This window comes from Anaerotruncus sp. 1XD42-93 (genome assembly GCF_009917605.1).
In the GTDB taxonomy this organism is placed as follows: domain Bacteria; phylum Bacillota; class Clostridia; order Oscillospirales; family Ruminococcaceae; genus Anaerotruncus.
The window spans coordinates 1-56,669 of the sequence record NZ_QZEG01000013.1; the positions used below are offsets into that span (position 1 = coordinate 1).

53 protein-coding genes, 5 tRNA genes, 1 pseudogene and 1 riboswitch (1 of these 60 running past the window's edge) are annotated in these 56,669 nt (G+C 55.6%); of the genes and pseudogenes, 37 read left to right on the plus strand and 22 right to left on the minus strand.

The features are described 5' to 3' along the window. Positions 1-176: 176 nt before the first annotated feature. The 5 genes from D5269_RS07045 to D5269_RS07065 all read left to right on the plus strand — a co-directional run bounded on the left by D5269_RS07045 (position 177) and on the right by D5269_RS07065 (position 3,563). The gene (locus D5269_RS07045; protein WP_166545152.1) at positions 177-1,133 is read left to right on the plus strand and encodes a tyrosine-type recombinase/integrase; all 957 of its coding nucleotides are present in this window, start codon (positions 177-179) and stop codon (positions 1,131-1,133) included. 101 nt (positions 1,134-1,234) lie between these two features. Further along, entirely contained in the window at positions 1,235-1,567 is a 333-nt protein-coding gene (locus D5269_RS07050; RefSeq protein ID WP_120483710.1) for a hypothetical protein, read from the plus strand. Positions 1,568-1,587: 20 nt separating this feature from the next. Beyond that, positions 1,588-1,950, plus strand: a complete 363-nt coding sequence (locus tag D5269_RS07055) for a hypothetical protein (RefSeq protein WP_120483711.1) — start codon at positions 1,588-1,590, stop codon at positions 1,948-1,950. Then, positions 1,947-2,651, plus strand: a complete 705-nt coding sequence (locus D5269_RS07060; protein ID WP_120483712.1) for a M23 family metallopeptidase — start codon at positions 1,947-1,949, stop codon at positions 2,649-2,651. The genes D5269_RS07055 and D5269_RS07060 overlap by 4 nt, the downstream gene beginning before the upstream one ends. A 144-nt stretch (positions 2,652-2,795) precedes the next feature. Continuing rightward, positions 2,796-3,563, plus strand: a complete 768-nt coding sequence (locus D5269_RS07065) for a DNA adenine methylase (RefSeq protein WP_120483713.1) — start codon at positions 2,796-2,798, stop codon at positions 3,561-3,563. A 126-nt stretch (positions 3,564-3,689) separates the two neighbouring features. Here the strand turns inward: D5269_RS07065 and D5269_RS07070 are convergent, their stop codons facing one another. The 6 genes and pseudogenes from D5269_RS07070 to D5269_RS07095 all read right to left on the minus strand — a co-directional run bounded on the left by D5269_RS07070 (position 3,690) and on the right by D5269_RS07095 (position 7,463). Next, complete coding sequence (locus tag D5269_RS07070; protein ID WP_120483714.1) at positions 3,690-3,923, minus strand: helix-turn-helix transcriptional regulator; 234 nt, start codon at positions 3,921-3,923, stop codon at positions 3,690-3,692. 430 nt (positions 3,924-4,353) lie between these two features. Continuing rightward, positions 4,354-4,512 (minus strand): annotated as a pseudogene (locus D5269_RS07075) (FeoB small GTPase domain-containing protein); the annotation flags it as partial. A 15-nt stretch (positions 4,513-4,527) separates the two neighbouring features. After that, complete coding sequence (locus D5269_RS07080) at positions 4,528-4,767, minus strand: FeoA family protein (protein WP_120483716.1); 240 nt, start codon at positions 4,765-4,767, stop codon at positions 4,528-4,530. Positions 4,768-4,874: 107 nt separating this feature from the next. After that, positions 4,875-5,138, minus strand: coding sequence for a TfoX/Sxy family DNA transformation protein (locus D5269_RS07085; RefSeq protein ID WP_016315217.1), 264 nt, complete (start codon positions 5,136-5,138; stop codon positions 4,875-4,877). A gap of 54 nt (positions 5,139-5,192) precedes the next feature. Continuing rightward, positions 5,193-5,993 carry a TIGR03915 family putative DNA repair protein gene (locus D5269_RS07090; RefSeq protein ID WP_243126619.1) on the minus strand — a complete coding sequence of 267 codons (801 nt, stop codon included), beginning with the start codon at positions 5,991-5,993 and terminating at the stop codon, positions 5,193-5,195. A 159-nt stretch (positions 5,994-6,152) separates the two neighbouring features. Continuing rightward, a complete protein-coding gene (locus D5269_RS07095) occupies positions 6,153-7,463 on the minus strand; it encodes a putative DNA modification/repair radical SAM protein (RefSeq protein ID WP_016315219.1) in 1,311 nt (436 codons plus the stop codon). 175 nt (positions 7,464-7,638) lie between these two features. Between D5269_RS07095 and D5269_RS18880 the strand changes: the two genes are divergently transcribed. The 3 genes from D5269_RS18880 to D5269_RS07105 all read left to right on the plus strand — a co-directional run bounded on the left by D5269_RS18880 (position 7,639) and on the right by D5269_RS07105 (position 9,092). After that, positions 7,639-7,761, plus strand: coding sequence for a hypothetical protein (locus D5269_RS18880; protein WP_256374349.1), 123 nt, complete (start codon positions 7,639-7,641; stop codon positions 7,759-7,761). A 141-nt stretch (positions 7,762-7,902) separates the two neighbouring features. Then, on the plus strand, positions 7,903-8,613 hold the full coding sequence (locus tag D5269_RS07100; protein WP_120483718.1) for a lysophospholipid acyltransferase family protein: 711 nt from the start codon (positions 7,903-7,905) through the stop codon (positions 8,611-8,613). Between the two features lie 17 nt (positions 8,614-8,630). Next, positions 8,631-9,092, plus strand: a complete 462-nt coding sequence (locus D5269_RS07105; protein ID WP_120483769.1) for a GyrI-like domain-containing protein — start codon at positions 8,631-8,633, stop codon at positions 9,090-9,092. 192 nt (positions 9,093-9,284) lie between these two features. Here the strand turns inward: D5269_RS07105 and D5269_RS07110 are convergent, their stop codons facing one another. The 3 genes from D5269_RS07110 to D5269_RS07120 are packed head-to-tail and all read right to left on the minus strand — an operon-like array spanning position 9,285 to position 12,135. Continuing rightward, entirely contained in the window at positions 9,285-10,028 is a 744-nt protein-coding gene (locus D5269_RS07110; RefSeq protein WP_120483719.1) for an ABC transporter ATP-binding protein, read from the minus strand. Beyond that, on the minus strand, positions 10,025-11,104 hold the full coding sequence (locus D5269_RS07115; protein WP_120483720.1) for an iron ABC transporter permease: 1,080 nt from the start codon (positions 11,102-11,104) through the stop codon (positions 10,025-10,027). Before D5269_RS07115 ends, D5269_RS07110 begins: the two co-directional genes overlap by 4 nt. Further along, a complete protein-coding gene (locus D5269_RS07120) occupies positions 11,092-12,135 on the minus strand; it encodes an ABC transporter substrate-binding protein (RefSeq protein ID WP_120483721.1) in 1,044 nt (347 codons plus the stop codon). The genes D5269_RS07115 and D5269_RS07120 overlap by 13 nt, the downstream gene beginning before the upstream one ends. Before the next feature lie 131 nt (positions 12,136-12,266). Beyond that, positions 12,267-12,470, minus strand: a riboswitch (cobalamin riboswitch). A gap of 472 nt (positions 12,471-12,942) precedes the next feature. Here D5269_RS07120 and D5269_RS07125 point away from each other — a divergent pair. The 6 genes from D5269_RS07125 (at position 12,943) to folD (ending at position 26,368) form a co-directional block, all read left to right on the plus strand. Then, positions 12,943-14,250, plus strand: coding sequence for an FkbM family methyltransferase (locus D5269_RS07125; RefSeq protein WP_120483722.1), 1,308 nt, complete (start codon positions 12,943-12,945; stop codon positions 14,248-14,250). 150 nt (positions 14,251-14,400) lie between these two features. Further along, complete coding sequence (locus D5269_RS07130; protein ID WP_158604850.1) at positions 14,401-21,711, plus strand: glucoamylase family protein; 7,311 nt, start codon at positions 14,401-14,403, stop codon at positions 21,709-21,711. A gap of 172 nt (positions 21,712-21,883) precedes the next feature. Next, positions 21,884-23,167, plus strand: a complete 1,284-nt coding sequence (locus tag D5269_RS07135) for an insulinase family protein (protein ID WP_158604851.1) — start codon at positions 21,884-21,886, stop codon at positions 23,165-23,167. Beyond that, the gene (locus tag D5269_RS07140; RefSeq protein ID WP_120483725.1) at positions 23,168-24,475 is read left to right on the plus strand and encodes a pitrilysin family protein; all 1,308 of its coding nucleotides are present in this window, start codon (positions 23,168-23,170) and stop codon (positions 24,473-24,475) included. Next, on the plus strand, positions 24,472-25,545 hold the full coding sequence (gene lgt, locus D5269_RS07145; protein ID WP_120483726.1) for a prolipoprotein diacylglyceryl transferase: 1,074 nt from the start codon (positions 24,472-24,474) through the stop codon (positions 25,543-25,545). The genes D5269_RS07140 and lgt overlap by 4 nt, the downstream gene beginning before the upstream one ends. Further along, positions 25,526-26,368, plus strand: a complete 843-nt coding sequence (folD, locus tag D5269_RS07150) for a bifunctional methylenetetrahydrofolate dehydrogenase/methenyltetrahydrofolate cyclohydrolase FolD (protein ID WP_016315231.1) — start codon at positions 25,526-25,528, stop codon at positions 26,366-26,368. The genes lgt and folD overlap by 20 nt, the downstream gene beginning before the upstream one ends. 163 nt (positions 26,369-26,531) lie before the next feature. On the opposite strand, the gene D5269_RS07155 is transcribed toward folD, so the two are convergent. Beyond that, positions 26,532-27,155, minus strand: coding sequence for a manganese efflux pump (locus D5269_RS07155; RefSeq protein ID WP_120483727.1), 624 nt, complete (start codon positions 27,153-27,155; stop codon positions 26,532-26,534). Between the two features lie 102 nt (positions 27,156-27,257). On the opposite strand from D5269_RS07155, the gene D5269_RS07160 reads away from it, so the two are divergent. Continuing rightward, positions 27,258-28,514, plus strand: coding sequence for a DUF1015 domain-containing protein (locus tag D5269_RS07160; RefSeq protein ID WP_120483728.1), 1,257 nt, complete (start codon positions 27,258-27,260; stop codon positions 28,512-28,514). 56 nt (positions 28,515-28,570) lie between these two features. Next, on the plus strand, positions 28,571-30,262 hold the full coding sequence (gene ade / locus D5269_RS07165; RefSeq protein WP_120483729.1) for an adenine deaminase: 1,692 nt from the start codon (positions 28,571-28,573) through the stop codon (positions 30,260-30,262). A 228-nt stretch (positions 30,263-30,490) separates the two neighbouring features. Here ade and D5269_RS07170 read toward each other — a convergent pair. The 4 genes from D5269_RS07170 to D5269_RS07185 all read right to left on the minus strand — a co-directional run bounded on the left by D5269_RS07170 (position 30,491) and on the right by D5269_RS07185 (position 30,874). After that, positions 30,491-30,565, minus strand: a tRNA-Gln gene (locus D5269_RS07170). A 40-nt stretch (positions 30,566-30,605) separates the two neighbouring features. Next, a tRNA-His gene (locus tag D5269_RS07175) sits at positions 30,606-30,682 on the minus strand. Between the two features lie 7 nt (positions 30,683-30,689). Beyond that, positions 30,690-30,766: transfer RNA gene (locus D5269_RS07180), tRNA-Arg, on the minus strand. Between the two features lie 34 nt (positions 30,767-30,800). Continuing rightward, positions 30,801-30,874, minus strand: a tRNA-Gly gene (locus D5269_RS07185). A gap of 247 nt (positions 30,875-31,121) precedes the next feature. On the opposite strand from D5269_RS07185, the gene rpe reads away from it, so the two are divergent. Beyond that, on the plus strand, positions 31,122-31,790 hold the full coding sequence (rpe, locus tag D5269_RS07190) for a ribulose-phosphate 3-epimerase (protein WP_120483730.1): 669 nt from the start codon (positions 31,122-31,124) through the stop codon (positions 31,788-31,790). 16 nt (positions 31,791-31,806) lie between these two features. Here the strand turns inward: rpe and D5269_RS07195 are convergent, their stop codons facing one another. Beyond that, on the minus strand, positions 31,807-32,379 hold the full coding sequence (locus D5269_RS07195) for an adaptor protein MecA (RefSeq protein WP_120483731.1): 573 nt from the start codon (positions 32,377-32,379) through the stop codon (positions 31,807-31,809). 51 nt (positions 32,380-32,430) lie between these two features. Here D5269_RS07195 and D5269_RS07200 point away from each other — a divergent pair, with 51 nt between their 5' ends. From D5269_RS07200 to D5269_RS07230, 7 genes are all read left to right on the plus strand, one after another. Further along, positions 32,431-34,650, plus strand: coding sequence for a 4Fe-4S dicluster domain-containing protein (locus D5269_RS07200; protein ID WP_120483732.1), 2,220 nt, complete (start codon positions 32,431-32,433; stop codon positions 34,648-34,650). Further along, the gene (locus D5269_RS07205) at positions 34,647-35,717 is read left to right on the plus strand and encodes an RnfABCDGE type electron transport complex subunit D (RefSeq protein WP_120483733.1); all 1,071 of its coding nucleotides are present in this window, start codon (positions 34,647-34,649) and stop codon (positions 35,715-35,717) included. Before D5269_RS07200 ends, D5269_RS07205 begins: the two co-directional genes overlap by 4 nt. Continuing rightward, positions 35,680-36,354: an Rnf-Nqr domain containing protein gene (locus D5269_RS07210; RefSeq protein WP_016315239.1), complete on the plus strand. Its 675-nt coding sequence runs from the start codon at positions 35,680-35,682 to the stop codon at positions 36,352-36,354. The genes D5269_RS07205 and D5269_RS07210 overlap by 38 nt, the downstream gene beginning before the upstream one ends. A 3-nt stretch (positions 36,355-36,357) precedes the next feature. Next, a complete protein-coding gene (locus D5269_RS07215) occupies positions 36,358-36,960 on the plus strand; it encodes an Rnf-Nqr domain containing protein (protein WP_120483734.1) in 603 nt (200 codons plus the stop codon). 26 nt (positions 36,961-36,986) lie between these two features. Continuing rightward, positions 36,987-38,267: a putative glycoside hydrolase gene (locus tag D5269_RS07220; protein ID WP_120483735.1), complete on the plus strand. Its 1,281-nt coding sequence runs from the start codon at positions 36,987-36,989 to the stop codon at positions 38,265-38,267. 16 nt (positions 38,268-38,283) lie between these two features. Next, positions 38,284-38,838 carry a hypothetical protein gene (locus D5269_RS07225; RefSeq protein ID WP_120483736.1) on the plus strand — a complete coding sequence of 185 codons (555 nt, stop codon included), beginning with the start codon at positions 38,284-38,286 and terminating at the stop codon, positions 38,836-38,838. Positions 38,839-39,104: 266 nt separating this feature from the next. Beyond that, positions 39,105-40,469, plus strand: a complete 1,365-nt coding sequence (locus tag D5269_RS07230; RefSeq protein WP_120483737.1) for a hemerythrin domain-containing protein — start codon at positions 39,105-39,107, stop codon at positions 40,467-40,469. An 84-nt stretch (positions 40,470-40,553) separates the two neighbouring features. On the opposite strand, the gene D5269_RS07235 is transcribed toward D5269_RS07230, so the two are convergent. The 4 genes from D5269_RS07235 to D5269_RS07250 form a co-directional block, all read right to left on the minus strand. Further along, positions 40,554-40,949 carry an Rrf2 family transcriptional regulator gene (locus tag D5269_RS07235; RefSeq protein ID WP_016315244.1) on the minus strand — a complete coding sequence of 132 codons (396 nt, stop codon included), beginning with the start codon at positions 40,947-40,949 and terminating at the stop codon, positions 40,554-40,556. Positions 40,950-41,217: 268 nt separating this feature from the next. Further along, positions 41,218-41,607, minus strand: a complete 390-nt coding sequence (locus tag D5269_RS07240; protein ID WP_016315245.1) for a VOC family protein — start codon at positions 41,605-41,607, stop codon at positions 41,218-41,220. 31 nt (positions 41,608-41,638) lie between these two features. Continuing rightward, positions 41,639-42,634: a hypothetical protein gene (locus tag D5269_RS07245; protein ID WP_120483738.1), complete on the minus strand. Its 996-nt coding sequence runs from the start codon at positions 42,632-42,634 to the stop codon at positions 41,639-41,641. Next, entirely contained in the window at positions 42,631-43,908 is a 1,278-nt protein-coding gene (locus tag D5269_RS07250) for a replication-associated recombination protein A (protein WP_120483739.1), read from the minus strand. Before D5269_RS07250 ends, D5269_RS07245 begins: the two co-directional genes overlap by 4 nt. A 120-nt stretch (positions 43,909-44,028) precedes the next feature. Here D5269_RS07250 and D5269_RS07255 point away from each other — a divergent pair, with 120 nt between their 5' ends. Then, positions 44,029-44,547: an isoprenylcysteine carboxylmethyltransferase family protein gene (locus tag D5269_RS07255; RefSeq protein WP_120483740.1), complete on the plus strand. Its 519-nt coding sequence runs from the start codon at positions 44,029-44,031 to the stop codon at positions 44,545-44,547. A 12-nt stretch (positions 44,548-44,559) separates the two neighbouring features. Here D5269_RS07255 and D5269_RS07260 read toward each other — a convergent pair whose 3' ends face one another. Both D5269_RS07260 and D5269_RS07265 read right to left on the minus strand, forming a co-directional pair. Continuing rightward, positions 44,560-45,012 carry a DUF2752 domain-containing protein gene (locus D5269_RS07260; RefSeq protein ID WP_120483741.1) on the minus strand — a complete coding sequence of 151 codons (453 nt, stop codon included), beginning with the start codon at positions 45,010-45,012 and terminating at the stop codon, positions 44,560-44,562. A gap of 178 nt (positions 45,013-45,190) precedes the next feature. Next, a tRNA-Leu gene (locus D5269_RS07265) sits at positions 45,191-45,273 on the minus strand. A 229-nt stretch (positions 45,274-45,502) separates the two neighbouring features. On the opposite strand from D5269_RS07265, the gene D5269_RS07270 reads away from it, so the two are divergent. From D5269_RS07270 to hslO, 8 genes are all read left to right on the plus strand, one after another. Further along, positions 45,503-45,703: a helix-turn-helix transcriptional regulator gene (locus tag D5269_RS07270; RefSeq protein WP_120483742.1), complete on the plus strand. Its 201-nt coding sequence runs from the start codon at positions 45,503-45,505 to the stop codon at positions 45,701-45,703. A 453-nt stretch (positions 45,704-46,156) separates the two neighbouring features. Then, positions 46,157-48,622, plus strand: coding sequence for an endopeptidase La (lon, locus tag D5269_RS07275; RefSeq protein ID WP_120483743.1), 2,466 nt, complete (start codon positions 46,157-46,159; stop codon positions 48,620-48,622). Positions 48,623-48,631: 9 nt separating this feature from the next. Further along, the gene (gene yihA / locus D5269_RS07280; protein ID WP_120483744.1) at positions 48,632-49,237 is read left to right on the plus strand and encodes a ribosome biogenesis GTP-binding protein YihA/YsxC; all 606 of its coding nucleotides are present in this window, start codon (positions 48,632-48,634) and stop codon (positions 49,235-49,237) included. A gap of 52 nt (positions 49,238-49,289) precedes the next feature. Then, on the plus strand, positions 49,290-50,591 hold the full coding sequence (gene lysA / locus D5269_RS07285; protein ID WP_120483745.1) for a diaminopimelate decarboxylase: 1,302 nt from the start codon (positions 49,290-49,292) through the stop codon (positions 50,589-50,591). 128 nt (positions 50,592-50,719) lie between these two features. Further along, a complete protein-coding gene (locus D5269_RS07290) occupies positions 50,720-51,157 on the plus strand; it encodes a hypothetical protein (protein WP_120483746.1) in 438 nt (145 codons plus the stop codon). A gap of 93 nt (positions 51,158-51,250) precedes the next feature. After that, complete coding sequence (locus D5269_RS07295; protein WP_016315255.1) at positions 51,251-51,538, plus strand: YerC/YecD family TrpR-related protein; 288 nt, start codon at positions 51,251-51,253, stop codon at positions 51,536-51,538. Further along, on the plus strand, positions 51,538-52,287 hold the full coding sequence (locus tag D5269_RS07300; RefSeq protein WP_016315256.1) for a class I SAM-dependent methyltransferase: 750 nt from the start codon (positions 51,538-51,540) through the stop codon (positions 52,285-52,287). Before D5269_RS07295 ends, D5269_RS07300 begins: the two co-directional genes overlap by 1 nt. Positions 52,288-52,303: 16 nt before the next feature. Beyond that, the gene (gene hslO / locus D5269_RS07305) at positions 52,304-53,173 is read left to right on the plus strand and encodes an Hsp33 family molecular chaperone HslO (RefSeq protein WP_016315257.1); all 870 of its coding nucleotides are present in this window, start codon (positions 52,304-52,306) and stop codon (positions 53,171-53,173) included. 185 nt (positions 53,174-53,358) lie between these two features. On the opposite strand, the gene nth is transcribed toward hslO, so the two are convergent. Further along, entirely contained in the window at positions 53,359-54,009 is a 651-nt protein-coding gene (gene nth, locus D5269_RS07310) for an endonuclease III (RefSeq protein ID WP_016315258.1), read from the minus strand. Positions 54,010-54,130: 121 nt separating this feature from the next. On the opposite strand from nth, the gene D5269_RS07315 reads away from it, so the two are divergent. The 4 genes from D5269_RS07315 to ptsP all read left to right on the plus strand — a co-directional run. After that, positions 54,131-54,604 carry a TspO/MBR family protein gene (locus D5269_RS07315; RefSeq protein ID WP_016315259.1) on the plus strand — a complete coding sequence of 158 codons (474 nt, stop codon included), beginning with the start codon at positions 54,131-54,133 and terminating at the stop codon, positions 54,602-54,604. Positions 54,605-54,776: 172 nt separating this feature from the next. Then, positions 54,777-56,084: an AI-2E family transporter gene (locus tag D5269_RS07320; RefSeq protein WP_016315260.1), complete on the plus strand. Its 1,308-nt coding sequence runs from the start codon at positions 54,777-54,779 to the stop codon at positions 56,082-56,084. A gap of 135 nt (positions 56,085-56,219) precedes the next feature. Continuing rightward, positions 56,220-56,477, plus strand: a complete 258-nt coding sequence (locus D5269_RS07325; RefSeq protein ID WP_120483747.1) for an HPr family phosphocarrier protein — start codon at positions 56,220-56,222, stop codon at positions 56,475-56,477. A 33-nt stretch (positions 56,478-56,510) separates the two neighbouring features. Next, on the plus strand, positions 56,511-56,669 hold the start of the coding sequence (ptsP, locus tag D5269_RS07330; protein ID WP_120483748.1) for a phosphoenolpyruvate--protein phosphotransferase. Its footprint extends 1,500 nt past the window's final position; the window shows 159 of its 1,659 coding nt (coding positions 1-159); it begins with the start codon at positions 56,511-56,513; its stop codon lies off the right edge, out of view.

Here is a 56,669-nt window from a genome sequence, read left to right on the forward strand (position 1 = left end):
AACAGCATTTTCGGAGGTTCCGGCAGCATTGAAGCAGACTTGTGCGGAGGTGTTGATTGAAAGCGGTCTGCTGGAGCTTGTACCGGTCAGCTTTGGCGGCACAGCGGAGGAATGAGGGACAAGCCGCCCGTAAGGGCGGCAATGTTTGAGAAGCAGCATACAGGGAGTGGACGCATATGGACGCCAAACAGGAACTGGTTGGCGCGCTCGTAGAAGCCGGGCTATCCTCGGAGCAAGCGCAGAAACTGGTGCAGCCCTATCAAATATCCTGTCGGAATGGATCCGGCTGGGGAGACCTGAAAAAGCAAATTTCGGCGTTCCTTGCGGCGAAGCGGATTGATGGATTATCGGCCAGGACGATTGAAAACTACCGGTACACATTGGGAGTTTTTGCGGGACAGGTAGACCGAGCGGTGACCAAGATCACAGTGGACGATCTGCGGGAGTACATCTCCTATCTGTCGGAGATACGCGGACTGCGGGACGGAAGTCTGTTGACCCACATCAATACCCTGCGCAGCTTCTTCAGCTGGCTGACAGTGGAAGGCGTCATCCGCAGAAATCCCATGCTCAAGATCAAGTCCCCCAGACTGGATCGCACCCGGTCGCGGCACGCGCTGTCCCAGGAGCAGCTGGAGCGGCTACGGGATGCCTGCAAAACCTACAAGGAGCGGGCATTGGTGGAGTTCTTGGCATCCAGTGGATGCCGCTTGAGCGAGGTGTCCGGAATCCGGATGGAGGATGTCAACTGGCGGGATCGGAGCGTAGTCGTACATGGCAAGGGCAACAAGAGCCGCAAGGTCTATTTCAGTGTCAGGGCCAAGCTGATGCTGGAAGAGTATATCGCCCGGCGCAAAGGCGGGGATGCGTTATTTGCGAGCATTAAGACGCCGTATCCGGCCATGCAGCCGCGGGCAATCCAACGCGCACTCGGATTGATCGGCGACCGGGTGGGATTGCATGTGCATCCGCATCTGCTGCGGCACACCTTTGCGACGTTGGCGCTTGCCGGAGGCATGGATATTACGGTGATCCAGCGACTTTTGGGCCATGAGGACACCAAGACAACCCTTATCTATGCAGAGCTGTCTCAACGGACAATCCAGTATGAATACGAACGGATTATAGCGTGAATTGGCCGAAAAAAATTTCCTAAAATATGTGCAATTCAGCTGCACATATTCGGGAATCGGGCGGATAAAGTGAAAGGACTTTTGCGAAAGGAGTGGTAAACATGGATACGTCGGTCATTTCGCGGGCCGAACACGATGAGTTTTGCCGGAGGCTTGAGGCAGAGCATAAGCGTTTGGCAGCCGAGGACAACCGGCAGAACCATCGGCTCGACACGCTGGAAGAAAAGGTGGAGCAGATCGGCGCGCTGGTCACGTCGGTGGAAAAGCTGGCTTTGAACATGGAGATCATGGCGAACGAGCTGAAGCAGCAGGGCGAACGGCTGGAAAGCCTGGAGGCGCGCGACGGGGAGAACTGGCGCAAGGCGGTCGGGCACATCGTCACCATTGTGATCGGGGCTGTGATCGGCTTTATCTGCACCAGAATTGGACTGTGAAGGAAAGGAGAGAACGACAGATGAATGTGCAGGAGTTTATGCGTATCGTGATCTATCTCTGCGCACTGATGCTTGGAGGCCTGGCCTTGTGGTATCGGGGCAATGCTAAGATCAGCGGACGGGTGGCCGCGCTGATCCGGCGGGCCGAAGAGTTGTACAGCGACCTAACCAATGCAGGAGGGATGAAATTCGAGTGGGTGGTCGGGCAGCTCTATGGGCTGATCCCACTTGCAGTGAGGCCGTTTGTGCCGCGCAGTCTGATCGAACAGATTGTACAGACCACCTTTGACGCGATTGAGGGATATGCCAAGATGCAGTTGGACAGGCTGACGGGCAGCAGTCAAGAGATGGGGCAGGGCAAGGACTGTGAGGTGTTAAGATGAGCCAGAGGTTGACGCTGCCGTTTAAGGACATGTGTATCACTGCGGGATATAAACATCCGCAATATCTCAAAGAGTGGGGCTGGCCCCATTATGGCGTGGACTGCTACGATCCCAATACCCATGATGTACTCGCTCTGGGAGATGGTGAGGTGATCGTTGCCGGGCAGGACGGCCCCACGCTGACTGGCAAATTGTCCCGGCTAGGCATGGTGACAGTGCTTGTCTACCGGGATGTGCTCTGCAATGATGGTAAAGTGAGGGACTTGACCGCCCGCACCTACCACCATGCAAGCGTCAAGATTAAGGCAGGGGACAAGGTGCGGCGCGGGCAGGTAATTGCTCAGTATGGCAATACCGGGGCCAACACCAGCGGCCCGCATCTGCATATTGAGCTGGACACCGACACCAAATACCCCACCCTCGCGCCCGGTGTATCGGTGACAGCCAGCAACCGGATTATCAATACCCAAGCCGAATATGCCAAGGCGGGCGGACTGTCCGACAGCACGATCAATCCGGCGAAGGTCTGGTTTGTCGGAGAGGCGCAGAGTATCGCCGACACATCAGGTGGTTGGTGCTCTCAGAGCGATCTGGCGGTGCCGAAGCTGCCTAAAGAGATGCCGGAACCGGATTATAAGGCCAGATATGATGAGTTGTGTGCAGAGATTATGGCGCTGGCTGCAAAGTGTAAAAACAGATAGGTTGATACCAAGCATGTATTAAGTTAGGAAGCAATCTCCTGTGGTAGGATCAGGCGATGCTATCACAGGAGACGCGCGTTAAAAACGGATGGCGCGCTGGACATATTCCGGTGCGCCCGCTTTTCTTTTTGAGGATATTTTTTTATGGATAGTTTTATTCCTTGGATTGGCGGTAAAAGCCAACTTCGTAAAGTTATTTTGGAACATTTCCCCCAAGATGAAATAGGTAGGTATGTAGAAGTGTTTGGCGGGGCAGGTTGGATTTTATTTTCCAAAGAGCGTCACGCGCCAATCGAGATTTTTAACGACATAGATGGCCACTTAATCAATCTTTACCGATGTGTTCAATATCATTGTGATGAATTACAGCGAGAGCTTAGAATGGGTGGTGAGCAAATCCTGATCAACTCAAGAGAGTTATTTTCCGATTTTTTAGGACAGCTTAACACCAGAGGGCTTACGGATATTCAACGGGCCGCTCGTTATTACTATCTTATACGGGCGAGCTATGGTGCAAATCGCGAGCATTTTAGTTGCAGTACAAAGAATCTAAATCTTTCCCTTGATAGGTTGCCAGAAATACAGAAGCGCCTTCAGCGAGTAGTCATTGAAAACAGAGATTTTGAAATGCTAATAAAGACTTATAATAGGCCAGATACTCTTTATTATTTGGATCCACCATACTTTAATGCTGAATGTTATGATGGGTTTTCCTCTGAAGATCATGAGCGTCTTTTCAGGTGCATCCAGACTATACGAGGACGGCTTATTCTTTCTTATAATAACGTTCCGAAAATCAGAGAACTGTACAAAGACTATAAGATAATCGAGGTTGAGCGATCCAATGTTCTTGCCCACAAGAAGGGATACAGCAGTGCATACAAAGAACTAATTATTAAAAACTACTCTTGAAAAAAGTGCAAAAGGGATAAACGAGAAAGAAAGCCCCTGGAGCGGACACATCTTCGAAAGAAGATTCCGCTTCAGGGGTTTTGCTTATTTATGAACTTTTTTAAGCGCATGAAAACACACTTTATTTCATTTGCTTGTTTCATCCTCCTCTCGGAAAGTAAGAAAGTATTCCATGGGTTCTTGGAATTCCTGACTGATTTTATAGAGGAGAGGGGCGGAAACGGAAGTATCTCCGTTTTTCAGGTTTCGTATATGTCGTGCGGAGATATTCAGGTGTTCCGCAAGCTGTTCCTGCTTCAGATTCGATTTCCGGATTGCGTGATCGAACTTTTTATGATCAAAAAATACTGTCTTTGCCATAATGAAAACCTCCTATTATATAGACTTGCAGCAGATAGAATCGTGTCTATCCGATTTCTATATTAAAAATATAGGAGATTGAATGTAATATAAAGGAAATCGACTTCCGATTATAGAATTTTGTCGTTTTTTATGCAAAATTTATATATGAATTAAACGATCAATGTTAATATGTAAATGATTTTAGACAATGTGTAAAAAAGGGCAGACTGTTCTACAGTCTGCCCTTTTTGCATAACCAAACTATCGTCTAATTATGCACCCAAACATTCCATCAACGAATATGAAGCAAGGTATGCTTGGATATAAAGCGTAATGGCGGAGATGAAGAAATTTGAATCTTTGAGCTAATTTCTCGGCCTGTTCCCTTTAGCAGGGAGAGAGCGGCACCGATGATGCATAAGTGCAATAGTTAGCCTTATTTATATTATCCAGTATGTTGGCGCATTCCTGTCAACTGGTTAAAAACGGTGCTTTTTCCGACGTTGGGGTTCCCTGCGAGCGCCACCACTCGCAGGTCCCCACCCCGCTCAATCGTCAGACTTCGGTCCATCGCTCCTTTTCCGGTGGACCTGGCTGTCAACCCCATCAAGATCCCTCCTGTTTATGCATATTGCACCATTATGTGATCCGAATCTTCCGAGCGCAGCGCGATCACCGCGCCACGGATGTAATAGGCCACCGGATCTCCGGCGGGGCTTTTTTGCAAACACTCTATTTTGGTACCTTGTATCAGCCCGATGTCCTGTAGCCTGCGCCGCATCTCACCGGTGGTCAGCAGTCTGACCACCCGCGCTGCGCGGCCTTCCGGCACCCGGCTCAGCGGAATCATCTTTTGTTCCATCTTCATTCTCCACCTATTTCAAGATTCAGGGATGTATTACCCCCTATTACCCTATTCCGCAGGTGGGGCGAATGCTACTCGGGATCACGGAGGGAATCTATATCCATTTAAAATTTCTTCTTGAGCTGGTCGCTGAACGCTTTCAGTTCCTTTTTCCGGTCTTCCGGAAGGCAGTTGAATTCGATGTTCTGGATCGCGCCTTCCAGTGTGTATAAATACACCAGACAAACTCGAGGGTACGCCTCTTTCAATTTTAAAAATGCCTGTTCGGAACCGGTTTCAATCAGCTTTTCAGGCGAATCAATGCCAATAGAGATTAGTTTTTTGGACATTTCCTTTCCAATGTTCATCATGGATGTTAATTTTGACATGGATTTCTCCTTTCTGGTGGGAGGAAGCGTTTATAGGGGGCAATACTCCATATGTTATCCTGGAAGGATGGAAGGAGAGGGGCCTTGCGTCAGCCGATCGGTACCGGGTTCTGGTTCTCCTGCTGGAGTTTGGGAAAACTCAGTCATGTGGTTCCAGAAGCGTTTTGGCATATGCCCCATCCGGCAGCGGGGATTCTCCCGTCCTTCGACTGCAGCGACCTCGTAATATTTGCGCCAGAGTGCGCGGAGCATCTGCTCTTCCGCTCCCATTGCCGGGACTTCCAGACGTTCCACCGGAAGAATCTGTGCCTGATATGGCCGGTAGAAGAGGGCCATATGGTTGGTTTTGTCGTGGATCAGGAAGATTTCTTCGGGATACCGGTCGGTAAAATGCTGCTGCATCAGAGGCAGGACGATACACTTGGGTTCGATTACCGCGACCAATCCCTCTCCACAATCGGAAAACCGGAGAAACTCGATGAGTTGCCCTGCTTCATTGCCCACCATCCGGACCGCCTTGAATAGTTGGCAGACAGTCGCATTGGTCAGCATCGAAGTTACCCGCGCGCCATACTGGTAAGCCAGCCGGATAAACTGATAGATCATCCATTCCCTGTCCTGCACACAGGAAAACCAGCCGCGTTTTACCCATTCCTGAATCTCACCCGAGAGCCGTCCGAGCGAACGCCAGACCCGCATGGCATGGGCTTCGACTGTCTCGACCGGCCAAGTCCGGTAAAAGGTCGGTTCACCCTCAGTCAGGATCGCCAGCGGCATCTCCCGCCGGGTGTAACTGTCAAACACGCAGCAGAGCAGGCCGCCAAGGCTTCCATCGTAGGTATATGCTGTTTCCACGGAAATACCTCCTTTCGGTTGTCCGTTTCGATCGAGCTGTCCCCAAGCCGGCCGGCCTGTTTGTTTCCCGGCGGGGGAGATTAGGCAGACGTTCCGCCCTGCGGCAACAGTAAAAAATTTGTGTACAACTTCAGATAGGGAAAGATAGGGGACCGGTTTTCAGAGCTGGCCGGTCAGGCTTTGCACCACATCCCGGCCGGTCGGTTGACGGTCGAAGAGCGAGAGCTGCTCCGGCGCTTCCTCCGGCAGACGCGCCAATTCATAATCCCGCTCAGAAATCAGGGCACGCAGGACACCATCCGGTGTGACCCGTAGCCCGTCGATCATCCTGCCCTTGCAGAGCAGGAAATACTGCGCCCGCTTGAGCACCACCCCAATCCGTTTCAGCCCGTCAAAATCGAGCAGAGTGGTGCGGCGTGCCGCCAGAATCCGCTGGGCACTTTTGACGCCGATCCCCGGAACCCGCAGCAGCATTTCATACGGTGCACTGTTTACCTCGACCGGGAACTGTTCCATATGGTTGATCGCCCAGTTGCATTTTGGATCAACCAGCGGGTTAAAGCTCTGATGCTGTTGGTCGAGCAGCTCGGATGCTTCGAATCCATAAAAGCGCAGCAGCCAGTCAGCTTGATAGAGCCTGTGCTCCCGCAAAAGCGGCGGTTTGGTGTCGAGCGCGGGAAGCAGGCGGTGTTCCAGCACCGGCATATATGCTGAGAAAAAGACCCGCTTCAGGTTGTACTTTTTATAAAGCGCCTGCGTGAGGTTCAGGATCTGGTAGTCGGTATCGGGGGTTGCTCCAATAATCATCTGGGTGCTCTGGCCCGCTGGCGCAAACTTCGGTGCATGCCGATAGCGTACCAGATCGGTAGAATTTTCCGCAATCCGGCTCTGAATCAGCCCCATCGGGCGCAGGATAGAGGTTCGGCTCTTGTCCGGCGCGAGCAGATTCAGACTCTGTTGGCTGGGAAGCTCGATATTGACACTCATCCGGTCGGCAAGCATCCCCATCCGCTGGAGCAGGGCGTTGTCCGCTCCTGGAATTGCTTTTGCGTGGATATATCCATTGAACCGATATTCTCCCCGTAGAAGCTCGAGCACACGGATCATCTGCTCGCAGGTGTAGTCCGGATTTTTCAGGATGCCCGACGAGAGAAACAGACCTTCGATATAGTTTCTGCGGTAGAACTGGATCGTCAGTTCTGCCAGCTCCCGTGGCGTAAATGCTGTGCGGGGGGTATCGTTCGAGCGGCGGTTGACACAGTATTTGCAGTCATAGATGCAGTAGTTGGTCATCAGCACCTTGAGCAGCGCAATGCATCTCCCATCGGCAGCAAAGCTGTGGCAGATTCCACGTGCGACACAGGAGCCGATCCCACCTTTGACACCGGCCCGATCGACACCGCTGGAGGTGCAGGCAACATCGTATTTTGCCGAGGCGGAAAGTATCTCGAGTTTTTCCATTACGTCCACATTCAACCCTCCAAGAAAGAACATTAGTTCTTTCTTTAGGATACCACTTTACGGAAGACTTGTCAACTGTCCAGAATTTTGAAAATCTATCTTATCTTCTCCGCGGGATGTATTGATTCTGCCGAATACCTGCGTTAAAATAAAACTATCAGTCTGAGCTGTGGGGGGATTGGATATGGGCTATTTTCTGGCTGATCTGGCGGATGTCGTTATAGGGCTGCTTCTGGACCCATGGCTCGATACCTGGTTTCATAAAATGGCGGCCAGATTTCATAACCGCAGAAGCAGGAGAGCGTGAATCCCCACAGAGAGGATATACAGGTTTTCTGCCGTCCTGTACGGGACACAAAAAATGGGACTCGTTTCTGTGCTTGTCATTTTTAAAAAACTACATTATAATAGTAAAACAGTCGAATTTTATGATTGGGGAGTTTTTTGTATGAGAACAATCATCTGGTTTCTCTATTTCTGGCTTTCTCTTATCCTATTGGTTCCAAGCATGCTGCGTGCCCAGTTTCTCACATCGCGTCAAAAGTGGGAAAAGCGCGACCGTATGGTCAATAGCCGGGTGCGCTGGTGGATGGGTTCTCTGCTCCGGCTCGCAGGGGTGGAGGTAACGGTGAGCGGGCTGGAGAATATTCCGAATTGTCCGGCTGTTTTTGTCAGTAACCATCAGGGGAACTTCGATATTCCGATCCTTCTGTGTAACCTTGACCGGGTACATGGGATCGTAGCCAAGATAGAGTTGCAGAAAATCCCGTTTATCCGCATCTGGATGCGGTATTTCAACTGTGTATTCATCGACCGGAACAACCCCCGGCGCTCGATGACTGCACTCAATCAGGCGATCAGGAATATTCAGGAAGGCGGTTCCATGATTATCTTCCCGGAAGGCACCCGCAGCCGCAACGATGAAGTAGGCGAATTCAAGGCAGGCGGATTTAAGATCGCGCAGAAAACTGGTGCACCGATCGTGCCGGTTTGCATCGGCGGATCGTACAAGGCGATGGAGGCAAACCATATGTGGATCAAGCCTGCGGCGGTGCGATTGCATATCCTTCCCCCGATCGAAACATCCGGACTTTCCAGAGAAGAATTCAAGGTGATCGGTGATAAGGTGCGTCGATTGATTATCGAGGAAAAAGGATGAGATTTTTGAGGGAGAATATGAAAGTTGAAAGATGCATAAAAGAATCTTTTATTGTGATAGGGAAAGAAGGTTCAACTTTAGACGGAGAAGGTTTTATTCAAAGATTATGGATTGATGCAAATTCTCATTTTGGAGAAGTTCAGCATCTAGCTAAAAAGGATGAAAATGGAAATATCTGTGGCATATGGGGGGTTATGTCTGATTTTTCTCATTCATTCGATCCATGGGAAGATTTCAGAAAAGGTCTTTACCTTGCCGGAGTAGAATGCCGAGATGATGCGGAAGCTCCTGATGGTTGGAAAAAATGGATTATTCCTGGCTGTGAATATATTTATGCAGAATGTGAAGATAGCGATACCTTTTCAAAGACAATAAAATACCTGGAGGAGAATTCCATTCCATTGGTGGGGGCAGTCCACGATTTTACCTGTCCACAGACGGGGAAAAATTATATGCTTTTCCCAATTAGAAAGTTGTAAATAAACTCCAGATTATAGGGAGATTTCGCCCAAAAGATGCCCCTCTTTTTTTAACAAATGCTCTCTTGGAATGACCGCCCAGAAAGAGAGAAGGCGTTTTCTTTCCGAAGAGGACGTGTGCAGAAACTGAAAAAGGCAGCAAAAAAGGATTGACGCAATCGCGCCAATCCTTTTTTGATCTCTATGATCGTATCACCGGAAAAGTGAAAAATCGACCTGCCCATCTGCGGCGTAAGCTTTCCCGCAGATTCCGAACACCTGATTCACCCGTTCTGCGGACAGGACTTCCAGCGGTTTCCCACTGGCGGCGACCAGCCCATCCGCAAGCAGGACCAGATGATCGCAGTAATGCGCAGCCAGCCGCAGATCGTGGAGTACGATGAGGACCGTTTTTCCTCTGGATTTCAGGTAGTCCAGCAGAAAAAGCTGATGCCGGATATCCAGATGGTTGGTGGGTTCGTCGAGGAGCAGGGTGTCCGCTCCCTGCGCGACGGCCCGGGCGATAAAGACCAGTTTCCGTTCCCCGCCTGACAGCGAAAGGATGCTCCGATTGCATAGATGGGAGATTTGCAGTTGTTCCAGCGCCTGCCCGATGACCGCTCTGGCAGACAGGGAACGGTCGTTGCGGGCATACATCGCCATCCCAACTACATCGGATACCGAAAAATCAAACGGACAGCCTGTATCCTGTCCGACATAGCCGATCAGGGCGGCCCGTTCACGCGGGCTGTACTGGGAGAGATCGGAACCGTCTGCCAGCACTTGTCCGGTATTTGGGATGCAGATACCAAATGTCGTTTTAACCAGCGTAGATTTTCCGCATCCGTTCGGGCCGATGATACCAGTCATCCGCCCACTTTCTGCGATTAGAGACACCCCCTTGAGAATCTCTCGGCCACTGAGACGCACCCGGATTTGGTCATATTCCAGCTTCATCCGCTGTACCTCCCTCTGCGGATCATCAGATACAGAAAAAATGGTGCACCGATAAATGCGGTGATGATACCGAGCGGCAGTTCCGCTGCGCCGAACGCGCTTCTTGCAAGAGCGTCCGCCCAGACCAGATAAATCCCTCCAAGCAGCGCACTCAGCGGGATCACGACACGGCAGTCGCTTGTACCGGAAAGCAGCCGGACCGCATGCGGTGCGACCAGGCCGACAAACCCGATCACGCCGGTGACCGAAACAAGGGAGGCAACCAGCACCGCGCAGACAAGGAACATCGATGCGCGAAACGACTTGACCCGCAGCCCCATCGCAGCGGCATCTTCATCCCCCATCATCAGCATGTTGAACCGAGTTCCACAGTGGGTAAACACCGCGATGCCGGCTGTCGTCCCGACCGCGGGAAACAGGAGGGTTTTCCACTGGGCTGCCGCAAGGCTTCCCATCTGCCAGTTGTAGACCGCTGCGATGCTTTCCGGGCTCTTTGCCAGGAAGATCAGAAAGCTGGTGACCGCACCCATCACCGCATTGACCGCAGTTCCGGAGAGCAGGAGGGTCATCGGCTGCAACCGTCCGCCGCCTGCGGTCTTGGCGATAAAATAGACCGCACAGGCTGCAGCGGCTGCCCCTGCAAATGCGGCTAAGGTGGTCTGGTACTGCCCGCCAAAGGCCGGGAGCGGCATCAACAGTGCCCATGCCGCCCCGGCGGATGCGCCGGAGGAGATACCCAGAATATAAGGGTCGGCGATCGGGTTAAGCACCAGAGACTGCATCGCTGCTCCGCAGGCCGCAAGCCCGGCGCCACAGAAGAGGCCAAACAGCACCCGCGGAAGCCGGATATTCCAGACAATCTGGAAATGCGGCATCTCCCAACGTCCGGATGCCAGTTCCCTGCCACCCAAAAACAGCTGGTCTTTCAGGATCCCAAATACCTCAGGAACAGGGATTTGTGCCGAGCCGACCCGGATCGTCCCGACCACCGACCCGCCCAGCACGAGAAGCAGAAACAGGAAAAGGAGCAGCCCCCGCAGACTCCGTCTCCTCAGCGCTCCGGTTACGCGAAGCATTCCGGATAGAAGTATTCCGCGAAGGTGCGGCAGGCGCTCGCTGCGCGCACATCCTGCATCACCGCCACGAGCGGAACGGTCAGATACGCCTGATTTTTGACCGCGGTCACCTCCCGCAGGGCAGGATTGTTGTTGAGAAAATCGAGCTTCTCCTGAATCGTCTGCGAGCCATAGTCATTCAGAATAATGATATCCGGGTTGACCTCCACCAGAGTCTCCACACTGGTATTGAACCACCTGGAATCCGCCATTCCACGGGTGGTGTTGATCCCGCCGGCCAGCTCGATCAGATTGCTTTGCAGTCCGCTGGAAGTGGTATAGATTTCATTGCCATTGAAGGTATCCAGCACGAACGCCTTGACGCGCTCTGTTTCAGGGACTTCCTTCACGGCCTCCTGCACTTCCGCGATCTGCTTCTGAATGCTGGCAATCAACTCAGCGGCGCGGTCCTCCACCTTGAAGATTTTTCCTAGATTTTCAATGTCCTCATAGACATTCTCGATCGTTTCATCCGGGACCAGCGTGCCTGAGATGGTCAGACAATGAATCCCTTTGGACTCGAACTGCTCGTAGCTTCCCCAGCCAGTTTCCTTGAATGCGCTGACTTGACCGATCACCAGATCCGTCCCGAGCGCAACCGCGTTTTCATGCGAACGCTCAACCTCCGGAATGCCTTCAAATTTAGGCTTCAGTTCATCAAGCGGCATTTCGGCGGGGTTGGTTGGAACATTTTTTCCTGCGATGTACGATTCCAGTCCCAGCATCACCATGTTTTCGGCCGCGTACAGGTGGCAGCAGAGCACCTTTTCGGGCATCTTGGTGAAGGTGATGGTTTGATCCCCGTTCTGAATGGTGACCGGCTCATAAGCTTCCTCATCCGCCAAAGTGGAGGAAGCTGGCGCTGACTCGGATGATGGCGCCGATTCCGCAGATGGGGTAGGCCCGGATTTGGCGGCCTGTGTTCCGCAGCCCGCCAGCAGGGTGAGACTGAGCGCCACGGCGATCAGTCTGGAAAAATGGATGGTTCTCATGTGTTGTCCTCCTTCGATTGTTTTGTTGCGGCAGACAATAAAAAAAAGACAAATCTTTCGATCTGTCCGTGTACGCCAAAAGAACGCTGTTTGGACACAGCGTTTTGACCACGCGGCTTTCCCACCGAAAGCGTTGTTTCCCACATGACAGCAGGTCTCCTGGCTCGGATTCATCCTCAGTTCTGGTCTTCCCGGTCTCCCAGTGACATCTTCAGAACCTCGTCCTCCATACAGTAGCGGGGGCTGCTCTGATTCCATCGTCAAAAGCGCATTTGGCGGGCTGACGATATAGATTCCCTGTCAGGCCTTGCGGCACTGCCATGCGTATAGGATTTGTCGGCTGCCGCTGTGCAGGAATATCTGCACCTGGGCATCTGCACTGGGAGAGTCTCCCCATGCAATTTTATAATCGAAATACATCAAAAGGATCAAAGTGTTCTTTTGATGCCTGCGGCCTTTTGGCCGCAGGGAGCCGCCAAAGGCGGTTCTATTTCGTATTATATAGTGAATAAGCATGCATACAGCATGCTTGCGGGTATTTACCCGCTGCTTGAAAACAGAATTGTTTTCAAGTGTATTATACAAGGATAGGAGCGGAGTTGTCAATGGCGCATTTTCCGGTCATCTTGACAGGGAACTGCGAAATATGCTAAAATTATCCAAAGCAGAAACGGGACGTCCCGTTTCTGTCTCTCATACGAGAGACAGAAACGGGACGTCCCGTTTCTGTCTCTCATACGAGAGACAGAAACACGATTGATCTGCCGGGCTTCCCTCATTACGATAGAAAATAAGGAGCGTTTAAAAATGGTATCAAAAAAGCAGATTCTCGAAGAGCTGGAGCGTGTTAACAGCAGGGTGGGACAGCTCGAGCAGACCTGCCAGATGCAGGCGGAGCGGTGTGATGAGAAGATCGGGAAGCTGGAGGAGCAGGACGCACAGCTTGGGCAAAAATACGGCGAAGAAATCTGCAAATTGGAAGAGCGGCTTGGACAGAAGTGCAGGGAAGAAACCAGCAGATTGGAGGAACAGGCTGACCAGAAATACGGTGGGGGAATCGACAAACTGGAAGCGGCTGTTTTTCAGCTGGAAGCCTCCATTGCTGCCATCAGACAGGAGATCTCCAGAGGGGAAATGGATCAAGACAGCAAAAAGGCCGCCATGCTCTATGCCTATCGGTACCTGCTTGACCGGGAGCCGGAAAGGCCGGAAATCGTAGAGGGAAACCAGCTTGGCTGGAAAGAGCTGCGGGCCAATTTCATGAATTCTCCGGAGTATAAGTCCTTACAGTCGTACGATATGGTACAGCAGTATGAAGGGCCGTATTTCAGCCTGAACGTAGAAGGGATCACCTATTTTTATGAAAGACAGGATAAGGTCATCCCGCACTATATGATGGGAAGTGGACGAAACTGGTCGGGAGACGACATCGACAATTTTATCGGCCTTGCGGACCGCGTATATTATCAGGGTAAAGCACCTCAGTCTGGCATTTTCCTGGATATAGGTGGAAATATTGGGACAACCTCCATCTACTGTAAGATGAAGCTGAAAAAGGCGTTCCGGTTCATTGCGTTTGAGCCTTACAGCATCTGTGCAAAGCTGCTGCGGTGCAATGCGGGGATCAATGGAATCGGTCCGGAATTTCAGGTGGAACAGATCGCGTTGTCGGACCAGGTGAGAGAAAAAGCGGCGCTCCGCGTCAACAGTATGGAAAATCAGGGAGGAAACAGCCTGATAACGGGCAGCAAGGATGATACGGATGAGATTGTCGCAACCACCACGCTTGACCAGTATTTAAAAGAGCACAATATTGCGCAGAGCGAGATCAAATATATCTGGATTGATGTAGAAGGGCACGAATATGAAGTATTGAAGGGGAGCCGTTCGCTCTATCAAAGCCACAAAATTCCCACCTGTATCGAATTCAATCAGGATCGTTATCATGCCTCTGGAAATTATGAAGAGATGATCGCCATGCTGGAGGAGTATTTTGATTCTTTTGCGATCAGCGCACAGGTTACGGAAGGGAACGAAACCTTCCGCCCGATTTCTGAAGTGAAGCTGCTGTGGGAAGAGCTAAACCACGAGCCATGCGATCTGATCCTTCTGTAAAAGGCTATACCTGCTGAAATGAAAAGAGCACTTTTCTGTCAAGAAAAAAGTGCTCTTTTTCTGCATTTGGTGCGCTGATGCGTATTTTGTATGTTTCCGGTAAAATTTGCCCACACTAGTTCCAGAAAAAACGAATGGACGGATAGGGCAATGGACAAACAACGCTTACAAAAAATTGAAAAAAAGGCGCAAGACGCATATCAGCGCGCGCTCCAGAAATCCGACGGCATCCGCCAGCTGCGTTATATCCTGAAGGACGCGCTGCTGTTGCTGCGCAAGACTTATCATGCGCTGGAACAGCAGCCGCAGGACGGCTGGAAAAGATGGGTATATGACCATTTTTACGCATTCGAGGGACATGCCCTCCATACGATCGAGGAGATGCAGAGTCTGCGCGGACGTGGAATCCCGCTTTACCGAATCACGTTTCTGCTTTACGAAGTATTTTCGGATGGACAGGAACCGCTTGGTCAGGAGGCGGTGGAACAGGCGCTCCGAACCGCCAATGCGACTGCTGAACTGGAGGAATGCCAGCTCAGTTTTGTTTATACGGCATTGAAAGGGATCCTGATCTTGATTGCGGCGGATGCATGCAGAGACGACTGTTCTGAGGAGAGGCGGGAACCGCTGCTTACCTATGCGGCAGCGGGACTGGATGCGGTCTATGAGATCGACTTTGACAAAGTCAGCCGGCATTGCAGCCCGGTGGAATCAATATTGGAGCAGGATCCATCATGCGTTTACCCGCGGATGGAGCGGGAATCCCGGGCGCATTACCGACAGATTGTGGCGCGGATTGCACAGCGCTCGGGGATCGCAGAAAGTCAGGTGGCACGCGATGTGCTGCATTGCGCCCAGCAGGCGGATGCGGAGCGGGAACGGCATGTGGGATTTTACCTGCTTAACCGCGATCCACAGGAAATCCATGCCCACCGGATGGGCGGCATCCTGCTTGCAGCAGTCTGGCTGATCCCGCTGGCGCTCTGTGTCCTGCTGGGAGTTTACAGCCTGCCTGCTGCACTGGCGGCCTATCTGCCGCTGGTGGAGACGGTGCGTCTTTTGCTGACTGCTGCCGCATTGTACAGAACGCGGCCTGCCCATCTGCCGCGCATCCGTCTGGATAATCACGCCCCCAAAACGGTGGTTACGGTCTCCATGGTACTGCCGGATGCTTCGGAATCTGAAACCCTGCTTGCACAGTTTGAGCGGCTTTCTTTTTCCAACCGCGCGGATAACCTGTTTTTCTGTCTGCTTGCCGATCTGCGGGAGGAGAAACGTCCCTGGCATCCACAGGATGAGGCGAATATTGCTGCTGCGAAAAAGGTCTTTGTGCATCTCAACAGCCGGTATGGGGGACGGTTCGTGCTCTTCATCCGCCGGCGCACCTACAACAAGACCCAGGACACCTATTCAGGCTGGGAACGTAAGCGCGGCGCAATCATCGAATTTGTGCGGTTTTTGCAGGGCGGACAGGTGGAACCGGTCTGCTTTGTTGGGAATCGGGAGCAGCTTACCGAGATGAAATATCTCATCACACTGGATGCGGACACCGGGCTTTCGTTTGACGCGGCAAACCGGCTGATTTCAGTTGCGGAGCACCCGCTCAATCGCCCGGTCATCGACAAACGGCAGATCGTCACCCAGGGGTTCGGCATCCTTGTCCCGCGGATCGGGGTGGATTTGGAGTCCGCGAAGGCCACTGTCTTTTCCCGGATCATGGCGGGTGCGGGCGGCATCGCGACCTATGAACAGGCGTGCAGCGACTTCTACCAGGACCTGTTCGGAAGCGCGATCTTTTCGGGAAAGGGATTGATCGACATTCAGACGTTCCATGAGGTGGTTGGACGGCGGTTCCCCGAGGGGGCAGTGCTCAGTCACGATATTCTGGAGGGAGCCTATCTGCGGGTGGGGTTGGTTTCCGATCTGGAGATGACCGACAGCGCACCGCGCAACGCTGCCTCCTGGCTCGCCCGGCTGCACCGTTGGGTGCGCGGGGACTGGCAGAACCTGCGTTTTCTGGGCAGGCAGTTCACTTTGCATGGAGTCAGACGCCCCCATCCGATCAGTACATTGGCCCGCTACCAGCTTTTTGACAACCTGCGCCGGTCGCTCAACCCGGTCTTTGCGGTTTTATGCGTGGTTCTGTCCTGCTTCACGGCGCCGCAGATTTCCGGCATCCTATGCGCGGCGGCATTCCTTTCGATCGCGTTGGGGCCGTTGTTGGGGTGTGTTCGCGCTCTGCTGGGCGGATGGGGCGCAGCAGCTTCCCGCCGGTATTTTGGACACGGATTGCCGCTCGCAATCGAACTTGCGGCGCAGGGTGGGCTTCTGGTTTCCCTATGTGCGGAACAGGCGGCGGTCTCGCTTGATGCAGCGGTGCGCACTCTCGGCCGTCTGCGCACCGGAAAGCACCTGCTCGAGTGGACCACCGCTGCCCAAAGCGAGGTCAGGCGGATCAGCTTTCTGGCGATGCTGCGCCGCAGTTGGGGTACAGCGGCGCTGGGCGGATTGCTCGTCCTGTTTGCACCGGCGGGCCGCTGGTGGATACGCCTGTTCGGGCTTTTCTTTCTGCTTTATCCGGCCCTAGCGGCGGTAACTGCCCGGAAATGCCCGGATCGTAGCCCCGCTCTTTCGGACGAAGAGCGTCGGGAACTGCTGGGCTGGTGTGCGCAGATGTTCCGCTATTACGAGGACTACGCCAACGCGGAAAACCATTACCTGCCGCCCGATAACGTGCAGTTCTCGCCTGTGGAGCGTGTGGCGCGCCGTACCTCCCCGACCAATATCGGGATGCTGCTGCTTTCCAACCTTGCGGCGCGGGATCTGCACCTGATCGACAGCGCAGGGCTTGCGCTGCGGCTTTCGCGCACCTTTGAAACGATCGGGCAGCTTGAAACCTGCCATGGGAACCTCTATAACTGGTATGCGACCGATGATCTGCGGGTGCTCCCTGACCGGTTTGTCTCGGCGGTGGACAGCGGGAACTACCTCTGTGCTCTGGTGACACTCAAGGAGGGTCTTTATGAATATGTACCCTGTGAACCCCGGCTGCAAGAGATCATCGACCAGATTGAGACCATCCTGAAAACCACAGATCTTTCGGTCTTTTACAACCCCAACCGGGAGCTGTTTTCCATCGGGCTGGATCAGAATGGGAACCGGGTTGGCTCCCACTATGATTTCCTGATGAGCGAAGCACGCACGATGAGCTATTATGCGATTGCGTCCCGGCAGGTGCCGCACCGGCACTGGCGCGCGCTCAACCGGTCGATGAGCCGGGAGGGGGCATACGCCGGCCCGATCTCCTGGACCGGCACCCTGTTTGAATATCTCATGCCGCATCTGCTCCTGCCGGTCAGTCAGGGTTCGCTGCTGGGGGAAGCGGTACACTACGCCCTTTGGTGCCAGAAGATGCGTGCAAAATGTGCCGGCCTGCCCTGGGGGATCAGCGAGAGCGGCTATTTCGCGTTCGACAGCCAGCTCAACTACCAGTACAAGGCACACGGGGTACAGGCGCTCGCCGCCAAACAGGGGATGGATCGGGAATGTGTCGTCTCCCCCTACTCCAGCTTTCTGGCTCTGCCGTTTGACCCGCACAGCGGGATGGAGAACCTCCGCCGGCTGGAACAGCTTGGGCTGGTCGGGCAGTATGGGTTTTATGAGGCGGCGGATTTCACCGAGGAACGATGCGGCGGGGAATACCGGATCGTACGGTCGTTTATGGCGCACCATGTCGGGATGAGCCTTGCCGCAGCGGTGAACGCGCTTTTCCAGAACCGGATGCAGAAGCGGTTTCTGCGGGACCACGCGATGGGTTCTGCACAGGAATTCCTACAGGAAAAAGTAGCAAAAGATGTGGTGGTGTATGGCAGAATGAGAAAACAGGAACCAACTCCAAGGGAGGGATCAAAGCGGGAACCGCTCTCCCTCCAGCCGGTGGGGAATCCGGACCAGCCGGTCTGCGGGATGCTCACCGGGAGCGGATTGAGCCATTTTTTTGCGGACACGGGAACCAACTGGCTTTCCTGCGGGGATCAGGAGGTCACCCGCCGGTCCCGCGGCCTGCTGCGGGATAGCCAGGGCATTCTGGCGGTGGTGCGGCTCTGCGGGGAGACGATCAGCGCGGTTGCCGCTCCCTTCTTTCAGGAAGGGGTGGAGCACCGGTTCGGGTGCGCGGGCGGACAGGCGGCCTATCAGGCGCGCAAAGGGAATCTGGGGGTTTCCCAGACATTTGTAATCGACCGGTCGCTCCCGGTAGAGGGATGCACCGTAACGGTTCAGAATGGCACCGGGATTCAGGCGGTTGCCGACCTGCTGTTCTATCTCGAACCAGTGCTTTCGACCGAAAGTGCGTATGCCGCTCATCCCGCCTTTTCCAAGCTGTTTGTCTGCGGCGGGCGGGAACAGGCGGCGGATACGGTGGTCTTTTCCCGCCGGAACCGGGACGGTTCGGACGGGCTGTTCCTGACCCTCGGGTTCGACCGGCGGTACAGCTACGCCTACGCCCTGCGCCGGGAGGATGTGACCCCCTATCCGGACGGGCTGCAAAACCTGCTTCGGTTCGACACGCTTCCGTTTGACGGGGGGACTGCCACCCCGGACGGCTGCTGCGCGCTCCGGCTGTCCACACTGGTTCCGGCGGAGGGAGAGGCCCAGGTCACCCTGCTGCTCTCTGTGGCGGCAACGCTGGAGGAAAGCGTAGGAAACCTGATTTCGGTGCGGGAACGTGGGGTACAGCCTGCGCAGCCGGTTCTGCCGGAGGATTCCCTCGCCGGACGGATGGCGCGGACCTTTTTGCCCGCGCTTCTGTTTGGGACTGGGATTCCCGAACCAATCCGGCAGGCGCGTGCGGAAAGCCGGCGCGGGCAGGATGCGCTCTGGTCGCTGGGAATTTCAGGGGACCGTCCAATCCTGCTCTACGACTGGCGTACCAGGCCGGAACCGGATTCCCTCGGGGCCTGCCTGCGCTGTTGGGACCAGCTCCGGTTCGCAGGTCTGGAATTTGATCTCTGTCTGTTGGGCGCACCGACGTTCGAACTGCCGGAGGGGGTGCGTGCGCTTGACCCGGACACGCTCGATCCACAGTCCCTCACGGCGCTCTATGCGGCGTCCTGCGGGATTTTTGGGGTCGAAGGGGCTACCGAAGGGGGGCAGGCGGTTTTTCCCGTCGAGATGCTGCATCTCCTGCCTGCGGAGATTCCAGGGGGAGAGGACCGGTTCGACCTCGTGGGGGGCGCCTATCTGGACGGATGGTTTTATGTCGATCGGGTGACCCCGCTCCCGTTCACCCACATCCTTGCAAACCGCACCTTCGGGTGCCTGCTCAATGACGCGAGCCTCGGATGCACCTGGTGGAGAAATGCCCACGAATGCAGGCTCTCGTCCTGGAGCAACGACATTGCTTCGGGTCTGGACGGGGAACGGCTGCTCCTGCAAACCACCGAAGGGATTTATGACCTCTGCAAGGGGGCGCGGGCCGCATTTTCCCCGGAAGAGGCGCGCTATATGGGCAGAGCGGGCGGAATTGCCTGTACGGCAGCGGTCGCGCTCTGCGGGGAACAGAGCGCGAAGCAGGTCAGCCTGCGGCTGGAAAACACCAGGATGGTGGAAACCGAGGTGGTCTGCACCTATCTGCTCGAACCGGTACTGGGGGTGAGCCGTCTGACAGCGAAACACCTCCAGATGGAGCAGGATGAAAACTGCCTGCTCCTACACAATCCCTACACCATGTCCGGCTGTTTTGCGGCGATACACGTCCCGGGGGAGCATCCGAGTTACACGTCAAGCCGCGCGGCCCTGCTTTCTGGGGACTGGTCCGCTCGGGAGCTTATCACGGGCAGCGATCCGGTCATAGGAGTCATGGTGCGCAAACGCCTGCCGCCCCATCAGGCGCAGCAGATCACCTTTGTTCTCGCGGCGGCGGCAAGCCGGGAGGACGCAATCCGCGCGGCAAAGACCGCCTGTCCGGGCGCGGGGCATCCGTTTGAAAGACGCACCATCCGGATTTCCACCCCGAGCGAGCCGCTCGACCGGCTGGTCAACACCTTCCTGCCACATCAGATTCTGGCGGGGCGGCTGTTCGGCAGAAGCGCATTTTATCAGAGTTCGGGGGCGTACGGGTTCCGCGACCAGCTTCAGGATGCGGGCGCCTGTCTTGCGATTGCACCGGACGAAACCCGGCGTCAGATTCTGCGGTGCTGCACCGCGCAGTTTGTACAGGGGGATGTGCTTCACTGGTGGCATCCGCTCCCGCCCGGACGGATGCGCGGGGTGCGCACCCGTTTTTCCGACGACCTGCTCTGGCTGCCCTATACGGTATGTGACTACCTCGAAGCGACCGGGGACAGCACACTGCTGCATCATCCAGTCAGTTTCTGCGCGGGGGAGCCGCTTGAGGAGTCCGAACAGGAGCGGTATTTTGAAACCGGCTACACCAAAGAGAAGGCAAGCGTCTACGACCACTGCCTCCGGGCGATCGACCGGGCGTCCCGCATCGGGGACAGGGGAATCCCCCTGATCGGCTGCGGCGACTGGAACGACGGATTTTCCAATGTCGGGGTAGAAGGACGCGGGCAAAGTGTCTGGCTGGGGATGTTCCTTTCGGTCCTGCTCGAACGGTTTGCGCCGGTCTGCGAGCAGCAGGGAGACCCTGTCCGGGCGGAGGGGTTCCGGCGGGATGCGGAACAGCTCCGCAAGCAGATCGACCGAAACTGCTGGGACGGAAGGTGGTACCTGCGGGCATTCTATGACAACGGGATGCCGATGGGGAGCCGCCGGAACGATGAATGTCAGATCGACCTGCTGCCGCAGAGTTTTGCGGTGCTCGCAGAAATGCCCGACTGCACCCGGACCGACGCCGCACTGGACAGCGCGATCCGCCGCCTTGTGGATGGGAAACACCGCTTGGTGCGGCTGTTCACCCCGCCATTCGACCGCTCGGAGCAGCAACCCGGATATGTCGGGGCCTATCCGGCCGGAATCCGGGAAAATGGCGGTCAGTACACCCATGCGGCGGTCTGGTTTGCGATGGCACTGCTGCGCGCGGGGCGGCGTCAGGAGGGATGGGACCTGCTTGATCTGCTGAATCCATCCTCCAGATGCACCGATGGGACCCTTGCCCGCCAGTTCAAGACCGAGCCCTACTGGATGCCTGCCGACATCTACACCCATAGCGGGGTCTGTGGACACGGAGGTTGGAGCCTTTATACCGGAGCGGCGGGCTGGTACTACCGCGCGGTGCTTGAAGAGCTGCTGGGCCTGCGGTTCCGGGACGGGAGGCTCACCCTTTCACCCAGCCTGCCTCCCGAATGGAACCGGTTTTCCGCGTCCATCCGGGAGGGGGACGCTGTCCTCTTGGTCGAGGTGGTGCGCACCGGGAACCGTTCGCTCACGGTGGACGGACAGCCGGCTGAACAAATCCCTGCGGACGGTGGCTCCCATACGATTTTGTTAACGATTTAAAAACAGGGTGAAAAAGTTGGTACAATCGCGGGAATCTGTGCTATAATAAGGTCTACCGGGCCAGCCGCTTCATGGTTTATCATAGGGAACGGCTGGGTTCGGCGCCGCGATGCGGCGTGTGCAGTCAGAATGTCGTATCTACAATTTTATCTTTCAGACAGGAGATCATTCGATGAGCAATTCATTTCAGCGAGAACAGCTCTGTGACGGAGTGCACTTCAGCAGTGTCACAGATCCCAAATTCAAGCACAACCGCATAACAGCCAATCTGGTGATCCCGCTCGACCGCGAGACGGTGACCGACAACGCAGTAGTTCCGTTCCTCCTGCGCAAGGGGTGCAGAAGCTGCCCGGATTTTACCAGGCTCAACCGGAAACTCTACGAGCTGTATGGCGCGTCGCTCGCCTGTGATGTGACAAAATATGGCGGCTGCCAGTCGCTTGATCTGTCGATCTATGGGGTTGACGACCGGTTCACCCTCGGCGGGGAGGAGATGGTCCGTCCCTGCGCGCAGCTTTTGACCGACATCCTGCTCGATCCAGCCTTTGCAGACGGTGTGTTCCCGGAAAAGGATGTGGAACTCGAGCGGCAGCAGATCATTGACGTGCTCGAAAGCCAGATCAACGACAAGCGGTTCTATGCGATGAGCCGGTGCCAGTCGATCATGTGCGAAGGGGAAAAGATCGCGATCGAAAAGTATGGCTATATCGAGGACGCGCACAAAATTACCCCGGCTTCGGCAGCAGATGCCTACCGCCGGATTCTTCGCAGCGCCCAGATCGAACTGCTCTTTGTCGGCTGCGGAAATCCCGCGACCGCGAAGGAAATTTTCCGGCAGGCGTTCTCATCTGTGGAGCGCGCACCGGTCCCGGTGGAACCGGTCCACACCCGCCCCAGAGCCGAGCAGGTCAACGAGGTGACCGAACAGCTGGATGTCGCGCAGTCAAAACTGGTGCTGGGCTTCCGCACCGGCGGCATCGGCGGTGACCTCAAAAAGCTTGCTGCCATGCGGGTCATGGTTGCGCTCTATGGCGGGACCCCCAATTCCCGCCTGTTCCTCCATGTGCGGGAGAAGCAGAGCCTCTGCTACTACTGCTCCGCCCGTCTGAACCGGCTCACCGGGCTGATGTTCGTGGACAGCGGGGTGGAGAAGGCCAACAAACAGAAGGCGTACGACGAGATCATGAACCAGTTCCGGGTGATGCAGAGGGGCGAATTTACCGATGATGAGATCACCGCGACCAAGCTGCTGATGCAGACTTCGTTGAACGCGGTGGGGGATTCGCTCGGCGCAATCGACGACTGGTATATGACCCAGATCATGATGGGCAGGGTCTGTTCGCCCGAGGAGGAAAGCGCGATGATCGAGGCGGTAACCCGCGAAGAGATTGTCGAGGCGGCCGGCCAGGTCACGTTGGATACCGTTTATTTTCTCACCGGAAAGGAGGCGGAGTAAATGGAAAAGACCATCATCCGCTCGGAACGTCTGGGGATCGAGGTCTGCCGGATCAAACACGACTCGGGGCTGACCATGCTGCTCTGCCCCATGGAAGGGTTCTCGACCGCCTACGCGGCGTTTACGACCAAGCTCGGCTCGGTGGACACCCGGTTTAAAACCCAGGATGACGCGGATTTTGTGGATGTTCCGGAGGGGGTAGCCCATTTCCTCGAGCATAAGATGTTCGAAAATGAGGAAGGGGACGCATTTGCCCGGTATGCAAAAACCGGCGCTTCGGCAAACGCGTTCACCTCGTTCGACCGCACGAGCTATCTGTTTGCCTGCACCGACCGGTTTTCGGAATCGCTCGAAATCCTGCTGGATTTTGTCCGCCGGCCCTATTTTACCGAAGCGTCGGTGCAGAAGGAGCAGGGAATTATCGGACAGGAAATCCGGATGTACGATGACAGCGGGGACTGGCGGGTGATGTTCAACCTGCTCGGCGCGCTCTATCACAACCATCCGGTGCGCATCGACATTGCGGGCACCGTTGAGTCGATCGCGCAGATCGACCACGAACTGCTATACCGCTGCCACCGCACCTTCTATCATCTCAATAACATGGTGCTTTGCGTGGCGGGCAACTTTACGGTTGAGCAGGTGCTGGAGGTCGCCGGACGGGTGCTGAAACCGGACGCCAAGCCGGTGGAGATCGAGCGCGGCAGGGTCGATGAGCCGGATTCGATCTGTCAGCCGCTGGTCGAACAGAAACTTTCGGTCGCAACGCCGCTCTTCCACTTCGGATTCAAAGGGGTTTCCAGCGGTGAAGCGGGCAACCTGAAAAATCAGATTCTGGACGAGATGCTCTGTGACCTGATCGCAGGGGAGGCTTCCCCGCTCTACCGCAGGCTGTATGATGCGGGGATCATCAACGCGACGTTCGGTACCGAGGTGATGGCAGGACGCGATTATATGTGCGCGATCTTCTCGGGTGAATCGCGTGAGCCGGAAAAGGCGGCGGAGCAGATCAGGGAAGAGGTCGCGGCGCTCAGGCGGGACGGGATCGACCGGGAGCAGTTCGAGCTGATCCGGCGGGCGACCTATGGGCGGTATATCGGCCTGTACAGCCGCACCGAGCCGGTCGCGGGGCTGATGTGCGCCGCCCACTTCGCGGGGATCGACGACATCTTCTCGCTGCTTGACGTCATCGCCAACGCAACCCTTGAACAGATGGAAGAGCGGCTGCGGGTCGCGTTCGATCCGGAGAAATCCGCACTTTCGATCGTCCGGCCGCAGGACAGCGAGACAGGGGGAACGGTGGAATGAGTATGGAAAGGCATACGGTCGCTTTCCCCGGGCTTGGGATTGAGCCGTTCCAGCTCGACCGGGTGGCGTTCACCATCCCCGGGATCGACTGGCCGGTCTACTGGTACGGTATCCTTTTTGCATTGGCGTTCCTGCTCGCAATCCTGTATATTTCCAAACGCGCGCCTGTCTTCGGTCTGGACCCGGATCGGGCGCTTGACGTGGTGCTCGGCGGCGCGCTGGGCGGGATTATCGGTGCGCGGGCCTATTTCGTAATCTTTTCGTGGGATCAGTACAAGGACAATCTGGCCAATATTTTTAAAATCTGGGAAGGCGGAATCGCGATCTATGGGAGCGTGATCGGCGGGTTCCTCGCCGGGTATCTGACCTGCCGGATTCGCAAAGTGAAGTTTCTGCCCATGGCAGACCTCGCGGTTGGCGGACTGATTCTCGGGCAGGCAATCGGGCGCTGGGGCAACTTCGTCAATATCGAGGCGTTTGGAAGCGTCACCGGCGGCGCGTGGCGGATGTGCTCCCCCGCAGCAGCGGATTTCCTGCTTCGCACAGGGCAGATCGACCAGACGGTTGCCGACCAGATCACGGCCGGGACGCTCGGTGTACATCCAACCTTTTTCTATGAATCGGTCTGGTGCCTGACCGGGTTCCTGCTGATCGTCTGGATGACCGGCCGCCGCCGGTTTGACGGTCAGCTCACCCTCTTCTATGCAGGCTGGTACGGGCTTGGCCGGTCGGTGATCGAAGGGCTGCGCACCGACAGCCTGATGTGGGGAAGCGTACGGGTTTCGCAGGCGCTCGCAGTGGTGCTGGTGATCGCATCGGCCGTGGCAGTATTTGTGGTTTGCCGGAAGATCAAAAGCGCGGACGGCCCGGACCGCTGGAAACTTTATGTGGATACCGAAGAAGGACAGGCCATCCTGCGCGGGGAATTCTATTCCAGGCCGCAGGAAGGGCCGGTCGCGGCAGAGGAAGAGGAGCCGGCGCAAACAGAACAGCCGGACAGCGGGATGCCGGCAGGGCAGGACGCTGCCCCAAAGGAGGAGGAAGAGCAGGATGAACGCAAAACTGATTGACGGGAAAGCGGTAAGCGCTGAACTGCGCGGGCAGATGAAGGCGGAGGTTGCCGCGCTCGCGGAAGAGGGGATCACCCCGGGACTGGCAGTGGTGCTGGTCGGGGAGGACCCGGCCTCGCAGGTCTATGTACGCAACAAGGAAAAAGCGTGTGAAGAGCTGGGGATTTACTCGGAAAAATATCTGCTTCCTGCCCAGACAACACAGGAAGAGCTGCTCGCGCTAGTGGACAAGCTCAACGGAAAGCCGGACATTGACGGTATCCTGGTTCAGCTTCCGCTGCCCGGGCATCTTGATGAAAAGGCTGTGATTGCGGCCATTTCCCCGGAAAAGGATGTGGACGCGTTCCATGCGCAGAATGTCGGGAAAATCATGATTGGCAACTACAAATTCCTGCCCTGCACACCGGCAGGGGTGATGGAACTGCTGCGTGCGGCGCAGGTCGAGGTGAGCGGCAAGGAATGCGTCGTGATCGGGCGCAGCAACATTGTCGGCAAACCGATGGCGATGCTCCTGCTGCACCAGAACGGGACGGTCACTATCTGCCATTCGCGGACCAGAGACCTCGCGGAGGTCACCCGGCGGGCGGACATTCTGGTCGCGGCGGTTGGAAAGGCAAAGTTTGTCACCGCGGATATGGTCAAGCAGGGGGCGACTGTCATCGACGTGGGGATGAATCGCGATGAAAATGGTAAACTCTGCGGGGATGTGGACTTTGACGCAGTCTGCGAGGTTGCAGGCGCGATTACCCCGGTTCCGGGCGGCGTCGGGCCAATGACCATCACCATGCTGATGAAAAATACGATTGCCGCTGCAAAACGCTGATTGGATTTCGTGGTATCTGCGCGGGCCAGGCGCGAGAGGCAATAGGGCCTCGGATACGGCATCGAAAAAAGATTGCGAAAGAGACGTTCTTGTGTCAGAGCCTCTTTCGCAATTCTTTTTTTGTCTTGCAGCTTTTCCGGACAGGCATTATAATGGAAGGGTATCAAAAGAAGATGCGCACTGTGCCGAGCGCCAGCAGCAGCGCGCCGGAAAGACAGCCGGCCGCACGTCTGCTGACGGTACGTCTATGTAGGACACGTCCGGCAGAGGCGCCGAGCGACAGGCAGGCCGCCTGCATCAGTCCGACAGTGACAGGCAGCCTCCATTCTATCCCGGTGCTTCCCAGCGCAAGCCCGATCCCGGCCCCAAGCATATCCATCGACAGGGAAATCCCAAGGAAGGCCGCTTCCATAAGGTCGATGGTTCCGGAATGGTCCAGGTCGCCCTGTTCGGGGTTTCGGATGACCTGGATGGTCATGCCGAGCGCGTGGAAGATATGGGGGCTGGGGGGACTGGGCGGTTTTTCGGGCAGCAGGGAGCGGATGACCGAAAGCGCTCCCAGCAGCAGCAAAATGCTTGCGCCAAGCAGAGATGCCATGCTGTTCGGAATCAAAACGCGCAGCAGGGAGCCCGCGCTGATCGAAAGGGCTGCAAAGGCGGCGGAGAGCAGCGCAACAGCCGCTTTTGCCGGGGCACTGATTTTGACCCCGCGCAGGCCGAGCGCAAGACCGGCGGCAAAGCCGTCGGCACTCAGGGCAAACGCGGTAAAGCATAAGAACAGAAACATTCCAGACACCACCTGTTCAGGATTTCCCGCAAGGGGGCATTGTTCTATCCTATGGACAGTGTTTGGGTTTGGTTCAAAACAGTGGAAGGATGGTTATTGACAATGCAGATTTTTTCCAGAGCTGAAATCCTGCTGCCGCAGGGGGAAGACCTTTCCGGGTGGAGCGTGGTCGCGTGCGACCAGTACACCTCCGAGCCGGACTACTGGGACCGGGTGGAGCAGCGCACACAGGGAATCCCTTCATCATCCCATCTGATTATCCCGGAAGCATACCTGAGCCAGCCCGGGCTGGACGGGCGGATCAGCCGGGTGAATGCGGAGATGCAGAAATACCTTTCGGAAGGGCTGTTCCGCACCCTTCCGGACAGCTACCTCTATCTGGAACGGGAGCTGGCCCCGGGAAAGGTGCGCCATGGGCTGATCGGAAAGATCGACCTCGAAGCGTATGACTATAAGCCGGGCAGCCAGTCGGGGGTGCGGCCGACCGAAGGGACGGTCGAAAGCCGCCTGCCGCCGCGCATCCGGGTGCGGCAGGACGCGCTGCTGGAACTGCCGCATGTTATGGTGCTGATTGACGATCCGGATGGCCTGGTGATCGAGCCGCTTGCGGCACAGGCTGCGCAGATGCAGCAGGTCTACCAGTTCACACTGATGGAAAATGGGGGAGCTGTGCGCGGCTGGTCGCTCGACCGGGCCGGGGCCGACCGGGTGGATCAGGCGCTTGCGCGGCTCGCGGAGCAGGCCGAACAGGCCAACCGGGCGATCGCGCCGGACAAGGCGCCGCTCTATTTTGCCATGGGGGATGGCAACCATTCGCTTGCAACCGCGAAAGCCTGTTATGAGAAGCTCAAGCAGACACTGCCCGAGGAGGAATGGAAAAACCACCCGGCGCGGTATGCGCTGGTAGAGCTGGTCAATCTGCATGATGCAGCACTGGAGTTCGAGCCGATCCACCGGGTGGTGTTTGGCGTGAAGCCGCAGGAACTGCTGGACGAACTGAACCGGTTCTGCGAGGTTTCCGAAACCGGTGAGGGGCAGTCGTTCGAATGGCGGACAGCCGACCGTTCCGGCAGGATCGTTGTGAAGAACCCGCCCTCCCAGCTTGCGGTTGGAACGCTTCAGCTCTTTATCGACCGTTACCTTGCTTCCCACGGCGGCGAGGTGGACTATATCCATGGGGAGGATACCCTCGAAAAACTCTGCCAGAGGGAAGACGCCATCGGGTTCCTGCTCCCTGTCATGGGCAAAGACGAGCTGTTCCGCACCGTCCAGATCGACGGCGCGCTCCCCAGAAAAACCTTTTCGATGGGGCATGCACATGAAAAGCGGTTCTATCTCGAGTGCCGGAAAATCCGATAAGGGCTGTCAGCGCAGGATTCCCCGATGTCTCTCAAATTTTTGAAGGAGTGTGCAGGATGGAACGAAAGAGCGCGATAAAACTGGCGCTGGGCGAAGAACTGCCCGAGCTGGTACTCAAGCACGCGAAGGTGGTCAACGTATTCACCCGGGAGATCGAAGAAGCCGACGTCGCGATTTCGGACGGTATGATCTGCGGTGTGGGCAGCTATTGCGGGAAGAACGAGGTGGAGCTTGGCGGCGCATATCTGGTCCCTGGCTTCATCAACGCTCACTGTCATGTAGAAAGCTCAATGGTCACTCCGCTTGACTACGGCCCGGAAGAACTGCGCTGGGGGGTCACCACGCTGGTTACCGACCCTCACGAGATCGCAAATGTCCTAGGTACAGAGGGCGTCCGGTTTATGCTTCGGGCAGCCGAAGGGAGCGGTGTCAACTACTATGTGCAGGTACCCTCCTGTGTGCCGGCAACCCCGTTCGAGCACGCCGGAGAGGTGCTCACCGCTGAGAAGATGGAACCGCTCAAATCCGACCCGCAGGTGTTGGGGCTGGGCGAGATGATGAACTATCCGGGGGTGGCGGGCTGCGACCCGGAGGTGCTCGCCAAACTGGAACTGTTTGGCGAAAGCGTGATCGACGGGCATGCACCTTCCCTTTCCGGGAAAGGGTTGCAGGCATATGTGGCGGCGGGCATCCATACCGACCATGAGAGCACCACTTACGAAGAGGCGCGGGAAAAGCTGCGCGCAGGCATGGCGGTGCTGGTGCGGGAGGGGAGCGCCTCCAAAAACCTCCGGGACATCCTCACCGGTGTGGTCCGCGACCGTATTGACACGACCTGCCTGGCGTTCTGCACCGACGACAAGCACCTTGCGGATATCCGCCGGGAGGGCACCATCCGCTGGAACATCCGGCTGGCGGTTGAGCTTGGCCTGGACCCGCTCACTGCTATCCAGATGGCGACCATCAATGCCGCGCGGATCTATCGCCTGCCCAGACTGGGAGCCGTTGCGGTTGGTTATCGGGCGGATCTCGTCGTGCTGGACAACCTCACCGACTTCAACGTGCTTTCGGTCTATAAAGATGGAGAACAGAAGGTGCGCAGCGGTAGATTGACGTTTGGATACGCCTGGGGGGCGGCCGGGGATGTGGAAAACGCTGTCAATCTTGCGCCGCTCCCACCGGACGCGTTTGCCCTGCCCGAGCGGGCGGAGCATCCGGTAATCCGGATTGTAAAGGGGCAGATCGTAACGGCTGCATCCACTGTCCCGGCAGATGCAGTGGACGAACAGATCGCTTCGGGCAGACTGCGCAAAATCGCGGTGATCGAGCGCCACCATGCGACCGGTAATATTGGTGTTGGGTTGATCGAGGGGTATGGGTTGACTCACGGAGCGGTTGCGACCACCGTTGCGCATGATTCGCACAACCTGATTGTGGTCGGGGACAACGACGCGGACCTGTTTGCGGCGGTTGAGGAGATCAAACGGATCGCAGGAGGATACACGATTGTGCAGGACGGCCACGTGCTCGGGTCGCTGCCTCTGCCGATCGCCGGACTGATGAGTACAGGACCGGCTGACCGCCTGATTGCCGATCTCGACAGCATGATTGAAAAGGCGCGGCGGGCAGGGGTCGCGGAAGGGATTGACCCATTCATTACCCTGAGTTTCATGGCGCTTCCGGTGATCCCGGAAATCCGGATCACCGATATGGGGGTTTTTGATGTGACCAGGTTCCAGTTCCTATAGTCGGGCGACCGGTAGTCCCCATTTTTTGAAATTCTGTGAAAAAATCGGAAAAGGCATCGGCACATATCAGTGCCGATGCCTTTTTGCCTTGGCGCACTTTCTGAACTGCGTCAGTTTTTTGCGAATTCCTTCGCCACTGGGTGTAGGGAAAACCGGGCTGGGGGAATATTGATCCTGAAACGGCGATACCACCGGCAGAAATGCCGGTGGTATCCAAAGATATTATGATGGCTGGGCTAGCTGGATTCGAACCAGCGAATGCAGCAGTCAAAGTGCTGTGTCTTACCGCTTGACGATAGCCCAAAGAAAAAATCTCCGCTCGGCAGGCGGGCAGAGATTTTTGTGGGGTGGATAGTGGGATTCGAACCCACGGTCTTCAGTGCCACAAACTGACGCGTTAACCAACTACGCTATACCCACCATATTCTGGCGCGCCAGGAGGGACTCGAACCCCCGACCTACTGCTTAGAAGGCAGTTGCTCTATCCAGTTGAGCTACTGGCACAAACTTACGCTTTATGATCTATGGGGTGCGAATATGGAGCGGGTGATGGGAATCGAACCCACGTGTTCAGCTTGGAAGGCTGACATTCTACCATTGAACTACACCCGCACAACCCAAGCGACGCTATTTATTTTAACAAACCTGCCGCAATTTGTCAAGGGCTTATGCATGTTTTTTCCCTGAATATTTGTTCGAATTTTCGCGGCAGAGGATGGGAAAAGATTAACAGGTTATGAATTCTGCGCCATTGCAGGGGAGATTCTTGCAATTTCTGCGCTTTTCCGCTATACTGAATAGGTCAAATTATCGGGGTGGATCAACCAGGGTCTGTCCTGCTTGTGAAAGAGGGGTCCCTATGCTGAAGATTGCGCCATCCATCCTGTCCTGTGACTTTGCAAATCTTGAAGCGGAGGTTTCGGCCATGCGGCGCGCCGGGGCGGACATGATCCATGTTGATGTGATGGATGGACATTTTGTTCCGAATTTGAGCCTTGGGCTTCCCGTGGTCGCTTCCCTTCGCAAAAAGACCGACGTCTTTTTGGATGTGCACCTGATGATTTCCAGCCCGCTTTCCTATGCACAGAAATTTGTGGATGCGGGCGCCAACCTCGTCACCTTTCATGTCGAGAGTGAAAGTGATGTTCAGCAGACCATTGATGCGATCAAGCGGACTGGCAGTCTCTGTGGCCTGTCGGTCAAGCCAGCCACCCCCGCAGAGGTGGTTTTCCCCTATCTTGAACAGATCGACCTGGTGTTGGTGATGACGGTGGAACCCGGATTTGGCGGGCAGAAGTTCCAGCCGGAGCTTTGCCCCAAGATTTGGTCGATCCGCCAGGAGATTGACCGGCGGGGGCTTTCTGTTGACCTCGAGGTGGATGGCGGTATTGATGACCAGACAGTTTCACAGGCGGCACAGGCAGGCGCAAATGTATTTGTGGCAGGCAGTGCACTCTTTTCACAGCCTGATTACCGGGCAGCGGTGGAGAATCTCCGCGCCCATGCCCGGAAGGTTTCCCTATTTTAAAGGAAAAAGGCAATCGCTATCCGAAATAGGAGGAGAGCAGGTCGATGGCATCTTTTTCGATGAGCAGTTCTGCATGTTCGTCCAGCCAGGCTGCCGCGACCGGTCCTTCTCCCCAGCGCGGTCCAAACTCATCCAGAACCGCGAGCGAACGGTTTTCGAGTATGTCGAGGGGGTAGACGGCAAGCCTCCATTCCCCGTTGATCCGGTAAAGCATACTTTTTCGTATCCTGTGGGCATATCGTTGAAATAGCTTCACCGATCCGCCGATCAGGGCATCCACATCGGAAAAGGCGTAGATTACCGGTGATGCGGCATGGCGCCGCACCTTCCATCTGCGGGGAGGCCGATCCTGCGGAGACGAAAAAAGCAGAAGGCATCCTCCGTCTTCCAGCGGCTCAATCCGGACCACTAAACAGTCCTCCGGCTGGAAGCCAACCTCCTTTTCCGCGATCTCGAGCAGGGCGAGCACCATCGCCTGTGTGGCCTGACTGGCGCAGTCTACCATTTCGCAGGAAAAGCCGAGTGCCGTAAGCTCGGGTTCTGAAATGCGGATGCTTAGTCTGCTGTTCCCCAGTCGCTTGATTTCCATACCGTTCCCCCCTCAACCCAGATATATGATTGAATTGACCGGAGGTTTCCTATGGCAGGATTTTTATACCGGGGCATCTTGCTCCAACAGCATAAAGAACCGGCACTCTCGCGGGATCTGCGGGAATTTTTCAATGCGGATACAATCGGCATCCAGATGAACCGCCCGCAGGTGGAGGACCCCAACCGGCTCTCCGCCGATGAAATCTGCGAGATCGCGCGGGAAGCAAAGATCGTGGACGAGCGGGACGGCACCCCTCTGATTGATAAAATCCTGCGGGCGCGGGTCCGCAGGCTGCGCCTGCTGGTGGGTGATGCGATCGACGATGAGCCGTATATTTCCAGCCAGCTCAACCCGCTGCTGAAAAATCAGGAGGTCGCTTTTTGTGGGCTTGCCCTGCTGCAAAAGGCGGTGAATGCGCCACAGGCGTGTTTTGCTGTCTACCGCAATCTGACCGACCTCGAAATCCGGATTCCCAAGACAATCGGTTCCTACAAGGTGCGCCGGATTCATGGGCGTTATCCCGCTGAATATCAGGCGTCCAGGTTCTACGGCTCCGAACGCGGGGTGCTCGAGGTCGGGGTGGGGGCGATCATCCACCTTGCGCGTGCGGTTCTCTTCAACCGTCCGCAGACCACCACGTTTGTCACCGTCGCGGGGGACTGTATCGGCAACCCCACCAACCTGGAGGTTTCGCTGGGGATGACGGTCACTCAGACGCTCGAACGATGCGGCCTGATCGATGATCCGGTGCGGGTGGTTATCGGCGGTTCGATGACTGGTATCAGCGTTATCGACACCGACAAAACCTTGATCAACCCATCCACCCGGGCAATCCTTGCGTTTCGTGCCCGGATCGGGGAGAGCGACTTCAACTGTATCGGTTGCTCCCGGTGCGTGCACGCCTGCCCCGAAGGCCTGAACCCCTTTTTTCTCTACCGCAGCTTCCACCAGCGCCGGTATGAAGAGTTCCGCAAGGCTGACCCGCAGATGTGCATTGGGTGTGGTTCGTGCAGCTATGTTTGTCCCGCAAAGCTCGATCTGACCGGCTCGATCCTGCGGGGACAGGCTGAGATGCGCCGGATGATCGGTTCGATCCGGCTGACCAAAGCGCTCGAGCAGAAGAAAAAGGATGCGGAATATAGGAGCTACTATCAGGACTATCTGCTTTATCAGGAGGGCAAAGCCCAGAAGAAGGACCTGCGCCAGCTGGAAAAGGCGCGGCTATCGAATGAGCGCGCCGTGAAGGCGGAGCTTCAGGAGGCGGAAAAGCAAGCCGCGGCGAATCTGGAAGCTGCTAATAATGCCGCACAGGCGGCGCTGGAGCAGGCGCTGAAGGCTTCGGCCGACCAGTTCAAACTGGCAGAGGAAACGGTACAGGTCACAATCGAGGCGGCCCGGTCGGTTCAGACACAAACCGGCCAGCAGCTGGAGCAGGTCCAGCTGAATGCGCAGCGAGCGCAGGAAGCCGCACAGAAGGCCCGTGAAAGAGCCTTGCAGGCGGATGCAAGGGTTTCCGCACTGGAGATGGAGGTGAAACAGAAGGCCGCAGCCCAACAGGACCTCGAAAAGATGCTGCCTACCATCAAGCAGGCGGTGTCCAGGAGCGAGTCCGACGCCCGACGGGCGCAGGAAGCAAAATCTGCGCTTTCGGGAGATAGTTCCGGGCAGACGCTTCACTCGGCAAAAGCTGCCGCGAAACAGGCTTCCGAAGGGGCCAAGTTTGCAGCGAAAAACCTTTCGGATGCGGAGAAAGCTGCGGAAAAGGCCGCAGCCGAAACCGCTAAGGCAAACGAACGCCTCGCCGCTGCCCGCCTCGACGCGGAACAGCAGCATCGGAACGCACAAGCGCTCCAGGCTGCCGCGCAGGACGCAGTCAAAGCGATCGACGGGGCGGCGGCACAGGTTTCGGGGCAGGAGCGGACGGTCGAATATACTGGACAGGTGTGCGCTGAAAAGCTCCGCGAGGCGCAGCAGGTGCGGGAAAAGGCCGACGCCGACGCGCAGGAGCGGTTCCGGCTCGAGAGTGAATCGGCGAAGGCGGTGTATGACGCCGCAATGAAAGCCGCTGCGGACGCCTGGCAAACCGCATCCGAGGAGATCGCCGCCCAATATCAGGCGACCCGGACCTTTCTTGCGCAGCGGCTCGCACAGGCACAGGCCGACGCCGCAGCTGCCCGCGAGGCGGCAGAACGCGCAGCTGCCGACTGGGGCAGTCCGGACAGACGGCCCGACCATGATCCTGTCAACGTAGGGGAGGAAACCCAATGAAACTGAGCAGACATCCCGCCCCGCACATCCGCCACCAGGAGAATAACCGGACCTTGATGTCCGACGTGCTGATCCTCCTGATGGTGTTGATGGTGCTGGCCTATCTTTTTTATGGATTACGCGCACTTGTTGTCTGCGGCGTATCGGTGCTGACGGCGGTTCTCACCGATGCGGTCTGCACCCTGCTGCGCGGCAGTCGTCTGAACCTGTTTGACCTTTCCCCAGTCGTCACTGGAATGCTGATTGCGCTCTGTATGCCCGCGACAATCAGTTTCAAAATCGTTGCATCAGCGGCATTCTTCGCAATCGCGATCGCCAAGCACCCGTTCGGCGGGCTGGGGAACAACCTGTTCAATCCCGCGGCATCCGGAATCTCGTTCGCCGCGATCTGCTGGCCGCGGCTGGTGTTCATCTACCCGATGCCGTTTTCCCGGATCGGGGTGCTGGGGACGGTCGCCGCAAACGCCACCGACTACTATTATACATACAGTTCGGTCAATGCACAGGGGATTGCGCAGGAAATCAGCCTGCGCCTCTACCAGAACCCGGCCTTTGTACTCAAGGTGGGCGGGGTGCCCACCAATGACCTTACTGAGATGCTTTTGGGAAACTATCCCGGTCCGATGGGTGCAACCAATATCCTGGTCCTGATGACCTGTCTGGTTTACCTGCTGTTCCGACGGACGGTCCGCTGGCAGATGCCGATCCCCTTCCTCGGGACCTGCGCATTGATCGCCCTTCTGTTCCCGCGTACTGGGCAGAGCGGGCTGCGTTCGGTCGAGTTTGAGATGATGTCCGGATTGCTGCTCTTTGGTGCGGTCTTTATGATCAGTGACCCGGTCACCAGCCCCAAGCGCGATTCCGCTTATTTTGTCTATGGCATCTTTGCCGGGAGCATCACAATGGGGTTCCGCTACTTTGGCGGATTTGAGGAGAGTATGCCGTTTGCCGTCCTGCTCGCCAATGCGTTTGTCCCGCTGATCGACCGGTATAACGAACGGCTCCACCGCCTGATAAGGAGGAAACAGCTTGAATCTCGCAAGAATCAGAACCTACAGGAAGCATAGCCGCTGGTCAGACGGGCTTTTTTGGAAAAACCCTGTCCTGATCGGGGGGCTTGCCCTGCCGCTCGCGATCATTGTCAGCCACAATCTCAAAAGCGCGGCTGCAATTTCGATTTTGATGGCCTGCTCGCTGGTCCCCACTGTCCTGTTCGCCTTGCTGATCGGCAGGCGCCTGCCCCAGTGGATCGCTTCGATGCTTTATATGGGGATGGCGCTGGCGCTGGTAGTGGCAAGCGAACCGCTGATCCTGCCAATTGCCCCAGGGATCAATGACACACTTGGCGTCTATCTTCCGATCCTGTCGGTCAATACGGTGCTCTCCACCCTTTGTGCGCGTGCTGCATCCAAACGTGTCCGGCCATTCCTTCTGATGGTGGACGCGGTGGTCTATAGCGCTGGATTCGCCTTGGCCATGGCGTTGATCGCCTGTGTGCGTGAGCTGTTCGGCAGCAATACGATCTGGGGGATCGCGGTCAAATTCCCGATCCGGACCCGCGGGATGCAGATTGCCTTCGCGGGCTTCATCCTTGTGGCACTGTTTGGTGCACTCTTCCGGTCCCTGCATCGGGTTGTGATTGCCCTGCTTTGCCGCCGCCCCAGACGTCAGGCGGAGGCTGCAGGCCAGCCTTCTGGGAGGTAGTTTATGAATCTGCTGAATGATTTTCTGTTGATCATCCTGAGTGCGATCGTCCTGCAAAATGCGATCTTTACTCGTGGGTTTGGTGCGAGCAAGGGCAGCCTGATGCGCACTTCTTCCCAAAAAATCCTGCAGTTTGGTTGTACGCTCACTGTCGTTGCAACCCTCTCTTCGCTCCTTGCGTGGCCGGTGCAGCTCGTTTTGCGGGACCGGCTGGAGGCGGGTGTTCAGCTGGCTGCCCGATATGCCGCAACCCTCGCCAGCATCTGCATTGTTTATACCGCGGTCTGGCTATTGACCAAATATATTTTTCCTGGCGTCCATTATGACATCCGCGATATGCTCTCGAGCGCGTCCTTCAATTCGGCAACACTTGGGTCTCTGCTGATCGCGTTTTCGGGCAGCTATGGACTGGTGCAGACAGTCGGCTTTGCGCTTGGCTCAGGGATCGGCTATACTTTAGCGATCCTGTTGCTCTGTGAGGGCCGGCGCCGGATCGCCCTTTCGGATGTCCCGCGGGCGTTTCGGGGGATGCCGGTCATGCTGCTCTATGCGGGTATCCTTTCTCTCGCCATCTATGGCCTGATCGGGCACCAGCTCCCCACCTGATTAACTTTTCCTCGGAGGTACCTCAAATGCCAAAGGCAGTCAAGGTAAAGCGCTATAAAAATATCTATAAGCGCCGCACCCCCCTTTCGATCCTGCTTCGGGTCGTTTGCATCGTGGTGGTGGTCGGTCTGCTCGGGTTCATCGGCTGGAGCGCCTATGAGCCGGTTCGGGCCTATCTCGACAGCATCGCCTTTGAATGGAAAAACAATCCTACGCCATCCCTCCCGGAAATCCCGGATATTTCTGCGTCTCCCGAGCCGGAAGCACCCGCTCCGGAATCGCTGCCAGAGCTGCCGCCGGAACCGGCGGTATCCGCATCTGATCCTGCGCCGGCAGAATCAGAACCGGCAGCGCCGGAGGGTTCAGAAATTCCATCCGGAACACAGCTTCGAGGCGCTTACCTGCCGGTTTCAGATCTGCTTGACCCGAATCTGCTCGCTGCGCGGCTTTCCGATTTTCAGGAGGCCGGGTATACGGCGGTACTGGTCGACCTCAAGGATGCCAACGGCAGTTTGCTTTACCGCTCGAAGCGGGGACGCATCCCGCTTGAGGAAGGGGTCACCCCTTATGATCTGTCTGCGGCCTGTGAACAGATCCGCGCTGCGGGGATGCTCCCGATTGGACGGATGCACACCTTCCGCGACTACACTGCGGCGCTTTCGGACAATAATATGGCGGTGCAATATCTCGACACAAGGGAGCACTGGCTGGATAACTCCCGGGAGAAGGGCGGCAAACCATGGCTGAACCCCTATTCCGAACAGGCGCGTGCCTATCTGGTTGGACTGGCGGAGGAAGCGGTTTCAATGGGGGTCGAACAGATCCTGCTTGACAGCGTGATGTTCCCGGTTGGCGTTCGGCTGGATGCCGCGACCTATGGGGAAACTGGGGACGTCAGCCGTTCGGAGGTGCTTTCCGCATTTGTCCGGCAGGTTTCCAGTGCAGTGTCTGCTAAAGGCGGAACGGTGAGCCTTATCGTTCGGGCAGCGGATGTATTTTCCAATCCGGACAGCCTCGGCGGTGATCCGCTTGTACTTTCTGACCAGATCACTCTGAACCTTTCCCCGGCGGTTCTCGGAGAAAACTTCTCTGCGGGCGGCTTCACGGTCGAACATCCAATGCAGGACCCGGGGGATACGGTCCAGAGGATGCTTGATGCCTTGTCGGGTCGGCTTCCGGGGCAGTTCACTGCGCTGATTCAGGACCCGAACAACAGCACTGCTATGGTTCAGGCCGTACAGGAAGTATTAAAGGAAAACGGCGTGGAAAGCTATTTGATAGTTCAGGAAAGCCCAAATCCCAACTGACAGGAGGATTCCTCTCATGGCATTTAAAGTCCGGCTTTTTCCCGGTGCGCCCGATTACGAGACGCTGCATGTCGCCAAGCTGACCTGCTTCCCGCTCGAGACGCGCGATTATCGGCCCTATTCGCAGGTGCGCATCTGCTTTGCGGCAGATGCGCTGCATCTCCAGTTTCTGAGCTTCGAGTCAAAGCCGCTTCCCGACAGCCGGATGGAAGCGATCCTACAGTTTTTGGATGCGGGGCCGCCCCTCCGGCTCTCGCTTCAGGCGGATGGGGCTTCCATGGCTTCTGCGGGAGATGGTTCGGAACCGTTGGATGGGGTTTTGGTGCATACGTTTGAGGGGGAAGATCTACAAGGCGTATATTGGGGAGGGAATATCATTGTTTCTTCCCATATATTAGGACGTTGCGCCAGTGGGTTTTCTGCCCTGCCGGGTGTCACCTTCCGGGGAAATTTTTATAAGACTTGCGAAAATTCCCGGCATCCGCATTATGGGTGCTTTTTTCCGGCGGATTTCTCCCTTTCCCGTGAAGATCCCCGAAATTTCGGGGAATTTGTGGTGATCGATTACTAAGGACCCTTCCGGAAATTCCAAACTATAATAATAGAGACGGAAAAAAACCGCTCAGGCGGGTACCGGAAATCAAAGCTGGTTTTTAAATATCCATTTATTGATTCAACCATTGTAAACCGCTAAGAGCGGTATTGCTCCGGGTTCTATAGCCCATCCACGCAGGATTGTGTTGGTGGGCATGCCCACCACTGTAAAATAACAGGTTATTTTACAGTGGCTTTGTCATGTTTATCATCAGTCAGACAGAATAATAAGGAGGATTTTACATGAATGACGTTCAGTTTGCATGGCAGGAAGAATTCAATATCGGAGTGAGCAGCATCGACCGGGAACACCGGCAGCTTTTAAGGATTATCAACAAACTTTTCGCGCTCCGGAAAGAGGAAAAAGACAACCAGTGGGCCTGTCAGGAAGCAATTAAGTTTTTCAAGACACATGCGATACGGCATTTTGCAGATGAAGAAGAATATATGGAGTCTATTGGCTACGAAGGACTGGAACAGCATAAACGTGTGCACAAAGGATTTCGGGAAAATACGCTTCCGGCGCTTGAACAGGAGCTGAAACGGACAGAGTATTCCCCGGACGCGGTAGATCACTTTTTGGGCGTCTGCGCCGGCTGGCTGATCGGGCATACCCTCACAGAGGACGTTGCCATTGCAGGGGAGGGGATCAGCAAATGGAAAAACCTCTTGCCGGAGGAAGAGGTTGCCGCCATAAAAAAACTGATTATTCAGCTTGTGTTTGATATGTTCCGTCTGGAGTCACAGTTGGTCAGCGATGTATATAGCGGAGAAAAGTTTGGAAGGGGAATCTATTACCGCCTGGTTTATGGAACAGGGCAGCACGAAAAAACGCAGGAGATCCTTCTGGTTTTTGAGGAAAAACTTCTGATCAATACGGTTGGAAAAATTATGGGGATTAAGACCAACAAGCTGGACAGCATGTTGGTCAATGCCAGCAGATATACGGCGAAACAGTTTGCGGGACGTATTATGGAGAGCCTTCCGAGTACAAAATCGTATGAGCTGAAAAAGGAGCATCTTCTTTCTTATGAGCAGTTCCGTAAGGTGTTCGAGACGGAAAAACCGCATATCAGCCTGCTGTTTAACACTGGGGGAGCCGGCTATTTTTCCTATTGCGTTATCGCGCCCCATCTGCTGCAAGATGGGATTGGGACCCCTCTCGAAAACGAAAATACGCTGGATGAAGTCAAAAAATATCTGGAAAAGCGGGAGGAGCAGGAGATACAGAATCAGAAGCCGAAGATACTCGTGGTAGATGATTCCATAACTGTGCGGCATGGCATGAAGCAGCTTCTGGATGCGGATTATGAGGTCGCGCTGGCCGAATCCGGTGTGGCCGCGATTCGCACCGTTACCTTGAACCGTCCGGATTTGATCTTGCTGGACTACGAAATGCCGATCTGCGATGGCAGCCAGGTATTGGAGATGCTCCGCGCGGAAAAGGAATTTGCAGACATTCCGGTGATTTTCCTGACCGGCAGGAGGGATCGGGAGAGTATGATCAAGGTCATGCCTCTGAAACCGTCTGGCTATCTGCTGAAACATTCGAAACCTGCGGATATTAAAAAGTCAATCGACGCTTTCTTTGAAAAGAAAAAAGCCTGACGGCCTGCTATGGACGCGAATCGGGAAGGTATAAAAAGATTGGATAGAGAACGGCAGAGCCGGACGGATTTCCGTCCGGCTCTGTTATTCTTCCCCAAAATGCACAGCATATAGCTTTTCCCGCACCATTTTGGAAATCTCTGAATAGGTTTGGTTGAATTGGCAGAATGAATCCTCCCCACGGCTGCATTTAAACCCTTCCACGCCAACGCACCGGCTGATCGTGATAGGCCCTTCTACGACCTCGATCACCTCGCCGAGAGAGATTTCCCCAGCGGGCCGGGCCAGCTCGTAGCCGCCCTGCGTGCCTTTATACGACCGGACAATTCCCTCTGCCACTAACTTGCGCAGGATTTTCAGGGAAAACCGCAGCGTCACCCCTGTTGCCCCCGAAAGCGACTTGGCGTCCATTCGGACTTTATGTTTGGCCAAACAGTTGACAATGCGTACTGCATAGTCGGCTTCCAGCGTGATATGCATGGTAAGTCCCCTTTCAGGAAACGAAAGTATACTAATTGAATATACTTAAGAGTATACGACAATCTGTCTAACTTGTCAAGGTTCCTTTTGGTTGTTTTTTGCACCTGGGGACTGAAATTCTATCCATCTCTGTTTTTCTCCAGAAGAACGAAATGCCTTGATTTTGTATGGCAGTGTATCTGGCCATCAATCCACAGCCTGAAAATCAAAAGCGCCTGCGGCAGGGAATAACTGCCGCAGGCGCTTTATAGGTGGATATGGGCTTTTATCAGGTATCACTTTTTCCGTAGCTGCAAAGCTCTACCAGATTTCCGTCCGGGTCGCGCAGGTAGAACGACATTGCCGGGCCTTTGGCTCCGGTACGCGCCATGATACGCGGTTCGGCAACTTCCAGTCCCTGTCCTTCGAGATAGGATTTGAGCTTGTGCAGGTCGCCATCCAGTTCGAAGCAAAGCTCCAAACTGCCCGGCTGGACGTGCTTCACTTCTGGTTCGAGCGCGACCCCTTTCACATGGAGATTGACCTTGAAATCACCAAGTTTCATCTCCCAGTGTCCCATTGCATTGACCGCTTCAAATCCGAGCATTTTGTAAAATTTGATGCTTTCCTCCAGATGTTCGGTTGTGATGACCACATGGTCCACCTTTTTGATTCGCATGAATGTCTGCTCCTTTCTCTGTCTTGTTGGTTTATGGCTGAAACACTTTCTGTGTCGCGGAAAGAAACCGGTAGGAACCGTCCCCATTCGGTGCAAGGAGGTATCGGGTCTTTGCATGTGGAAGCAGTTCAAGCGGGTCGCTGCCGAACTGCCCAATCACCGCCTCGCGGTTCCCGTCGGGCAGTTCCAGATTGGAGACTACCCGGTCCGAGGAGTATCCCCCATCCCGGCCAAATAGCCGGTAGACCTGCTTTTCCCGATCGTAACAGGCCGCATCGGTCCGTACAAGGCGCTCGATGCCAAAATAACGATCCGCAGTCTGGTCGATCTGCGCCTGTGTCAGCTCCTCGAGCGGCTCATAGGACCACCCGTCGGTGTGCGTGGAGAAATCCCGGCTTGCTGCTGTCACCACATAGTTCAGCAAAATATTCCGATCAATCTGTGCAGCAGTGTCAAACGGTTCGACGCTTCCCCAGCTGCGGAAGGTCCACACCTGGAAAGCAGCCGGGTCTTCCGAGCGGTTGAGATCATATTCTGCCTGTGGGATCAGGGACAGAACCCGGACATCCTCTCCGATTCCAAACGGTGGACAGCCAACCGTCAGCACAAGCTGGTTCTCACCGGAAACCAGAGGGGATTCTCCCGGGTCTTCGATCGAAAGGGATACCTGGATTACCGCGTAATCCTCACTGGTTTGTTCGGTAACAAAGCTGGCAGTGAAAGTATCCCTGAAGGTGACGGTCTCCCAATAGGAGAGCGCATCCGGCGTTTCCTCCCAGCTCCAGACCATCGTCTCCATCTCCGCGATGTCGCCGCGCTGGAGCGCCTCGAGAAACCGCATCCCAAAACCGACCGCCGCAGGCGCAGGATCGGCTGGCCGGCTCTCTGGAGTTTGTTCTGATGAAGCGTTTCCCTGCGAAACAGTTTCCGGGGCCTGGGGCGGATTGCCGGGCAACCCTTGCGAGCAAGCGCAGAATACCATCAACACCCCAAAAACCAGAATCCCCACTTTCGGAAACAGTGTCATCTTTTCCCCCCCGTTTCGGATTCCCGCAGCAGCTTTTCCCGATAGGCGCGCGCTGCGGATTCATTTTTGTTTTCGCCGAACTGGTAGTAAACGGTTCCGGCAAGGGCATCCGGCAGATACTGCTGCCGGACAAAGTGGTTGGGGAAATCGTGTGGGTAGAGGTAGAATTGTCCTTTCCGTTCGACCTCAGCACCATCGTAATGCTTATTTTGCAGGCAGCGTGGGAATCCACTGCCGCGTCCAGCCTGTACATCGGCCATTGCCGCGTTGATCGCTTCATAGGAGGAGTTGGATTTGGGGGAGGTAGCCATCAGGACAACCGCCATTGCCAGCGGGACGCGTGCTTCGGGCAATCCGAGCTGGAAGGCACTGTCCACGCACGCTTTCACGATCGCAGCCGCCTGCGGGTAGGCCAGCCCCACGTCCTCACTTGCAATGACCAGCAGACGCCGGCAGGGGGAGATCAGATCCCCTGAATCGAGCAGGCGCGCGAGATAGTGCAGCGCTGCATTCTCATCCGAGCCGCGGATTGACTTTTGCAGGGCGGAGAGCAGGTCGTAATGCTCGTCCCCCTCCTTGTCATAACGGCCCGCGCTCCGCTGGACGATCTGTTCGAGGTCCGCCAGCGTGACCTTTCCGCTGCCCCCCGAGGCGAGCGCAAGCATCTCGACCGCATTGATCGCTTTGCGGACATCCCCGCCGCAGGAGAAAGAAAGCTCCCGTGTCACGCCCTCCTCCAGCTCGAGCGGATGGCCGAAGCTCTCCTCCGCAATTCGGAAGGCACGACAAATCGCCCGTTCCACAGCCTCGGGTTGGATCGGTTTAAATTCAAAGACAGTGCTCCGGGAGAGGATCGCGTTATAGATGTAGAAATAGGGGTTTTCAGTGGTCGAGGCGATCAGCGTGATCGACCCATTTTCGATGAATTCAAGCAGCGTCTGCTGCTGTTTTTTATTCAGATACTGGATCTCGTCGAGATAGAGGATCACACCACCGATCCCGTCGATGGTGTCGCACCCGGCGACCACCTCCCGGATGTCCGACGTTGAAGCGGTCGTACCATTCAGCCGGTAAAGTTTTTTTCCGGCCAGTTTGGCGATGATGGATGCAACGGTGGTTTTGCCAACCCCGGACGGCCCATAAAAGATCAGGTTGGGGATGCTGCCGGTTTCCACCATCCGGCGAAGCACCCGATCTTTTCCGAGCAGGTGCTCCTGCCCGACCACATCGTCCAGCGATTGCGGGCGGATGCGGTCTGCGAGCGGTGCGGACATAATCGTCACCTCGTTCGTTTTTTGTTCCAATATGGGATATGGTTGTCTTTTTCAGCCCATTATGGTATACTTTTAAAATATGACACATCTGGACAAACCGAGAGAACAGGAGGGGATGGAATGGGCTTTGTGCTGATGATCCCTTTTTTGCTGGTCCGATTTGGGCTGCTGTCCATCCTGGGTCGGGGAGCTGTTCTGCGCGCCGCATATTTTGCACCCCTACAGAAGCGGGAAAAGGCAGCATATTGGGTTTACCAGCTTTCTACGGCGGCGATTTTTCTGTCCCTGTTTTTCCTTCGGATCAGAACAGCCCCGTCAGGGTTGTATGCTGCCGGCATAGCAGTCTATGCGGCAGGCATCCTGCTGCTTGCGGTTACCGTCTGCCACTTTGCGGTCCTGTCCGAAAACGGGTTCAACCAAAGCGGTATTTACCGGTTGTCACGCAATCCGATGTATATAGCATATTTTATCATATTTCTGGGATGCGTCCTGCTCACACAGTCCCCGTTGCTGCTCGCTTTTGTGCTGAGCTTCCAGATCTCTGCCCATTGGATCATCCGTTCCGAAGAAAGATGGTGCAGGGAGCAGTTCGGCAAGGCGTATTTGCAGTATATGAAACGGGTACGGCGCTATCTTTAAAACAAAACCGGTTCAGCGGCCGGTCAACAGGCGCAGGACGCGTGGAAGCAGCGCCTGCGGTTCTAACAAATCAGGCTGCTGCCCCTGCAAAAACCGCAGGATGCGCAACCCCCACCAGAGCGCAAACAGGGCCGCAAACGTTCGGAGCAGCCATTTTTTGCGCAAAGGGTTCCCTTGGCCGGTAACCCACATCCAAGCGGCGAACAGGAGGAATCCTGCTGCTGCAAAGACGAGGGGGTGCATCCGCCAGGCGCCGGCAAAATCCAGCCGGAGCAGGCAGGCCGCAGCCCGGGTCATCCCGCATCCCGGGCATTCGATCCCAAGCCCCCACCGCAGCGGGCAGTGGTAGAGTCCGGTCTGGCTGAAAAACAATACCGCCAGTGCGGCCGCCGCACAGAACAGGCATAGCTGTCCCAAGCGCCCCCGCACAGTGGATGCAGGTTTGAAAAAAGGGTGTCTGTTCATACTAACCTTCTTTAGCGGGTGCGCAACAGCAACCCATGTGGATTCTCTGCATATAATACCATGAATCTGCTTGTTTTTCAACATCCAAAGAATCTGCCAGATTGTACGTCATGAAAACAGAAAAAGCATCCAAATCCTCTTTTACAAGAAACGATTTGAATGCTCTCTGTTTTTGAAATGGTGCGGCAGATGGGACTTGAACCCACACGCTCGCGCACACGCCCCTCAAACGTGCCTGTCTGCCTGTTCCAGCACTGCCGCGTCTTTCAACGTTTTGTATATTATCATATATTTTCCTGTTTGTCAATGGCAAAATAGGCAAAATAAAAATAATATTTGGCTGCCGCTTCCTTTCCATGGCCTGTACTTGACAATTCGGCGGGACGGTGATATATTTGTATCTCAAAAGGGAAGGAGCAGTTGTCTTTTCAGGGAGCTGCCATGCCAGAACAGAGAATACGCAATATTTTTTACAGGAGCGGCGTTTGAAATGGGAGAGTTTACATGCTGCCTGAAACAGTACCGCCAGCGCAAGGGGTTGACGCAGGAGCAGCTTGCGGCGCTGGTCGGGGTGCGCAGAGAGACGATTATACGGTTGGAGTCGGGCAGATACAACCCGTCTCTCAAACTCGCAGTTTCAGTCTCCCGCGCAGTAGGGGCACCCATTGAACTGCTGTTCCTGTTTGACTAAAGGGCCATTTTCCGGATGTTTTTGTACAGGAATTTACCGTTGTGGTATCGTTTACAGAAGGAATGCCGCTGTGGTATAATAGCTGAAAAGCAGCTATTATACCCGAGCTATGGCCAGGACGATGCACAGGCAGAGCCTGCTCCCGTCCCGATGGCCAATTATAACCACATCGCTTTGCGATTGTGGTTATAATAGCTGAAAAGCAGCTACTATACCCGAGCTATGGCCAGGACGATGCACAGGCAGAGCCTGCTCCCGTCCCAATGGCCAATTATAACCACATCGCTTTGCGATTGTGGTTATAATAGCTGAAAAGCAGCTACTATACTTGGATACAGCCTGCAACCCGATCCAGAGGGCCTGCGTGGTATCATAGATGCAAAAGAGAAGGGGGACCTTGTGTGAAGAGATTCCCTGTTTTTGTGTGGCTCCTTACAGAATGGAGGGACTGAAATGAGCGAATTGAACGAAAAAATAAAGCTGGTGGAAAACCCGGACGATATAAAATCTGAACAATCCCAGCCGGTCAAAATGCCGATGCTGGTGCTGCGTGGGCTGGTGCTCTATCCGCAGATGGTGCTGCATTTTGATGTAGGGCGGGAAAAGTCGATCCTCGCGCTCAATTCCGTGATGAGCACCGACAGGAGGATTTTCCTTGTCGCACAGAAAAACATCCGGGACGATGAGCCAAAAGCGGACTCGATCTATAAAGTTGGCGTGGTCGCCGAGGTCCGGCAGATCATCAAATCGCAGGGGGGGACCTGGCGGGTACTGGTGGAAGGGGTCTACCGCGCCAAGGTTACAGAAGTGCTCACTGAAGAGCCTTATTTCGAAGGAACGGTTCTGCCGTTCCCGCTGAAAACCGGGCGCAGCCTCAAATCTGCCCTCTGCGACGCGCTGATGAGAACGGTGAAAGACCTGTTCGAAGAGTACTGCTTCCTGATCCCGCGGATGCCCAAAGAGTTGGTTATCAACGCGCTGGTCAGTGAGGACCCGATCCATCTCGCCGAATACATAGCCGGCAACATGCAGATGGAGGTCGAGGACAAACAGACCATCCTTTCCCAGAGCGACCCGCTCAAACGGCTGGAAATTCTGGCCCGCATCCTTGAGGAGGAGAACGACATTCTTTCGCTTGAGGCGGACATCCAGGAGAAGGTCAAAGGGCAGGTGGACAAAAACCAGCGGGAATACTATCTGCGCGAGCAGATGAAAGCGATCTCGAGCGAACTGGGCGAGGACGAACTACAGGATGAGGTGGACAATTACCTCTCACGGATCGGGAAGCTCAAGCTGGATGAGGAGACGACCGAGAAGCTGACCAAGGAGGCCGACCGTCTCGCGCGCCTGCCGGGCAACTCGAACGAAGCAGGGGTGATCCGGGGGTATCTGGACACGGTGCTTGACCTCCCCTGGAACAAGCGCACCACCGATAAAATCGACATCAAAAAGGCACAGGCGCTGCTCGATAAGGAGCACTACGGCCTGAAGAAGGTCAAGGAGCGGATTCTGGAGCTGCTTTCGGTGCGCAAGCTTGCGCCAGACATCAAAGGGCAGATCATCTGCCTGGTGGGGCCGCCGGGAGTTGGCAAGACTTCGATTGCCCGCTCGATCGCAAAGTCGATGGGGCGTAAATACGTGCGGATTTCGCTGGGCGGCGTGCGGGACGAAAGCGACGTACGCGGCCACCGCAAAACCTATATCGGCGCGATGCCCGGACGGATCATGGCTGCGATGAAGCTGGCGGGCAGTTCCAACCCGCTGATGCTGCTCGATGAGGTGGACAAACTGGGCAACGACTACCGGGGGGATCCGTCCGCGGCACTGCTCGAAGTGCTTGATTCGGAGCAGAACCATGCGTTCCGAGACCACTATATCGAGGTGCCGTTCGACCTTTCGGATGTGCTCTTTATCGCAACTGCCAACACACTGAGCACCATTCCCGGCCCGCTCCGCGACCGTATGGAGGTCATTGAGCTGACCAGCTACACCCGCGAAGAAAAATTCCAGATTGCCAAACACCATCTGCTGCCCAAGCAGATGAAACGGCATGGGCTGACCGCATCCAAAGCCAGGGTCGCAGATGATGCGCTTTACGCCCTGATCGACAACTATACCCGTGAAGCCGGGGTCCGCAGCCTCGAACGGGAGGTCGCGTCGCTGCTGCGCAAGTCGGCAAAGCAGATTGTCGCAGGCGAGTCCAAAAAGGTGGTCATCACCGATGAAAATATTACCGATTACCTCGGCCCCCGTAAGATGCGCCCTGAGCAGATCCAGCCGTATGATGAAGTGGGCATGGTCAATGGGCTGGCGTGGACTTCGGTGGGCGGAGAGATGCTACAGGTGGAAGTGGCGGTCCTTGATGGGAGCGGCAAGATCGAGCTGACTGGCTCGCTCGGAGATGTGATGAAGGAGTCCGCGCGCGCCGCAGTCAGCTTTATCCGCGCCCACTGGGAAGCATACGGGATTGAACACGATTTTTATAAGACAAAGGATATCCATATCCATGTCCCCGAGGGGGCGGTCCCGAAAGACGGCCCTTCGGCGGGCGTGACCATCACCACTGCGCTGGTTTCCGCGCTCTCGGACACCCCGGTGCATCGGGATGTTGCGATGACAGGCGAGGTGACCCTCCGCGGACGGGTGTTGGCGATTGGCGGATTGAAAGAAAAGACGATGGCCGCCTACCGCGCCGGGATCAAAACAGTCGTGATCCCCAAGGAAAACGAGCCGGACCTCGCGGAGATCGACGAGGTGGTGCGGGAGCATCTGCGGTTTGTACCGGCCGAGCGGATTGATACCGTGATCGAGACCGCGCTGGTGAAAAAGCCTGTGCCGAGGATCAGTGCACCCGCACTCGACGCGCTCGGGCAGAAGCAGGTGCCCGATCTCCCCGCGAACACGCCGATCCCACAGTGAGGAGGAAAGATGAACTATCATAACGTGAAATTTGAGGCGAGCTATGGCACATCCGAGCAGCTTCCGGCGTCTGACCTGCCGGAAATCGCGTTTGCAGGCCGGTCGAACGTCGGGAAAAGCTCAATGATTAACAAGCTTTTCAACCGCAAACAGCTTGCGCGTGTTTCCTGCGTGCCGGGCAAGACCGCAACGATTAACTTTTTCCATGTGGATGGGATTCGGTTTGTCGATCTGCCCGGTTACGGTTATGCGAAGGTCAGCAAGGGGGAAAAACGCCGCTGGGCGGAGCTGATCGAAGGCTACTTTGCACAGGACCGCAATCTGCAGCTGGTGTTCCAGCTGATTGATATGCGCCATCCGCCGACCGCGGACGACCTGATGATGGTCAATTTCCTGATTGACCACGAATTCCCGTTTGTGGTGATCCTGACCAAGCGGGACAAACTCTCCCTCAAACAGCAGCAGGAGCGTCTGGACGCGCTGCGCTCCGAGCTGCCCTGTGCGGATCAGATCACGATGATCCCGTTTTCGTCTGAAAAAGGGGATGGGGTGGACGCGGTGAAAGAGATCATTGCCGAAATCGAGGCAGAATGCGCCGCAGATGCGGCAGAATAGGGGTCAACTAGAAACGCAGGCGGGTCCTGCGCGCGAAAAGGATGATTAGACAATGTTTGTTTCCGACTGTTTGGGGCTGAACGCGCTTGGGCATCTGACGATCGGCGGGCGGGATACCGTCGAGCTGGCGCAGACCTATGGAACCCCGCTTTATGTGATGGATGAAGATGAGATCCGGCGCGCCTGCGCGAGCTACCGCGAGTCGATCAACAAGTATTATGGCGGGCGCGGGCTTGTGACCTATGCGAGCAAGGCGTTCTGCTGTAAGGCGGCCTGCAAGATCGCGATGGAAGAGGGGCTGGGGCTGGATGTCGTCTCGATCGGGGAGCTGTATACCGCCCAGAGCGTCGGTTTCCCGCCCGAACGTATCTTTTTCCACGGCAACAACAAAACGGTACAGGAGCTGCTTGCTGCACTGGAGTACGGGGTCGGGCAGATCGTGGTTGACAACCTGTCCGAACTGGAACTGCTCAACCAGCTTGCAATCAGCCACAACCAGAAAGCGAGCATCCTCTTCCGGATCAAGCCGGGGGTGGATGCGCATACCCATGCCTTTATCCGCACCGGACAGATTGACAGCAAGTTCGGGTTTGCGTTAGAGACGGGTGAAGCGCTTGGGGCGGTCCGGATGGCGGCAGGGATGGAAGGGATCGAACTGAAGGGCCTGCACTGCCATATCGGGTCACAGATCTTTGACATCGAGCCGTTCGAGCACGCTGCCGAAGTGATGCTCGGATTCATCGCCGAGATTAGGGAAAAAACTGGCCTGGCACTTGAGATTCTCGATCTGGGCGGCGGTTTTGGGATCAAATATCTGCCCGAGCATGACCCGGTGCAATATGACCGCTATATGATGCAGGTTTCCGAGACAGTCAAAAAATCCTGTGCGGCGCTGGGGATCAACACCCCCTATATCGTGATTGAGCCGGGCCGTTCGATCGTCGGGCCTGCCGGGGTCACCCTTTATACCGTCGGGTCGGTCAAGGAGATCCCCGGTGTCCGCACCTATGTGGCGGTCGATGGCGGGATGTGCGACAACCCGCGCTATATCCTCTACCAGTCCGAATATGAAGCGATGGTCGCGAACAAGGCGTCCCAGCCCCGTCTGCGTACGGTTACGATCGCTGGAAAATGTTGCGAGAGCGGAGACCTGATCGGAGAAAGGATGCCGCTTCAGGAGGTGCAGGCGGGAGACATCATTGCGGTGCTCTCCACCGGTGCGTATAACTACTCGATGGCCTCCAATTATAACCGTATCCCAAAACCTGCGGTTGTCATGCTCCGGGATGGGAAAGATCGGGTGGTGGTCAGGCGGGAGACGCTCGACGATATCATCCGCAATGATCTGCTGTAAGCGGTGCTTCAGATTCTATAGCAATCCAGCGCGCGGCTTAAACTGTCAGCTATTCTGATAATAGAAAAGCGGATGCCGCCTGCCCCAGGCTGGGACGGGCGGTTTTTGATGGAAAAGAGGGATGAAAGATGGAGCATACATTTTTGTTGCAGAGTGGGGTTTGGATCGCCAGCGGCAGCTATTACGATGAAGAGGAAAACCGGTTCCCGTTTACCGGGGAGAGTCGGATTTCCCGGGAAAACGGGGACTGGACGATTGGCGGCCATCTTGAAGTGGGCTTCCCACAGCCGGTACGGTTTTACAACAACTATCAGATTCCCGCCGGACAGACCCCGCCGGTGATCGGATGGGAGTCGTACAATCCATCGCTTGGACGATTCACCGGTCGGTTCCTCTTCGTGGAGGATACGATTTTCTCCGAAAATGGCTCGGATGATGGGCATTCTCGCAGCCTTGAGACGATGGTCCGGGTCAGTGCGTACACTTACCAGGTTAGAGGCGTCCTTTTTTTAGGTGGACAGAAGGCGTCTTCGTGGGCGGGCACCCTGACTCAACAAAATCGCTAAAAATTTCACATTGATGTAGAAAAACTCTTTACTTTCACACTCTAAAATGATAAAATAAAAGAAGTCTGTACTTTTATTTTTAGGGGGATCCTCGTGAATACTAAGCTAAAGGATGTAAATGTGGAATACCTGTTCAAGGCAGTTCTGGCCTTAAAGACGATGGATGAATGCTACCATTTTTTTGAAGACCTCTGCACAGTCCAGGAACTGAAAGCTCTTTCGCAACGGCTGGAGGTGGCCCGGATGCTCAATGAAGGACGGGTTTACAGCGATATTGTCGCCAAAACCGGCGCATCCACAGCCACGATCAGCCGGGTAAACCGTTCGCTCAACTATGGCAGCGACGGTTATCAGGTGGTGTTCGAACGGGTGCGCAACTGATGGCCTATGGAAGTGCATTTGCCGCGTGGTACGATCTGCTGACAGGGGAGATCGACTATCCGGCGCGCGCGGGGTATTTCGACCAGATGATCCGGACATGGATACCGGTCACCGCACAGACCATCCTGCTCGACCTTGCCTGCGGAACCGGGAGCCTGTCGGTTGCGTTTTCCGAGCTGGGATACGATGTGATCGGTGTGGACGCAAGCGCCGAGATGCTTTCGGAGGCAGCTGCCAAAAACAGCGGGGACCGTCCGGTTCTGTTCCTCTGCCAGCCGTTTGACCGGCTCGACCTGTACGGGACGGTCGACGCTGCGGTTTGCGCGCTCGACTCGATCAACCATATTGATGATCCAGATACCGTCCGGAAGGCGTTTGAGCGGGTTTCGCTCTTCACGGTTCCGGGCGGGCTGTTTGTGTTCGACGTGAACACCGAGTACAAGCATCGGGAAATCCTGGCGGACAACACCTTTGTCTATGACTTTGACGAGGTATACTGTGTCTGGCAGAATACGACCAGTCAGGACCTGCGTACGGAGATCTCGATCGACCTGTTCGAGCGGGATGGGGACGCTTATTTCCGGGAGGAAGAGCATTTTTTTGAACGGGCCTATTCCCATGACCAGCTTTGCGGCTGGCTGGAAGAGGCGGGATATGAGCTGCTCGGGGTGTATGCCGGGGATACGTTCGACCCTGTGCAGGAGGATACCCAGCGGGCGGTTTATCTTGCCCGCAAACGAGAAAGATAAGGATTTGAGAAATGTTATGGGAAAACTGATAAGAGCAATCGCTGCTGACGGGAGTTGTGTCTGCACCGCGGTGGATTCGACCGATGTGGTCGCGGAGATGGAACGGATCCATCAACCATCCGCAACCGTCACCGCTGCGTTGGGGCGGTTGATTACCGCGGCTTCGATCATGGGGAGCCAGCTGAAAAATGATACCGACAGCGTTACCGTCCGTCTGGCGGGGGATGGGCCTGCCGGTTCGCTGATCGCAGTTTCGGACAGCCATGGTAATCCGCGCGGCTATGTTGCCAACCCGATTGTTGAAATTCCGCTCAACCAGTATGGGAAACTGGATGTCGCGGGTGCGGTTGGCAGGCAGGGCACGCTGACAGTAATCAAGGATGTGGGGCTTCCCGAGCCGGCGACCGGTTCGGTGCCGATTATTTCGGGCGAGATTGCCGAGGATGTCACCAGCTATTATGCGGTCAGCGAGCAGACGCCGGCTGTGTGCGCACTGGGGGTGCTGGTCAACCCGGACTTGAGCGTCCGGGCGGCGGGCGGCTACCTGATCCAGCTCCTTCCGGGCGCGGGGGAGGATGTGATCCAGAAGCTTGAACAATCCCTGGAGAAGGTCAGGCCGGTCACCGAGATGATTCAAAGCGGCATGACGCCGGCTGAAATCGTCCACACAGTGCTGGACGGGTTCAGCCCTGACCTGTTGGAGGAAACGGAAATCAGCTACCGGTGCAGCTGCTCGCGCCAGCGGGTGGAGCGTGCACTGGTCAGCATCGGGAGGGAAGAGCTGCAAAGCATGATCGATGAGCAGGAGACAACCGAAGTCGGCTGCCATTTTTGCAGCAAAAAGTACCTGTTTACCCGTGACGATCTGCGCAGGCTGATTCGGTAGGTTCTCTGAAAATGCAATCTGACATTTGATTTCCTGCAAGAAAGAAGCCGCACAGATTCCAAGAATCTGCGCGGCTTCTTTCTCTGCGGAGGCTTTTCCTCCTGCTCCAACGCCTACTTTTGCCCGGAAAAACAGGATGCGGCGTTCCGACCGCAGCAAGGGCTGGCGAAACTTTTTATTGTTTTTTAAGCGCTCCCCGGATGATAGGTCTCCTGATAATGTTTGCAGCAGACGTTCAGAACACACCGGTCGCACTGCGGACGCCGCGCAACGCAGACTGCCCGCCCATGCAGCACCAAACGGTGGCAGAAATCATTGGATTCCTCAGGCGGGAGCAAGGGCCGCAGCTGGTTTTCAACCTTGACCGGGTCTTTGCCTTCCGAAAGCCCCAACAGGTTGGTTAGGCGGATGCAGTGGGTATCGACGACGATCGCCGGTTTGTGAAAAATATCCCCCATCATCAGGTTGGCGGTTTTGCGTCCGATGCCGGGGAGCTTGACCAGTTCTTCCAGAGAATCCGGGACCTCCCCGCCATACTGCTCCATTATCATCCGGCACATTGCAATGATGTCTTTGGCCTTGGTTTTATACAACCCACAGGATTTGATGCATTCTTCAACATCGGTAAGGTCGGCCTCGGCAAATGCCTGAACCGAAGGATATCTGGCATACAGATCCTTGCACACAATGTTGACCCGCACATCGGTGCATTGCGCGGCGAGACGGGTGGCAATCAGCAGCTCATGGGGGCGGGTATAGGTGAGCGAACAGATCGCATCCGGATATTCCTGCTTGAGCAGTTCAACCGCCATCTGCGCGGTTTCTTTTTTTGTCATTGGGAACCCCTCCTCGCCTATATGATACCATCCGAAATGCCCGGCGTCAAATCTGGAAGCATATTTTGGAGAAATTCGCCCTATACTTTGAAGAAACTGTTTTTGGGAAAGGGGAAACAAGATGACTGCACAGATTCGGGCAAAACCGCTGATCGCTTCCATTGCACTTGCTATGGGAGGCGGGTTTCTAAGCAACCGGCTTTCAGGGGATGTCAAGGGAATCTATCAGACACTGAACCTGCCATGGTTTGCGCCGCCCGACTGGGTGTTTGCCGTTGTCTGGCCGGTGCTTTATCTGCTGATTGCAGCTGCATATTATCTGGTGATGGAGTCCCCAAAAGGGGAAGCCCGTACCCAGGCGATGACCTTTTATCTGGTACAGCTTTTTCTGAATTTTTTATGGAGCCCGCTTTTCTTCCGCTGGGGCGCGTATGCCTGGGCGTTTCGGCTGCTTTGCACTATCTTTCTGCTTGCATTGGCAACCATAATTTGCTTCGCACTGATTGACCGCCGCACCCTCTGGCTAATGACGCCTTATCTGGTCTGGCTGGTCTTTGCCATGCTGCTGAATAAATCTATTGCAGTATTGAATTAGCTGGAACAGTATGCTATAATATGTGAAAAGTATAACACAGTTAGCCCACCCTTATGGCAAAAGGATATAATCGTGGGGCATTTTTGCCGACAGCAGACGGGTTGGATCTGCCGGTTGGTTCGGATTTCCCTACAGGACAAAATGACAGAAATGGAAGCGTGAAATTTTTTATATGAAGTTTGAATTTAACAAGCGTTATAACACCATTGCGCTATATGCGTTTTTGGTGTTGGCAGCAGCGGCACTGTTTAGCGGTTTTCTGGGGAATCTCAAATATTTTGAGCGGCAAATTGAACTGGTTGTCGGGCTGCTCACGCCGTTTATCTATGGGTTTGCGATCGCCTATCTGCTCAACCCGGTGCTGAAGTTTTTTGAGCATGATTGCCTTGACCGCCTGCTGGGAGACCGGATCAACGACCGACCAAAACGTGGATTGAGTATCCTGCTGACCTATCTGTTTGCCGCAGGGCTGATTGCCGCGTTTGGTGGGATCGTGATGCCGCAGCTCGTCCTGAGTTTGACGCGTCTGATCAATCGGCTGACAGTTTATGTAAACACAGCGGACACCTGGATGCCGGTTCTGCTTTCCTATTTTCCTGAAATTGACCTGCCGACAACCCTTTCGACCTATATTGGACAGTATGCGGACACGATCGCGCAGACCACGCTGGATACCCTGAAGAAGCTGGTACCGTGGGTGGTGACCTTCTCGACCAACTTCGCATCCGGATTGTTGCAGGTCATTGTCGGGGTGATCGTTTCGATCTACATGTTGAGCGACAAGGAGAGGTTCTGCGCGGGAATCAAAAAGATTCTCTATGCGTTCCTGCCGAATAAAAATGCTGACTGGCTGCTGGAGTTGAGCAGCGATGCAAACCGTATTTTTGGTGGGTTTATCAGCGGCAAACTGCTCGATTCTCTCATCATCGGCATCCTCTGTTTTATCTGTATGACCCTCATGAATATGCCAAATACCATGCTGGTTTCGGTGATTGTGGGCGTCACCAACGTGATCCCATATTTTGGCCCCTTCATCGGTGCGATCCCTTCGTTTTTTATCATTCTGATTGATCATCCGATCAAATCCCTTTGGTTTATTGTATTCATCTTTCTGTTGCAGCAGTTTGACGGCAACATCCTCGGCCCCAAGATTCTGGGCGATTCAACCGGGCTTTCCGCCTTCTGGGTGGTCTTTTCCATTATGCTGTTTGGCGGGCTTTACGGCTTTTTGGGGATGTTCTTCGGTGTGCCAGTCTGGTCGGTTATCCTGATGCTGATACGCAAGCTGATTGACTCCCGCCTGTATCTGCGGAGCATGCCGGTCGAGCTGGACAGCTACTGTTCCCCGGAAGCCCCGCTGCCGCGAGATCCATCGGGGAAGAGTGCCTCGAAGGAGAAAAAATTCCATGTCGGCCGCCGGGCGCACACAGTCCAGCCGATCGGAAAAAAGAAGCCTTCGGAGGAGGAAGAGGAAGAATAGGAGCAAAAGGGGTGCAAAGGGTTTTTGCATCCCTTTTTTAAAAATCCTGCAAAATTTTGAGACAGTATAGTTGACGGAACCGAAAAGGCGGATTATAATGGGAACAAATAGTAAGGCCATGCAGAGGAACTTTCAATGAAAGAATTTCGTTATACCATTCGGGATGAACTGGGGCTTCATGCGCGCCCCGCCAGCCTTCTTGTAAAAAAAGCAGGGGAACTTTCTTCCCGTATCGTGGTTGTAAAAAAGGGGAGGAAAGTAGATGCAAGGCGGTTGTTCGGCGTGATGAGCCTGGGGATCCGCTGTGGCGACGCCATTAAATTCAAGCTGGAAGGTCCGAAAGAGGAAGAAGAAGCAGAGCTTTTGAAAAGGTTCTGTGAAAACACATTTTGAGCCAGGGATGATCAATCATCTGGAGGTGATTCCGTGAAAAGGCTTACCGGAATAGGGGCTTCTCGGGGCGTTGCGATTGGAAAAGTACATTTTATTGATAATGTGGTAAAGCGGGTCGAGTGCGACACTGTAGTTGACACGGTTCTGGAGATGGAACGGTTTGAGGAAGCGCGTCTCAAAGCGATCGAGATG

What these genes read in the sequence shown, in the direction of transcription:
- D5269_RS07045 (WP_166545152.1), top strand. Translation starts at nt 177, where the DNA reads ATGGACGCCAAACAGGAACTGGTTGGCGCGCTCGTAGAAGCCGGGCTA.
- D5269_RS07050 (WP_120483710.1), top strand. Translation starts at nt 1,235, where the DNA reads ATGGATACGTCGGTCATTTCGCGGGCCGAACACGATGAGTTTTGCCGG.
- D5269_RS07055 (WP_120483711.1), top strand. Translation starts at nt 1,588, where the DNA reads ATGAATGTGCAGGAGTTTATGCGTATCGTGATCTATCTCTGCGCACTG.
- D5269_RS07060 (WP_120483712.1), top strand. Translation starts at nt 1,947, where the DNA reads ATGAGCCAGAGGTTGACGCTGCCGTTTAAGGACATGTGTATCACTGCG.
- D5269_RS07065 (WP_120483713.1), top strand. Translation starts at nt 2,796, where the DNA reads ATGGATAGTTTTATTCCTTGGATTGGCGGTAAAAGCCAACTTCGTAAA.
- D5269_RS07070 (WP_120483714.1), bottom strand. Translation starts at nt 3,923, where the DNA reads ATGGCAAAGACAGTATTTTTTGATCATAAAAAGTTCGATCACGCAATC.
- D5269_RS07080 (WP_120483716.1), bottom strand. Translation starts at nt 4,767, where the DNA reads ATGGAACAAAAGATGATTCCGCTGAGCCGGGTGCCGGAAGGCCGCGCA.
- D5269_RS07085 (WP_016315217.1), bottom strand. Translation starts at nt 5,138, where the DNA reads ATGTCAAAATTAACATCCATGATGAACATTGGAAAGGAAATGTCCAAA.
- D5269_RS18880 (WP_256374349.1), top strand. Translation starts at nt 7,639, where the DNA reads ATGGGCTATTTTCTGGCTGATCTGGCGGATGTCGTTATAGGGCTGCTT.
- D5269_RS07100 (WP_120483718.1), top strand. Translation starts at nt 7,903, where the DNA reads ATGAGAACAATCATCTGGTTTCTCTATTTCTGGCTTTCTCTTATCCTA.
- D5269_RS07105 (WP_120483769.1), top strand. Translation starts at nt 8,631, where the DNA reads ATGAAAGTTGAAAGATGCATAAAAGAATCTTTTATTGTGATAGGGAAA.
- D5269_RS07110 (WP_120483719.1), bottom strand. Translation starts at nt 10,028, where the DNA reads ATGAAGCTGGAATATGACCAAATCCGGGTGCGTCTCAGTGGCCGAGAG.
- D5269_RS07115 (WP_120483720.1), bottom strand. Translation starts at nt 11,104, where the DNA reads ATGCTTCGCGTAACCGGAGCGCTGAGGAGACGGAGTCTGCGGGGGCTG.
- D5269_RS07120 (WP_120483721.1), bottom strand. Translation starts at nt 12,135, where the DNA reads ATGAGAACCATCCATTTTTCCAGACTGATCGCCGTGGCGCTCAGTCTC.
- D5269_RS07125 (WP_120483722.1), top strand. Translation starts at nt 12,943, where the DNA reads ATGGTATCAAAAAAGCAGATTCTCGAAGAGCTGGAGCGTGTTAACAGC.
- D5269_RS07130 (WP_158604850.1), top strand. Translation starts at nt 14,401, where the DNA reads ATGGACAAACAACGCTTACAAAAAATTGAAAAAAAGGCGCAAGACGCA.
- D5269_RS07135 (WP_158604851.1), top strand. Translation starts at nt 21,884, where the DNA reads ATGAGCAATTCATTTCAGCGAGAACAGCTCTGTGACGGAGTGCACTTC.
- D5269_RS07140 (WP_120483725.1), top strand. Translation starts at nt 23,168, where the DNA reads ATGGAAAAGACCATCATCCGCTCGGAACGTCTGGGGATCGAGGTCTGC.
- lgt (WP_120483726.1), top strand. Translation starts at nt 24,472, where the DNA reads ATGAGTATGGAAAGGCATACGGTCGCTTTCCCCGGGCTTGGGATTGAG.
- folD (WP_016315231.1), top strand. Translation starts at nt 25,526, where the DNA reads ATGAACGCAAAACTGATTGACGGGAAAGCGGTAAGCGCTGAACTGCGC.
- D5269_RS07155 (WP_120483727.1), bottom strand. Translation starts at nt 27,155, where the DNA reads ATGTTTCTGTTCTTATGCTTTACCGCGTTTGCCCTGAGTGCCGACGGC.
- D5269_RS07160 (WP_120483728.1), top strand. Translation starts at nt 27,258, where the DNA reads ATGCAGATTTTTTCCAGAGCTGAAATCCTGCTGCCGCAGGGGGAAGAC.
- ade (WP_120483729.1), top strand. Translation starts at nt 28,571, where the DNA reads ATGGAACGAAAGAGCGCGATAAAACTGGCGCTGGGCGAAGAACTGCCC.
- rpe (WP_120483730.1), top strand. Translation starts at nt 31,122, where the DNA reads ATGCTGAAGATTGCGCCATCCATCCTGTCCTGTGACTTTGCAAATCTT.
- D5269_RS07195 (WP_120483731.1), bottom strand. Translation starts at nt 32,379, where the DNA reads ATGGAAATCAAGCGACTGGGGAACAGCAGACTAAGCATCCGCATTTCA.
- D5269_RS07200 (WP_120483732.1), top strand. Translation starts at nt 32,431, where the DNA reads ATGGCAGGATTTTTATACCGGGGCATCTTGCTCCAACAGCATAAAGAA.
- D5269_RS07205 (WP_120483733.1), top strand. Translation starts at nt 34,647, where the DNA reads ATGAAACTGAGCAGACATCCCGCCCCGCACATCCGCCACCAGGAGAAT.
- D5269_RS07215 (WP_120483734.1), top strand. Translation starts at nt 36,358, where the DNA reads ATGAATCTGCTGAATGATTTTCTGTTGATCATCCTGAGTGCGATCGTC.
- D5269_RS07220 (WP_120483735.1), top strand. Translation starts at nt 36,987, where the DNA reads ATGCCAAAGGCAGTCAAGGTAAAGCGCTATAAAAATATCTATAAGCGC.
- D5269_RS07225 (WP_120483736.1), top strand. Translation starts at nt 38,284, where the DNA reads ATGGCATTTAAAGTCCGGCTTTTTCCCGGTGCGCCCGATTACGAGACG.
- D5269_RS07230 (WP_120483737.1), top strand. Translation starts at nt 39,105, where the DNA reads ATGAATGACGTTCAGTTTGCATGGCAGGAAGAATTCAATATCGGAGTG.
- D5269_RS07235 (WP_016315244.1), bottom strand. Translation starts at nt 40,949, where the DNA reads ATGCATATCACGCTGGAAGCCGACTATGCAGTACGCATTGTCAACTGT.
- D5269_RS07240 (WP_016315245.1), bottom strand. Translation starts at nt 41,607, where the DNA reads ATGCGAATCAAAAAGGTGGACCATGTGGTCATCACAACCGAACATCTG.
- D5269_RS07245 (WP_120483738.1), bottom strand. Translation starts at nt 42,634, where the DNA reads ATGACACTGTTTCCGAAAGTGGGGATTCTGGTTTTTGGGGTGTTGATG.
- D5269_RS07250 (WP_120483739.1), bottom strand. Translation starts at nt 43,908, where the DNA reads ATGTCCGCACCGCTCGCAGACCGCATCCGCCCGCAATCGCTGGACGAT.
- D5269_RS07255 (WP_120483740.1), top strand. Translation starts at nt 44,029, where the DNA reads ATGGGCTTTGTGCTGATGATCCCTTTTTTGCTGGTCCGATTTGGGCTG.
- D5269_RS07260 (WP_120483741.1), bottom strand. Translation starts at nt 45,012, where the DNA reads ATGAACAGACACCCTTTTTTCAAACCTGCATCCACTGTGCGGGGGCGC.
- D5269_RS07270 (WP_120483742.1), top strand. Translation starts at nt 45,503, where the DNA reads ATGGGAGAGTTTACATGCTGCCTGAAACAGTACCGCCAGCGCAAGGGG.
- lon (WP_120483743.1), top strand. Translation starts at nt 46,157, where the DNA reads ATGAGCGAATTGAACGAAAAAATAAAGCTGGTGGAAAACCCGGACGAT.
- yihA (WP_120483744.1), top strand. Translation starts at nt 48,632, where the DNA reads ATGAACTATCATAACGTGAAATTTGAGGCGAGCTATGGCACATCCGAG.
- lysA (WP_120483745.1), top strand. Translation starts at nt 49,290, where the DNA reads ATGTTTGTTTCCGACTGTTTGGGGCTGAACGCGCTTGGGCATCTGACG.
- D5269_RS07290 (WP_120483746.1), top strand. Translation starts at nt 50,720, where the DNA reads ATGGAGCATACATTTTTGTTGCAGAGTGGGGTTTGGATCGCCAGCGGC.
- D5269_RS07300 (WP_016315256.1), top strand. Translation starts at nt 51,538, where the DNA reads ATGGCCTATGGAAGTGCATTTGCCGCGTGGTACGATCTGCTGACAGGG.
- hslO (WP_016315257.1), top strand. Translation starts at nt 52,304, where the DNA reads ATGGGAAAACTGATAAGAGCAATCGCTGCTGACGGGAGTTGTGTCTGC.
- nth (WP_016315258.1), bottom strand. Translation starts at nt 54,009, where the DNA reads ATGACAAAAAAAGAAACCGCGCAGATGGCGGTTGAACTGCTCAAGCAG.
- D5269_RS07315 (WP_016315259.1), top strand. Translation starts at nt 54,131, where the DNA reads ATGACTGCACAGATTCGGGCAAAACCGCTGATCGCTTCCATTGCACTT.
- D5269_RS07320 (WP_016315260.1), top strand. Translation starts at nt 54,777, where the DNA reads ATGAAGTTTGAATTTAACAAGCGTTATAACACCATTGCGCTATATGCG.
- D5269_RS07325 (WP_120483747.1), top strand. Translation starts at nt 56,220, where the DNA reads ATGAAAGAATTTCGTTATACCATTCGGGATGAACTGGGGCTTCATGCG.